Below are 56064 nucleotides of genomic sequence, written 5' to 3' on the forward strand. Positions count from 1 at the left end.
AGCATCGCGTCGAGGTCGCGGACACGGAAGTCGAGCATCGTCTGCTGGGCGCGGGAGCCGAAGTACTCGGTTCCGGACTCGAAAGTCGCGAACACCGTCACCCCGGCTTCGGTGCGCCACAAGCCGTTCTCGTCGGCGTCCAGGCCCAGGCATTCGCGGTACCACGCACCCAGGGCCGCCGGGTCCGCGGCCCGCATGAAGTATCCGCCCACTCCCAGCACACGTTCCATCGCGCTAGCTTGCCAGGACCTCACTCGCTCGCGTCACACGCCGTCGTCGGTGAGGAGATGGCTCGGCCCCCGAGTGAGGTGCCCACCGCATTCATGCCCCGTCCTGACCCGGGAGGCTCCCGTCGCCGGTCGCGGCGGCATGTTCGGCGGGCGCGGTGAGATGCCTTGTGGCGCCCAGGGTTTCCCGGATGTGCCGGGCGAGGGCGTGCTGGTGGGGGTCGTTGATCCAGCGGTCGAACGCGACCTTGAACGCGGCGATCCCGATTTCGGCCGCGAGTGCCGCGGTGGTGGGATCCAGACCGCGTTCCCGAAGCGCGTGGGCGAGCGTGGAGACGAGTGAGGCCAGTTTGACCAGTTCACGTTCCTGCAGTTCGGGATTCGCGGCGATGACGGCTTGGCGCTGCCGCACCAGTTCGGCCCGTTCTTCGAAGACCGGAGCGGCTTCGGTCAGGGCGTGGGTGATCACCTCCAGTGGCGCCAGAGGGGCGGCGGCGGTGGCCGTGGCGCGCGCGAGGACGTCGGCGAGGGGGTTGGACTGGAAGAGGACTTCCCGTTTGTCGGCGAAGTGCCGGTAGAAGGTGCGTTCGGTGACCTCGGCCCGGGCGGCGATCTCCGCCACAGTGGTGGCCTCGAAGCCCTTGTCGTTGTAGAGCTCCATCGCCGCCTTCTCCAGACGGCCCCGTGCGTCGGGTTTCCACCGGCCCATGCTCCGATCCTACACAGCGATGACAGAATCTGACATCAGAGTGATGACAGAGGCTGACATGAGGTGTTAGCGTGATGTCGCGAACTGACATCACGGCTCCCTGGTCGGGAGCCCCGCAGCAGGAAGGCGTACGCCATGCGCGTATTCGTCACCGGAGCCTCCGGACATCTCGGCTCCGCCGTCGTCCCCGAACTCCTCGAAGCGGGACACCAGGTCGTCGGGCTGGCTCGCTCGGACAAGTCCTCCGCCGCGTTGGCGGCTGCCGGCGCCGAAGTGCACCGAGGCGACCTCGACGATCTCGACGGTCTGGCCTCGGCCGCCGCCGCGGCCGACGGTGTCATTCACCTGGCCTTCAAGCACGACGCCATGTTCGCCGGCGACTTCGACGGCGCGGTCGCGGCGGATCTGCGCGCCATCGAGGCGCTCGGGGACGCGCTCGCCGGCACCGGAAAGCCTTTGGTGACCACGTCGGGAACCGCGCTGTTCGCCTTCGCGGGACTGCACGACGTCCTCACCGAGGACCACGCGCTCGACGCAGGACCGCGGATCGACGCCGAGAACGCGGTGGTCACACTCGCCGGGCGCGGCATCCGCTCGTCCGTTGTCCGGCTCCCTCCGACCGTGCACAGCACGCTCGACCACCACGGCTTCATCCCGACCTTCATCTCCATCGCCCGGTCCAAGGGCGTCTCCGCCTACGTCGGCGACGGGGCCAACCGGTGGCCCGCCGTGCACACGCTGGATGCGGCACGCCTGTACCGGCTGGCGCTGGAATCCGCGCCGGCGGGGTCGCGGCTGCACGCCGTCGATGACGAGGGGATCACCTTCCGGCAGATCGCCGAGGGCATCGGCCGCGGGCTGAACCTGCCCGTGGTCAGCATCCCGCCGACCCAGGCCGAGGCCCACTTCGGCTTCCTGAGTGGCCACGCCCAGGCCGACAACCCGTCCTCGAGCACGCTGACCCGCGACCTCCTGGGCTGGAAGCCCGTCCAGCCCGGCCTCATCGACGACCTCGGCCGGCGCCACTACTTCGACGCCCCCGCGACGACCGCGCGCTGAGTCCCCTCTTCTCCGAACGACCGGCTGCTGCAAAGCCGAGAGGAAACGACATGAACACCAAGAACGCCCACGAGCGGCTCGATCCCGAACTCGCCGAGGCACTGAAGGCGGTGCCGATGACGGAGGCCGGGGTGTTCGACCTCGGCGACCTGGAGGGCACGCGCGCCGGCGTCCGCGCCTTCGCCGAGGCGATCGCGGCCCAGATACCGGATGAGTCATCCGTTTCGGCCGAAGAGGTCACCGTGGTCCGCCCTGACGGATCCACCCTCCCCATCCGGCTGCTGCGGCCGACCGAGGCAGCCGGGCCGCTTCCGGTGCTGCTCTGGTTCCACGGCGGCGGGCAGGTCATCGGGTATGCCGCCCAGGACGATCCCACCCTCAAGCGCCTGGTCCGGGAGGTCGGCTGCATCGTCGCCTCCGTGGACTACCGGCTCGCGCCGGAGGCTCCCGCCCCGGCCGCCGCCGAGGACGGCCTGCTCGCCTATCGCTGGCTTCGCGGTCAGGCGGCCGAGCTCGGCATCGACGAGGATCGCGTCGCACTGGCCGGGCAAAGCGGCGGCGGTGGTATCGCCGCGGCCACCGCGCTCATGATCCGCGACCAGGGCGAGCCGGCGCCGCTGTTCCAGGCGCTGAGCTACCCGATGCTCGACGACCGCAACACCACCGCGTCGAGTCACGAGGTCACCGACCTCGGCATCTGGGACCGCGCGACCAACATCCTGGCCTGGAACCTGATCCTCGGAGACCGCGCCGGCTCCGACGAGGTGCCCCCGTACAGCGCACCCGCGCGTGCGGCGGACCTCACCGGCCTGCCGCCCACCTTCATAGCGGCCGCCGAACTCGACGTCTTCCGCGACGAGGACCTGACCTACGCGATGCGGCTCCAGGCCAGCGGTGTGCCCGTCGAACTGCACCTGTACCCCGGCGCCTACCACGCCTGGGACCTCTTCGCCCCCGAAGCCGCGGTCAGTGCCGCGTACGTCCACGCCTGGTACGGATACCTGCGCCGCCAGTTCAGTGCCCGTCAGCGCTGAGCGTCCCGGTTCGGCCGCGCGGTGACGGCCCAGCAGGCCGCCACACGGGCGTGCCGACAGCCGGTAACCCGCCGAGGAAGCCTGCACCCACTTCGGCTTCCTCGGCGTCAGCCCCGACCCCGGAAGCGGAAAGCGATTACCCGCAGCCGCGGGTAAGCCGACTCCCTCAACCGAGAAGATCGAGGATCACGACGGATTGACGTCCAGACACCGTTCATTGCGGGACTGAAGGCCCTGAACAGCCAGAAAGCCGGGCAAGCGGGCGCGTCTCAGCCAATGCACGCCTCGTAGTTATCGACCGGTCCGTCACTGAGCGAAGCGCCAGCCCATCGAAGATCCCACCCAGCGAGGCCCAGCGTTGATGCAGACGCCCGCGTTCGGACTCGGGTGAGCACTACCGCGAGGCTCAAGCCGGATCCCGCGGATCTCGATCAACAGACCGGCACTGGCCGAACCGCTGACGCCGATCATGAATTACACTCTGCGGACCTGCGCGAGGTCCGGCCGAATCACGACACGTCAACCCATAGTTCGTCGGCCACCGCTTCGACGCGCAAACCAGCGCCAGTGAATCGTATTACGACACCTACGACTCTTTCTTCCGGGTTTTTGATCGGCGTCGTATCATGAATTCTTTGCCCTATCAAACCAGAGAAGGGAGGAGCAGCCGAAACATCGAATGCCGTCCATTTACCCGACGCCTCGATAAATTCTCGGTTCTCTACCGTCTGCTCGCCAGTGAATGGATCGCGCCACCGTCCCGTTTCCACTTTCAAATCTTCACCGTTCGCGGCAGCATCGAACCATAGAACCGTGTCATCATCACACGTCAGTTCTAGCGGGCCGTTTTGATCCGTAATTTCGCCCTGAAAGACGTATAGGATACGACGCAGAAGTGTGACATTTTTGCCACGCAGATTGACCACTTCGCCACTGAGGTGTCGCATCCTTGATCCATCCGTTGCACATTCCGCCTCGCATGATTGTAACAAAGGAACCGACAGCCTCGGTAAGGGCCACATCCTCATCTTTACGATAGAACCAGTAGTCGTAACCGCCACCGCGCTTCGGGTTCCAGGCGAACGGGGTATGTTGTAACGAGTGAACCAGTTGTAGACCGTGATTTCATCGGAATCGACCACCACTTTCGAATTCACTCCTACAACCCAAGCGAACCAGGCGGCGAAGCCCATGAAGACACTCGGACCGATGCTATCACTGAGGGAATTCGCGGCAGGGACAAGGATAATCAGCGCGAGCGCAGTAGCAAGTGTACCGGTGAATACAATCCAAGCAAGGCTGAATTGCGCACGATTACGCAGTACCGTGGATTTGCGAGCGTCTTTCACCGTTCCCCTTTCCGCCAGCCTCACCCTCCCCGCCGGCGGCGAAGCAGTCAACGAGCCGATCCCCTTCCCCACCACCGGCGGCGGCAGCGGAAACCTGGTCGTCAGCCTGCACCTGCCCACCGCGGTCACCCTCACACCCGTCCACGCCAAGGCCGACACGGTCTACCCGGCGAACGGGAACTCCACCACGGACGCCGCCGGCGCCCCCGACCCGGGATGCGACGACCAGCGCACCCGGGTCGACCGGCTCCCCGGCACCCAGGGCAGCAACCCGCCCGGCAGCGTCGTCAACATCAGCCGCTCAGGTCTTCCCGCCCAGGACGACAGGCCCCTGGCCGACGGCTCCGGCACCACCGCCGCCGACGTCGCGGAGACTGTGGAGAATGAGGATTCCCTGGCGCGCTCGACAGAGGCGCGTCTGATCGGACAGGAGCCTCAGCCCAGCATGAACCGAGCACTCCGCACAACACTCGTGGAGGCTGCGGCACCGGTTTCACCGACGTCGACACCACACGCATTCTGACGGACGCAGTAAGCGACAATCCGGCCATGTGGCCCCCAGCAGCCCCGGAGAACCATCCACGACCCAGCGCAACGAAAAACCCTCCGACCAGCGCTAATGCGCCATCCGGAGGGCCTTGAAACCTGTGGAGCTAAGGGGACTCGAACCCCTGACCCCCTCACTGCCAGTGAGGTGCGCTACCAGCTGCGCCATAGCCCCGTGCGGAGGTGAACCCCGCGTGGTGTGTGCCTACAGTACCCGACCGCCGCCGGCGCCCCGCACGGGGGGTCCCGTTACAGACCCCCCGGCGCGGGAAGCGTCAGGACTGGGACACGAGGTCGGTGACCCAGCTGGGCTTGGACCAGTCGATCTGCGTGCCGTTGTGCAGGATCGTCGGGGTGCCCTGGAACGTCGGGTCGGCCGAGATCTTCGTCAGCGCGGCGTTCAGGGGCTGGTTGTACGTGCCGTTGTCGACGCACGTGGCGAACTCCGGCGCGGTGATGCCCAGGTCCTGCCCCAGTTTGACCAGCTGCGCGTTGTCGTACCCGCGCTGCCCCTCCTCGGGCTGGCTGGCGAACAGGCTGTCGTGGTAGGCGGTGAACTTGCCCTGGTCCGCGGCGCACAGGGCGGCGTTCGCGGACGCCAGCGAGTAGCCCGGCGGGTCGGAGCGGTTGTTGAGCAGCGGGATCATGTGGTAGGTGACCTGCAGTTTCCCGGCCTCGATCTGCTGCTCGATCTGCTGCCCGTAGGCCTTCTGCAGCTGCCCGCAGTACGGGCACAGGAAGTCGGCGTAGATGTCGATCTTCGCGGGGGCGTTGCCGAGGCCCGAGACGACCGTGGCGTCGTGGCGCTCGTTCGCCGTGTCCAGCGCCGCGTTCGCCGTCACCGGCGCGATCGACTGGCCCTCGGTCTGGTTCTTCGACGAGTTCGTCCAGATCACGCCACCGACGACCAGCGCCGCGAGCACCACCACGGCGACGACCGCGACGATCGTCTTCCGGTTGCCGCCCGACGATCCGCGCGCCTGCGCCACCGCCCGCGCGCCGGCCGACTGCGCCTGGCGGCGTTTGCGTGCGGACCGCTCCGCTCCACCCACTTGTTTCAGATCCTTTCTGCTTCTTGCACGGCCACCGGCCGCTCACGACCGGAACGCAGCCAGCCGTCGACCGCGAGCCTCGTCCGCGACCGCACGATCAACCACCCCGCGAGCACGAGGAAGCCCACGTCACGCGCGATTTCCTGGGGGTACTGGGTCTGCCCCTGCGCCACCTGGCCACCGCCGCCGAAGCAGCCGCAGTCGATCGTCAGCCCGCGGGCCCACGACTGCGCCACCCCGCCGATGAACAGCACCAGCAGCACGGCCGAGCCGACCGCGGCGGCCCTGGTCAGCAGCCCGGCGAGCAGCAGCACGCCCAGCGCCAGCTCGAGCAGCGGCAACCCGGTCGCCACCGGGTGCAGCAGCCCGTCGGGCAGCAGCTCGTAGGCCTTCACCGCGAGGTACGTCTGCCCGGGGTCGGCGAACTTGATGGTCCCCGACACGAGCCACACCGCGGCCAGGCCGAGCCGCACCACGGTCCCGACGGTGTCGAGTACGGGTTGGGAAGGCCGGAACACGCGCTTAGGCTATCGACACGTCCTGAGAAATTTGTGAGGTCACGCCGCGCGGGCGGGAAGGAGCAGCCGGTGCCGCTCGTTCGGGTGATCGCGGTCCTCCTGCTCCTGACCGGACTGGCGTCGTGCTCGTCGCCGGATCCGAACACGCTGCTCGGCAAGGCCGACAGCGGGCACCTGACCATCGGCATCCGCTTCGACCAGCCAGGACTCGCCGAGCACACCCTCGACGGCCGGTTCGTGGGCTTCGACGTGGACGTCGCCGAGTTCGTCGCCGGGCAGCTCGGGGTCAAGCCCTCCGGCATCACCTGGCGGGAGACGACGTCCGCGACCAGGGAGACCGACCTCACGTCCGGCACGGTGGACCTCGTCGTCGCCACGTACTCCATCACCGACAAGCGCAAGCAGCTCATCGCGTTCGCCGGCCCCTACTTCGAGACCGGCCAGGACCTGCTGGTGCGCCGCTCCGACACCGCGATCACCGGCCCGGAGGCGCTCAACGGCCGCCGCCTGTGCTCCGTCACCGGCTCCACCCCCGCGCAGGAGGTGAAGGCCCGCTTCGCGCAGGCCGTGCAGCTGGTCGAGTACCCGCGCTACCCCGACTGCGTGACGGCGCTGCTCGCCGGGCAGGTCGACGCCGTGACCACGGACGGCGTGATCCTCGCCGGGTACGTGACGCAGAACCCCGAGCTGCTCAAGGTCGTCGGCAAACCGTTCTCGACCGAGCGCTACGGCATCGGCCTGCGCAAGGGCGACCCGCAGGGCCAGGCCGCCCTCGACGACGCGATCAAGAAGATGATCGACACCGGCCGCTGGGCGGACTCGCTGCGCGCCAACATCGGCCCCTCCGGCTACCCGCTGCCCGCCCCGCCCGCGGTGACCGAACGATGAAGCTGCCCGACCTGCCCGTCCGCGAGGTGCTGGGCGAGCTGCACGACGCACTGTCCGCGCACGGCACGGCCGTGCTCGTCGCCCCGCCCGGCACCGGCAAGACGACCGTGGTCCCGCTCGCGCTCGCCGAACGCGCGACGGGCCGCATCGTGGTCGCCGAGCCGCGCCGTCTCGCCGCGCGGGCGGCTGCGAGCCGCATGGCGTCCCTGCTCGGCGAGGAGGTGGGCGAGACCGTCGGCTACTCCGTGCGCGGCGACCGCAAGGTCTCGGCCCGCACGCGGATCGAGGTCGTCACGTCCGGGCTGCTCGTGCGGCGGCTGCAGGGCGATCCCGAACTCCCCGGCGTCGACACGGTGCTGCTGGACGAATGCCACGAACGCCACCTCGACGCCGACCTCCTGCTGGCGCTGCTGCTCGACGTCCGCGGCGGGCTGCGGGAGGACCTGCGCCTGCTCGCGACCTCCGCGACCGTCGCGTCCGGCCGCCTCGCGGAGCTGCTCGGAGACGCGCCCGTGATCACCGCGCACGCGCGGACGTTCCCCGTCGAAGTCCGCTACGTCCCGCCCGCGCGCAACGAGCGCGTCGAAGCCACCGTCGCCAGGGCCGTTCGCACCGCACTGTCCGAAGGGGACGGTGACGTGCTCGCGTTCCTGCCCGGTGCGGGGGAAATCGCGAGAACCACGGCACTGCTGAACGACCTCAACGTCCTGCCGCTGCACGGCAGGCTCTCCCCCGCCCGTCAGGACGCGGCCCTGCGCCCCGGTCCGGAACGGCGTGTCGTGCTCGCGACGGCCCTCGCGGAGTCGAGCCTGACCGTGCCCGGCGTGCGCGCGGTCGTGGACTCGGGGCTCGCCCGCGTACCGCGCGTGGACCACCGCCGCGGCCTGCCGGGACTGGCCACAGTGCGCGTTTCGGCGGCCGTCGCCGAGCAGCGCGCCGGACGCGCGGGCCGCGAAGCACCGGGGCGGGCGTACCGGTGCTGGGCGCAGTACGAGCAGGCGAGCCTCCCCGCGTACCCCGAGCCCGAGATCCGCACGGCCGACCTCAGCCGGCTCGCGCTCGAACTCGCCTGCTGGTCCACCCCGGACGGCGCGGGCCTGGCGTGGTGGGACCCGCCGCCGGAAGGACCACTCGACGCCGGCCAGGAGCTCCTGCGCACGCTGGGTGCGCTGGCGCACGGCAAGGTCACCGAGCGCGGCAGGCGGATGGCCGCGCTGGGCCTGCACCCCCGCCTCGCGCGGGCGCTGCTCGACGGCGCGGAGCAGGTCGGACCGCGCTCGGCCGCGGAGGTCGTCGCGCTGCTGGACGCCGGGGGCACGCTCACCGACGTCGAGGCCGAGTTGCGGAGGCTGCGGGACACGCGTGACGAGCGGTGGCGCGCCGAGGTCCGCCGCCTGTCGCGGCTCGTGCCCGCGGCGCCGGAAGCACCCGACCCCGCGCTGGTCGTCGCCCTCGCCCACCCCGAGCGGCTGGCGCGCCGCCGCGAACCGGGTTCTCCCGTGTACCTGATGGCCGGCGGCACGGCGGCCGAACTGCCGCGCGGCAGCGGCCTGGGCGACGGGGAATGGCTCGCCGTCGCCGAAGCGACGCGGGATCCGGGCCGCGCGCAGGGCGTCATCCGGCTCGCGGCGCACGCGGACGCCGAGCTGGCGGTCAGGGCCGCACCGAACCTGGTGTCCGAAGTGGACGAAGTGCGCTGGGACGGCGATGTCGTCGCCCGCCGGGTGCGCCGACTCGGCGCGATCGTGCTGAGCGAGAAGCCGTTGCGCGACCCGGACCCCGAGCTGGTCCGGCAGGCGCTCGCCGAGGGGCTGCGCAAGGAAGGGCTCGGGCTCCTGCGGTGGACGCCGGAAGCCGTGCGGCTGAGGGAAAGGCTCGCGTTCCTGCACCGCGTGCACGGGGAACCGTGGCCGGGCATGTCCGACGAAGACCTGCTCGCCGCAGCGGAGAACTGGCTCGGCACGGCCCGCCGCCGCGCCGACCTCGCGCGGATCGACACCGTGCAGGCGCTGCGGAACCTGCTGCCGTGGCCGGAGGCCGGACGACTCGACGAACTCGCCCCCGACCGGCTCGAAGTGCCTACCGGCTCCCGGATCCGGGTCGACTACTCGACCGGAGAGCCGGTACTCGCGGTGAAACTGCAGGAGACCTTCGGCTGGCTCGCCACGCCACGCGTCTCCGGGGTGCCGGTGGTGCTGCACCTGCTCTCCCCCGCCGGCCGTCCCGCCGCGGTCACCGGCGACCTGGAATCCTTCTGGCGCAACGGTTATCCGTCGGTGCGGGCGGAGCTGCGCGGCCGCTACCCCAAGCACTCCTGGCCGCAGGACCCGCTCAGCGCGGCACCGACCCGCCGCTGACGTCCCCCAGCAGCGTGCGCTGCGGCACGGTGGGCAGCCGCTGCTCCAGCTCGTCGTCCTCGCGTTCGTGCAGGCCCAGCAACACGGCCTGGCGGATCTGCTCGCGGTTCTCCCGCACCACCTCGGCGAAGAAGACGTCGATGCGCGGGTCCACCAGCACCTCCAGGATCACGCGCATCGTCGTGTCGAGCACGGTGCCGACGATCTCGTCGTGGAACGGCAGCCGCGACAGGCGCCCGGCCTGCCGGTCGGCCTTGAGCTTCTCGGTGATGATCGCGCGCAGCATCTCCTGGTGCTCCCCCAGCGACCGCGCGAGGTTCTCCGGGTAGTTGCCGGTCTCGACCACCTTGACCACCTCGTCCATGACCGCGACGGTGATCGGCTTCTTGATCGCCAGCACGATCGGCCGCGACAGCCGTTCCACGAGCCGCTGGGTGAACAGCTCGCCGAACGCCCTGTCCGCCGTGCGCGCGAGCCGCACCAGCACCACGACCACCCGCAGCAGCCGGAACCCGCGCAGCGCCGGGTGGGCGATCGGGATCATGCCGAGCACCTCGTACCAGTTGCGCAGCGGGAACCGGCGGTCCCAGCGGGCGCGGCGCCAGCGCAGGAGGAACTCGACGAGGAAGATCCCGCAGATCGCCGTGTCGGCGACGAAGATCCAGTGCGCGACCTCGGCCGGGTGGGGGAAGAACGTGACGTAGGCGAGCAGCCCGACGGAAACGATCGCCAGCGCGAGCATGGCCAGGTCGAGCGGGCTCACCCTCCGAGAAGTCATGTCCGCATTCTGGCCGAAGGCCCACTTCAGCGCGTCGTGACCGTGATCAGTTCCAGCACCTGCGGCCAGGACAGCGCGAAGGCCTCGGCGTTCGCCGGGTCGCCGTGCCACTGCCGGTTGCTGAACCCGTGCCCGGCCTGCGGGTAGACGTGCACGATGCTCGGCCCGGTTTCGCGGGACTGCAGCGCGGTCTGCAGGCGCTGGAAGCTCTCGTGGGGGACCAGTTCGTCCTGGCCGGGGTACAGCATCATCACGGGTGCCTTGATGCGCGCGGTGTGCTCGACGGCGTCGACGGTGTGGTTCGGGGCGGGGGTGCCGGGGACGGTGGGGTGGTAGGCGACGACGTTGGCGAGCCGGTCGTCGCGGCCACCGAGGATCAGGGCGAACCGGCCGCCGAGGCACCAGCCGATCACCCCGGCCCTGGTGCAGCCGAGTTCGCCGAGCAGGTGGTCGAGCAGGCGGCGCTGCTCGTCGAGGCAGGTCTCGTCATCGAGCCGCGTCATGCGCTCGTGCAGTTCCTCGGCGGGGGTGTCGTCGCTGCTCACGCCGTGCCACGGGTCCCAGGTCAGCGCGGTGAGACCGCGGCGCGCGAACTCGTCGGCCCAGTCCCGGATCTGCTGCCCGATGCCGGTGATCATGGGCAGCAGGAGCATGCCGTGCGGGGAGCCGCCCGCGGGCCGGGCGAGGTAGGCGCGCAGGCCGCCGACGGTGACGTACTCGGTCTCGATGTGCACTGTCATGCGGGAAACCGTAGCGAGATGAGATGATCGGGAGATGGACGACCGCACTCTCGCCGCGCAGCTCGGCAGCCTGCCGGAGGGCGTCGCGGCGCTGCCGGAGGCGCAGCAGGAGGACCTCGCGGAGGCGTTGCGGGCGGCGCGGCGGCGGCAGGCGAGAGCACTGGCGAAGGCCGGGGACGAGGCGCTGCGGTTCGTCCCGGCGCTGCTGCGGCCCGCGGTGCGCAAGGCCATGGGGCTGTAGATGAGCTCCGACGCGGAGATCCGGAAGCTGGCGCGCGTGCTCGGCGTGGCGCCGGAGCGGTTTTCCTACCTGCGGGACGTGCCCGCCGCCGACCTGCGGCTGCTGCGGGACCAGGTGACGAGCGTGTTGTTCGACGCGCACCGCGGGGCGCTGGAGCGGATGGCGGGGGCGAGCAGGCTGCTGCCCACCCCCCTGCTGGCGCGCATGGCGGAAAGCGTTTTCGGGCCGGTGCTGTCGGCGCGCATCGCCGGTCTCGTCGAGGTCAGCCGCGGGGTGGACATCGCGAAGCGGCTGTCGCCCGGCTTCCTCGCGGACGTGGCGGCCGAGCTGGACCCGCGCCGCGCGGCGGGGATCATCGCGGGTTTCCCGCCGCCGCTGGTGGTGGCGGTCGCACGGGAACTGGCGCGGCGGGAGGACTGGATCACCATCGCGCGCTTCGTGGACACCCTCCCGGAGACGGCGATCGTGGCCAGCCTGGGCGCGATCCCGGAGCACGCACTGCCCCGGGTCGCCGAGCTACTCGACGACCCGGCGCGGGTGCACTACCTCACCGACCTGAAAGCCACCCACGACAGCAGAGGCCGCAACAGCTCCTGATCCGTGATGTTCGCGCGGCACCGCGTGGGTCATGCCTTGGCGGCGTTCGCCGCGATGGCGTCGGCAATCCGGTTCCACGCGCTTCCGGGCAAGGAGTGCCCCATGCCCGGGATCACCAGCAACTCGGCACCGGGCACCGCGGCCGCTGTGGCGCGTCCGCCGCTCACGTCGACCAGAGGATCGCTATCGCCGTGGATGACCACCGTCGGGAGCTTCAGGCCGCGCAGGGCATCGGTACGATCGGCAGCCGTCGCGTTGGCGGCGATGTGACGAAGCGTGCCGGCCGGGTGGTAGGCGCGGTCGTATGCGGCGGTGGCCCGGCGGACCAGCTCCTCGTCATCGGCCTCGATACCCGGCCCCCCGATGAGGCGGTGGAGTCTGACATCCGCGGCGATCGCCGTCTCGCGGTCGTCACCGGACGAAGGCACCAGGGCAGTGGGGTCGTCCAGGGTGGACTTTCCGACAGAGCGGTCGCTCGTGCTCGACATGATCGAGGCGAGGCTGTCAACGAGCTCGGGGCTGTCGATGGCGAGCTGTTGAGCGATGCCGCCGCCCATGGAGGCCCCGACCAGGTGGGCATGGGAGATGCCCAGCGCGGCGAGCAGGCCGGCGGCATCGGCGACCATGTCGGACAGGTGATAGCGCACGGTTGAGAAATCGCCGTGGAGCAGTCCGGTGAGGTCGACGTCGCCGAGCTCATCGAGCCAGGTGGACAGACCGACGTCGCGGTTGTCGAAGCGGATCACGGAGAAGCCGTGGCCGGCGAGAAGCTCACAAAATCCGTCCGGCCACGCGAGAAGCTGCTCGCCAACTCCCATGATCAGCAACATCGGCGGAGCACCGGGATCTCCGAACCTCTCGTAATGGATTTCGATACCGTTCGACTGGACGAAAGGCACGTTGGTCCCCTCTTGACCTGATGTGTCGCCGCTGTGTGGACGAGCCTCCTCACCGAGGATGACAGCGGACCGCGCCAACGTCAAGAAAGAACGTTCTACCTACTACCGAGACGCGCCCCGTGACACCGAGCTGGGTTCGCTCCGGTGTTCGCGAAGGCGGAACACCGCCTACCTAAGCCGCGACGATGAGGTAGATCCCGTACCCCACAACGGCCACACACACGGCGAAGCACACCACCGCCGTCGTGAGCCCGCTCCCGCCGCTGGCGCCGGTCTCCCGCGCCGTGGTGCGCGCCGCGAGGCCACGCACCCCCACCGCGAACAGGCTCGTGAGCACGCTCACGGCGACCAGCGCGATCAGGAACACGCTGCCGAGGGCAGCCCAGTCGATCTTCATGGCGCTCCTCAGGCGGCCGCGGCGACCGGCTCGGCCGACGACTCGTTGACGTTCTGCGCGGTCACCGGGTTGCGGCGCGACCACAGGTAGATGACCACGGCGATGGCGACCCCGGCCACGCCCACCAGCACCGTGCCGACGCTGCCGCTGCCCGCGACCTCCGCCGCGATGGCACCGACGACCGCCGCCGCGGGCAGGGTGAACAGCCACGCCAGCGCCATCCGGCCGGCCACGCCCCAGCGCACCTCGGCGAGCCTGCGCCCGACACCGGAACCGATGATCCCGCCCGAGCAGACGTGCGTCGTGGACAGCGCGAAACCGAGGTGCGACGACGCGAGGATCGTCACCGCGGCACTGGTCTCGGCCGCGAACCCCTGCGGGGTCTGGATTTCGGTGATCTTCTTGCCCATCGTCTGGATGATGCGCCAGCCGCCGAGGTAGGTGCCGAGCGCGATCGCGGTACCCGCGCTGAGCACGACCCACAGCGGCGGCCCGGACCCGGCGGCGAGCGAACCGGACGCGATCAGCGTCAGCGTGATCACACCCATCGTCTTCTGCGCGTCGTTGGTGCCGTGCGCGAGCGAGACGAGCGAGGCGGACAGCGCCTGCGCGGTCTTGAACGTCTTCGACACGACGTCCTGCCGCGCGGACGCGGTGATGCGGTACACGAGGAACGTGCCGACCACCGCGACCAGACCCGCGACGAGCGGCGAGGCCACGGCGGGGATCAGGATCTTCTCGACGACCGCGGCGAAGTGCACGGCGTCCGCGCCCGACGCGATCCACGTCGCGCCGATCAGGCCGCCGAACAACGCGTGCGAGGAGCTGGACGGCAGGCCGAACAGCCAGGTCAGCAGGTTCCAGATGATCGCGCCGACGAGCCCGGCGAACACGACCGTCGGGGTGACCTTCGTGTCGTCGACGATGCCGCCGGAGATCGTCTTGGCGACCTCGATGGACAGGAACGCGCCGACGAGGTTGAGGACCGCGGAGATCGAGACCGCGACCTTGGGCTTGAGCGCGCCCGTGGCGATGGACGTCGCCATGGCGTTCGCGGTGTCGTGGAAGCCGTTGGTGAAGTCGAAGGCGAGTGCCGCGACCACCACCACGATGACGATGAGTGAGGGGTCCACGTACTCGGACGATACCGAGCGAGTGAATCAGCCGAGCGGGCTCGGATTGAACATCCGGTGAACTCCCCGCCGGAAAACCGCCCAGGTCAAGGGGACCCCCGGCCGGTAGGCGAGGTGCGTCACCGACGGTGCGTCGAGGACCTGGAGATCAGCGCGGCCACCTGGGCGGATGAACCCCACGTCGTCCCGGCGCAACGCCGCCGCACCTCCCGCGGTGGCCGCCCACACGGCTTCCTCGACGGTCATCCGCATCTGCAGCACGGCCGTCGCGACGCAGAACGCCATCGACGTCGTGTACGAGCTGCCCGGGTTGGCGTTCGTGGCGAGCGCGACGACCGCTCCCGCGTCGAGCAGCCGCCGCGCGGGGGCGAGCGGCTGGCGGGTGGACAGGTCGCACGCGGGCAGCAGCGTCGCGACCGTGCCGGAACCGGCGAGCGCCGCCACGTCGTCGTCGGTGAGGTACGTGCAGTGGTCGACGCTCGCCGCGCCCGCGCGGACCGCGAGCCGCACACCGGGACCGGGGCCGAGCTGGTTGCCGTGCACCCGCACACCGAGCCCGCGCTTCACCGCCGCCCGCAGCACCCGCTCCGACTGCGCTTCGTCGAACGCGCCCTCCTCGCAGAAGACGTCGACCCACCGCACGTGTTCCGCGACGGCGTCGAGCATTTCACCGCACACGAGGTCCACATAGGACTCAGCATCAACACCTGGCGGGACGAGGTGCGCACCGAGGAACGTGACCTCGTCGACGACCTCCGCGGCGATCCTCGCCGACCGCAGTTCGTCCACAACGGACAATCCGTACCCGGTCTTGGTCTCCAGGAACGTCGTGCCCTGCCGCTCCGCCTCCGCGACGTGCCTGCGCAGGTTCGCCGCCAGCGCCTCGTCGGATGCCGCCCTCGTCGCCTCGACGGTCGTCGCGATCCCGCCTGCCGTGTAGGGCTTTCCGGCCATGCGCGCGGCGAACTCGACGGTCCGGTCCCCCGCGAACACCAGGTGCGTGTGGCTGTCCACCCAGCCGGGCAGCACCGCCCTGCCGCCCACGTCGAGCCGCTCGTCGGCGTCCGGTGCCGCGCCGGACGCCCCGGCCCAAGCGATGCGCTCACCGTCGAGCACGACAGCCGCGTCGTGCCGTGTGCCCAGCTCGGGGTCGTTGGTCGTCAGCTCGCCGATGTTGTCGATCAGGATCGCCACAGCGCCTCGATTTCCTCCGCCAGCACCACTTCCGGTCGTTCGACCAACTGGTGCACGCCGTCCCGGACGACCTCACGGCCCGCGACGAGCACGTCCGTCACGTCCGCCGCACTCGCCGTCAGCAACACGGCCTCCGGATCCGTACCGGCCGTCCTCCGGGATTTCAGGTCCACCGCAACGAGATCCGCCGGAGCACCGGGGAACAAACCCGCACGATCCCACCCGAGAGCCTCGTGATCGGTCGACGCCGCCAGCAACTCGGCCACGCTGAAGCGGCCGCGCCGCTCCGACGCCAACCGCTCGTCCATCTCCAGTGCCCGCGCCTCCTCGAACGGGTCGACGACGGCCTGGCTGTCGCTGCCGAGGCACAGCCCCACCCCGGCGTCGGCGAGCGCCCGCGCCGGCCCGATGCCGTCGCCGAGGTCCCGTTCCGTGGTCGGGCAGAAGCACACGCGAGTGCCGGTCCCGGCCAGCGCACGGATGTCGTGGCGCGTCAGGTGCGTGCCGTGCACCGCGACCGTGCGCGGCCCGAGCAACTCCGCTTCGGCGAGCAGTTGCGTGGGTGTCCGGCCGTGGTAGGCGAGGCACTCGGTGTTCTCCGCGCGCTGCTCGGACAGGTGGACGTGCAGTGGTCCGGACCAGCTCGCCAGCACGGGCAGCTGCTCCACCGGCACCGCACGCACCGAGTGCACGGCGGCACCCACGCGGGTCAGGCCCTCCGGCCGCAAGTCCGCGACGCGGGCCGCCCACGACTCGCCGTCCCCGTCGCCGAACCGCCGCTGCCGCTCGTCGAGCTCGCGGCCGAATCCTCCGGCGAGGTAACAGGTGTCGAGCAGCGTCAGCCGGATTCCCGCGTCGGCCGCGGCCCGCGCCAGCGCGTGCCCCATCGCGTTGGGATCGTCGTAGGGACGACCGCCCGGGGCGTGGTGGAGGTAGTGGAACTCGCCGACGCTGGTGTAGCCGGAAAGCGCCATCTCGGCGTACACACCGCGGGCCAGCCGGTAGTACGAATCGGGATCGAGCCGCGCGGCCAGCTCGTACATCCGTTCGCGCCACGTCCAGAACGTGCCGCGCTCCCCGTGCGTCCGTCCTCGCAAGGCCCGGTGGAAGGCGTGCGAATGCCCGTTGGCGAAGCCGGGCAGGACGAGCCCGGTGAGCACGGTTCCCGCGCGCGGTGCCCCTGGCGTGACCTCGGTGTAGACGCCGTCCTCGACCTCCAGCCGGACCCCGGTGGCGGGTCCGTCCGGCAGCCAGGCCAGCTCCGCCCAGTAGGTCGTCATGTCGACAAGTCCCCGAGTGTCTCGGTGAGGGCCCGCACGCCGTGCTCCACGTCGTCGTCCTCCGCGAACTCCTCCGGCGCGTGGCTGATCCCGGTGGGATTGCGCACGTAGAGCATCCCCGCCGGGACGTGAGCGGCGAGCACGGCGGCGTCGTGCCCTGCGCCGGTCGGCAGTTCCGGCACCCCGCCCAGCCGGTCGCGCAAGCGCTTTCTCAGCCCGGAGTCGAAGGTGACGGTGTCGCTGAAGGACTCCTCGGTGAGGCGCACCTCGCACCCTTCGTCCGCGGCGGCCTGGCGCGCGACCTCGGCGATCTCGTCCACCACCGGACGTGCCGGCCCCCGCGCGTCCAGCCACAGGTCCACAGTGGACGCGATCACGTTAGTACCACCCGGTTTCGGCAGGATCCTGCCCACGGTCGCCCTCGCGCCCGCCACCTTCGACGCGATCCGGCGGGCCGCCGACACGACCGCCGCGGCGGGCAGCATCGGGTCGTGCCGGTCGGTCATCAGCGTGGCACCGGCGTGGTTCCCCTCGCCGGTGAACGTGAACCGCCACCGGCCGTGGGCGAGCACCGTGCTGCCGACGGCGACCGGCGAACCGAGGTCGACCAGCCCCCGCCCCTGCTCGACGTGCAGCTCCAGAAAGGTGCCGATCCGGGAAAGCGCTTCCTCGTCCCGGCCGAACCGCTCCGGCGCGAACCCCATCCGCCGCGCCGCCTCCGCGAGCGTCACGCCATCCGGATCCCGCAACGCCCGCGCCCTGTCCGCGTCGATCGCGCCGGTGAGCAGCCGCGATCCCAGGCAGGGCACGCCGAACCGGCCGCCCTCCTCCTCCGCGAACACGAGCACCGCGAGCGGCCGACGTGGCCGCACACCGGATTCCTTCAACCGCGCCACGGCGTCGAGCGCGCTCACCACACCGAGCGGGCCGTCGAAGGCACCGCCGCCCGGCACGGAATCGAGGTGGCTGCCGGTCACGACCGCGCCGGGCCCCGGAGTTCCCCACCACGCCCAGAGGTTGCCGTTGCGGTCGGTCTCCACGTCGAGCCCGCGGCGCCCCGCCTGCTCGGTGAACCACGTCCGCAGTTCCCCTTCGGCCGAGTCGAAGACGTGCCGCGAGTAGCCGCCACGCGACCGGTCCCGCCCGACGTCCGCGATCTCGCCGAGCAGCCCGACGGCGCTCACGGACGCTCCAGCATCGGCACCCGCAATCCGCGTTCCCTGGCCACTTCCGCCGCCCGGTCGTACCCGGCGTCCACGTGCCGCAGCACGCCCATCCCCGGGTCGTTGGTCAGCACGCGCTCGATCTTCTGCCCGGCTAGCTCGCTCCCGTCGGCCACGCACACCTGCCCCGCGTGGATCGACCGGCCCATGCCGACGCCGCCGCCGTGGTGGATCGACACCCAGCTCGCCCCCGACGCGGTGTTCACCAGCGCGTTGAGCAGCGGCCAGTCGGCGATGGCGTCCGAACCGTCCGCCATGCCCTCGGTCTCGCGGTACGGCGAGGCGACGCTGCCGGAGTCGAGGTGGTCGCGGCCGATCACGACCGGTGCGGACAGCTCACCGCTCGCCACCATCTCGTTGAACCGCAGGCCCGCCAGGTGCCGTTCGCCGTAGCCCAGCCAGCAGATCCGCGCCGGCAGTCCCTGGAACGCGACGCGCTCCCCGGCGAGCCGGATCCAGCGGGCCAGCGACTCGTTCTCGGGGAACAGGTCGAGGATCGCGCGGTCGGTCGCGGCGATGTCGGCGGGATCGCCTGACAGCGCCGCCCACCGGAACGGGCCCTTGCCCTCGCAGAACAACGGGCGGATGTAGGCGGGCACGAAGCCGGGGAAGTCGAAGGCCCGCTCGCAACCGCCCAGTTTCGCCTCGCCGCGCAGGGAGTTGCCGTAGTCGAACACCTCCGCGCCCGCGTCGAGGAAGCCCAGCATCGCGGACACGTGCTGCGCCATCGACGCCCTTGCCCGTTCGGTGAACTCCTCCGGCTTGCTCGCCGCGTAGTCGTGCCAGTCCTCGACGCTGACACCGACCGGCAGGTACGCCAGCGGATCGTGCGCGGACGTCTGGTCGGTGACGACGTCCACCTCGACACCCCGCCGCAGCAACTCCGGCAGCACCTCGGCCGCGTTGCCGATGACCGCGACCGAAAGCGCTTTCCCCTCCTGCTTCGCCTGCGTCACCCGACGCACCGCATCATCCACATCGGACGCCAGCTCGTCGAGGTACCGCGTTTCCAGCCTCCGGCGCGCACGCTCGGGATCGCATTCGACGACCAGCACCGCGCCGCCGTTCATCGTCACCGCGAGCGGCTGCGCCCCGCCCATCCCGCCGAGCCCGGCGGTCACCGTCAGCGTCCCCTTCAGCGAGCCGCCGAACCGCTTTTCCGCCACGGCCGCGAAGGTCTCGTACGTGCCCTGCAGGATGCCCTGCGTGCCGATGTAGATCCACGAACCGGCGGTCATCTGCCCGTACATCGTCAGGCCGAGCTGCTCCAGCCGCCGGAACTCCGGCCAGTTCGCCCAGTCCCCCACCAGGTTCGAGTTCGCGAGCAGCACTCTCGGCGCCCACTCGTGCGTCCGCAGCACCCCGACGGGCTTGCCGGACTGCACCAGCAGGGTCTCATCATCGTCCAAAGTGGTCAGACACCGGGTGATGGCCTCGAAGCTCGGCCAGTCGCGGGCCGCCTTGCCGGTGCCGCCGTAGACGACCAGGTCCCGCGGCCGTTCGGCGACCTCGGGGTCGAGGTTGTTGTGCAGCATCCGCAGCGCTGCCTCGGTCTGCCAGCTCTTCGCGGTCAGCTTCGGCCCGCGTGCGGCTCGGACGGTCATGCTTCCTCCAGTGCCTCGAGAACGGCTCCCGACCTGACGAGTTCCTCCACCGCGGCGATTTCCGGGGCCAGGTGCCGGTCCGGCCCCGGCCCGCCGGCCCGCTCCCGCACGAGGTCCCGCACCGCCGCGGTCACGGGCGCGGGGCGCAGGGGCGCCCGCAGGTCCAGCGCCCGCGCGGCGGTCAGCAGCTCGACGGCGAGCACCGTGGTCAGCCCGTCCACGGCGCGGCGGAGTTTGCGCGCGGCCGACCAGCCCATCGAGACGTGGTCCTCCTGCATCGCGCTGTTGGGGATCGAATCCACGGACGCGGGTACGGCGAGGCGTTTCAGCTCGCTCACCACGGCCGCCTGCGTGTACTGGGCGATCATGTAGCCGGAGTCGACGCCGGGATCGTGCGCGAGGAACGCGGGCAGCCCCTGGGAACGCGTGATGTCGAGCATCCGGTCGGTGCGGCGCTCGGCGATGCTCGCGACGTCAGCGGCCGGGATCGCCAGGAAGTCCAGCACGTAGGCGATGGGTGCGCCGTGGAAGTTGCCGTTGGACTCCACGCGGCCGTCGGCGAGCACGACGGGGTTGTCGATCGCCGCCGCGAGTTCCCGGTCGGCGACCAGTTCCCCGTGGCTGACGGTGTCGCGCGCGGCGCCGTGCACCTGCGGGGCGCAACGCAGCGAGTACGCGTCCTGCACGCGGGTGCAGTCCGGCCCGCGGTGGCTCGCGACGATCTCGGAACCCCGCAGTGCGGCGGACATCCGGCGTGCCGACCGGGCCTGTCCCGGGTGCGGCCGCAACGCCTGCAGGTCGGCGGCGAACGCGCGATCGGTGCCCAGCAAGGCTTCCACGCTCATCGCGCCGGTGAGGTCGGCGGTGTCAAGCAGCCGGTTCAGGTCGGCGAGCGCGAGCACCAGCATGCCGAGCATGCCGTCGGTGCCGTTGGTGAGCGCGAGCCCTTCCTTCTCCGCCAAGGTCACCGGCGTGAGCCCCGCGTCGCGCAACGCGTCGGCGGCGGGCCTGCGGTTGCCGTCGCGGTCGAACACCTCACCCTCGCCCATGAGCGCGAGCGCGACGGCCGCGAGCGGTGCGAGATCCCCGGAACAGCCGAGCGAACCGTACTCGTGCACCACCGGCACGAGCCCCGCGTTGAGCAGCCCGGCCAGCGCGGCCGCGGTCTCCGGACGTATGCCGGTGTAGCCGGTGGCCAGCGTGCTCAGCCGCAACAACATGAGCGCCCGCACGACCTCGGGCTCCACGGCGGGGCCGGCACCGGCGGCGTGCGAGCGGATCAGCGAGCGCTGCAGTGCGGTCCGCCGGTCCGGTGGGATGTGCCGGATGGCGAGCGCCCCGAACCCCGTCGAAACGCCGTACGTGGGCTGCTCCGCCTCCGCCAGCGCATCGATGTGACGACGGGTCTCCGCGAGGTTCTTCAGCACGGTCTCGCCCAGCTCGACGCGCGCGCCCCCGCGCGCGACCGCCACCACCTGCTCCCGGCTCACCGGGCCCGCATCCAACCGCACTGTGCGTTCCATCAGCCCATTGCACAGCGCGAGGGACCACCGGGACAGGAGGCGATCACCCGGTTGTGTCTGGTATCCCAGACAGATGGGCAGCAGCAGCGACGTTCCCGCGCTCCGGCGCGGGCTGGCGGTGCTCGGCGCGCTGGCGCGACGGGCGGGTCCGGCGTCGGCGGCCACGATCGCGCGGGAGCTGGGCCTGCCCCGGTCGACGACCTACCACCTGCTGGCCGAGCTGGAAGCCGCCGGTTTCGTCGTGCACCTGCCTGCCGAGCGCCGCTACGGCCTGGGGATCGCGGCGTTCGAGCTGGGTTCGGCCTACCTGCGGCACGATCCGCTGGAGCGGCTGGCGGGGCCGGTGTTGCGCAAGCTCGTCGACCGCGTGGGGCACACCGCGCAGCTGGGCGTGCTGCACGGCAACGAGCTGGTCTACCTGCTGAAGGAGCGGCCCGCGCGCCCGGAGACGCTGGTGACGGACGTCGGCGTGCGCATCCCCGCGCACCTGCCCGCGTCCGGCCGGGCCATGCTCGCGCACCTCCCGGCCGCGCACGTCCGAGCGCTGTTCCCGCGGGCGGACGCGTTCGTGCTCCGCACGGATCGGGGCCCGCGGAACCTCGCCGAGCTGCGCCGGTCGCTCGCGGTGGAGCGGCGGCGGGGCTGGGCGGTGGAGGACGGGTTCGTGACGCCCGGGTTCGCGTCGGTGGCGTATCCGGTGTTCGACCACGGGGGCCGCCCGATGGCGGCGATCAGCGTGACGCTGCGGCACCACTGCCCTGACGAGGCGGTGGTGTGCGGGCGGGATTGGCCGGAGGTCGCGGACGAGGTGCGCCTCGCGGCCGGGGAGCTGACCAGCCGCATCGGCGGTCGCCCCTGACGTCAGATCAGTTGCTTGCCCTGCTCGGCGTGCAGGCCGAGCATCTCGAGCAGCTCGGCGCACTCCGCGGCGTCGTTCGAATGTCCCGCGACGGTGCGGGCGGCGCGGCTCTCCTGCTCGTCACGGAGGACCTTCTCCTCGGCGCGTACACCCGCGAGCCAGCCCCGTTCGAGGGCGTCTTCGGCGTTGCTCGCACGGCTTACCCGGGCCATCTGGCACCTACTTCCGGCTCAGCACAGACCGTGGCGAATTCGCCACGTTCGGAGCAAGCATCGCAGGCGCGGGGCGGGGGCGTCCAGTTTCGCTCCGCTCCGTCACACGAAGGCAACACGACGGAAAACCGCTCGCCGGACATTGTGCATTCGGATTGCACATCCGAGCGGTTAGCGGATCCGGATATCGTAGGATGCCCGCCGTGACACTCAGGGGCGAAATGCCACGGCGCGCCGACGCCGCACGCAACCGCGAACACGTGCTCGGGATAGCGCGTGCCCAGGTGGCGTCCGGGGACGACTCGCTCCAGCTGAACACGATCGCGCGACTGGCCGGCGTAGGTGTCGGCACGGTGTACCGCCATTTCCCGACGCGGCAGGCACTACTGGAGGCCCTAGCGGCGGAGCCGCTGTCCGAACTGGCTGAACGAGCCGAAACCGCGGCCACCGACGCCGATTCCGAGGCCGCACTGCACGAATTGTTACGCTATGCGCTCAACCGAATACTGAGGGATTCGTGCCTGGCGGCGGTTCTGGAATCGGCGGAGCTCGAAGACCCGGCGGTGGAAAAACTCAAGAACCGTTTCGACAAAGCGCTGTCGGCACTGCTGCGCGCGGGAAAACGGGAGAACCGCATCCGGAAGGACGTGCGTCCGGCGGACATCCGCAGCCTGCTCTGCGGCGTCGCCCACGCCCTCCAGGCGTCCCCGCACACCCCCAAGCACGCGCGGCAGTACCTGCAGATCCTGACGGCAGGCCTGGCCCCCAGCTGAGCCGGCGGGTGTTACCGAACGCTGACCGGCACCGGGCACCCGTCCTCGCTTGACCGAGCTGGTTCAAACCTCTGCGCCCTGACCAACCGCACCCCCACCCAACGCCCCCAGAAAACACGCCGAAACAAGAACGGCGAGCGCTCTGCGCGAGCACTCGCCGTCCACTTGTGGAGGTGCCGGGAATTGAACCCGGGTCCTCTGGCGCCTCACCAAGGCTTCTCCGTGCGCAGTCCGCTATGCCTCTACTCGGCCCCACCGGTCACGCGAACAAGCCGGTGTGACGGGCCCAGCCGCTGTTTGCTTCCCTTCCGGGCCCCGCGGCCGAACCCGGAAGGTGAGCCTCCTAGCTGATGCCGGCGAACCGGGACGGAGGCACTCCCGGGCCGACAGACACGCACTCGCTCAGGCGGCGAGGGCGTAGTCGCGCTGACTATTCGTCTTGGCGCTTATTTGGTTACGGCGACGCTTAACGGTGGTCTCTCGCCTGCACCGGCACGCTTCCCCTGACTCAACGTCCAGAGTCGAAACCGTTCACCCCCTAGCTGGTGGTTCACAACCCACTCAGTCTAACGCCCCCGGCAACCCGGTTTGTTCCCCTGGGGTAGGGCTTCCCCTACCCGCAGGATGCCCGGCTTCCCCCTGGTGACCGCCCCCGGCGCCGCCGCATGCTGGTCGGTGTCACCAGTCGGAGGGAACACCATGACGTCGGCATCCTCGGTCGAGGACGGGAGCAGGCCGTACCCGTCCATCGCCGGCTCCCTGCTCTACCTGCTGCTCAACCTGCCACTGGGCATCGCCGGCTTCGTCGGCGTGACCACCCTCGCCGCGGTGGGCCTGACGACGGCGGTCGTCTGGATCGGGGTGCCGGTGCTGGCGTTGCTGGTGCTGGGCTCCCGCGCGGCCGCCCAGTTCGAGCGGGCGCGGGCGCACGCCCTGCTCGGCACCTACGTCGTGTCGCCGTACCGGCCGCTGCCCGGCACCGGCTGGCGGCTGCGGTGGCGGACGCGCGTGCTCGACGGCGCCACGTGGCGGGACATGGGCTACTTCGTGCTGCTGTTGCCGCTCGGGCTGGCCGAGTTCGTCCCGCTGGTGGTGACGTGGGCGGCCGGGCTGGGCCTGACGGCGCTTCCCATCTACTTCCGCTACCTGCCGAACGCCGCGTTCATCACGTTCGACGGCACCCACCACGTGGTCATCGACTCGACCGTCGACGCGCTGCCGTGGGCCGCACTGGGGCTCGCGGTGCTGGCGCTCGCGATCGCGATGACCCGGGCGCTGGGGGTGGCGCACGCGAGGCTGGTGCGGGTGCTGCTCGGGCCGGGACCGCGCGCCCGCCGCATCGCCGAAGAGCCCATCGGCGCGGTGGCATGATGACCGCCATGTCCGACGAACGGGCGCCGTTGGAGCAGCCCCGCCCCAAGGCCGTCCGCACGATCGCCTACTTCATCACCGGTTTCCCGCTGCACCTCGTGCAGTTCGTGCTGACCGTGGTGCTGCTGGGCGTCGGCCTCGCGACCGTGGTGATCTGGGTGGGCATCCCGCTGCTGATGTTCACCACGAGCATGGTGCGCGGGTTCGGCGACCTGGAACGCCGCTACGTCCGCCGGATGCTGGACTCGCCGCTGCCGCCGGTGGAGCGCGCCCCGGCCGAGGGCGGCGTGCTCCGGCGCTGGCGGTACCGCCTGGTGGACCCGACCACGTGGCGGGACCTCGGGTACGTCCTGGCGGCGCTCCCGTTGAGCGCCGTCGAGTTCGCCGTCGGGCTCGCGTCGATCATCCTGCTGCCGATGGCGATCTGGGTGGCGCCGTGGATCGGCTGGGCCCACGGTTCGCTCGCGCTCGCGCTGCTCGGCCCGAACCGCGCGAAGCGGCTCGAAGCGAAGGCCCAGCGCCTGCAGGCGTCCCGGGCGCGTGGCGTGGACGCGGCGGAGGCGGAGCGGCGCCGGATCGAGCGCGACCTGCACGACGGGGCGCAGCAACGGCTCGTGTCGGTCGCGATGAGCCTCGGGCGCGCGAAGAACAAGTTCGACAAGGACCCCGAAGCCGTGCGTGAGCTGATCGCCGAGGCCCACACCGACGCGAAGCTCGCGGTGGCGGAGCTGCGAGACCTGGCCCGCGGCATCTACCCGGCGGTGCTGGGCGACCGCGGCCTCGACGCGGCGTTGTCGGCGCAGGCGGCGAAATCGCCGATCCCCGTCGACGTGGAGGTGGACGTCGACCCGCGCCCGCCGGCCGCGGTCGAGACCACCGCGTACTTCATCGTGGGCGAGACGCTCACCAACATCGCGAAGCACTCGGGCGCTACGGAAGCGAGCGTCAAAGTGTGGCGCACCGACGAGAAGGTCGTCGTCGAGATCACCGACAACGGGCACGGCGGCGCCGAAATCCGGCCGGGTGGCGGCCTCGCCGGGCTCGCCGACCGGGCCGCGACGATCGACGGCGTGGTGACCGTGGTCAGCCCCGAAGGTGGTCCGACGGTGATCAGGGCCGACCTGCCCTGTGCCTGGTGAGCGCAGCATGAGTGAATAGCCCCGGAGAGATTTCCGGACCTCTTGGGGGCTGCACATGCGGGTGGTGCTCGCCGAGGACGCCGTCCTCCTGCGTGCGGGGGTACAGCGGCTGCTCGCGGACGAGGACATCGAGACGGTCGCGGCGGTGGACAACGGGGACGACCTGGTCCGCGCCGCGACCGAGCACAAGCCGGACCTGGCGATCGTGGACGTGCGGATGCCGCCGACGTTCACCGACGAGGGCCTGCGCGCGGCGCTGGCGGCCCGCGAGGCCCTGCCGGGGCTGCCGGTGCTGGTGCTGTCGCAGTACGTCGAGGAGAGCTACGCGGTCGAACTGCTGTCCGGCGGCGCGGGCGGTGTGGGATACCTGCTCAAGGAGCGGGTCGCGGACGTCGCCGAGTTCCTGGACGCGGTCCGCCGGGTAGCCAGGGGCGGCACGGCGATCGACCCGGAGGTCATCGCCCAGCTGATGGCCCGCGGCCGCCGCAACCCGCTCGACGCGCTGACCCCGCGCGAGTCCGAGGTGCTGGGCCTGATGGCGCAGGGCCTGTCGAACACCGCGATCGGCAGCACGCTCGTCGTGTCGCAGGGCGCGGTCGAAAAGCACATCGGCAACATCTTCGCCAAGCTCGGCCTCGAAGCCAGCGCGGAGGAACACCGGCGGGTACGCGCGGTCTTGACCTACCTGGGCCGCGCCTGAGGAACTCACCCGATCCGACGGCGGCAAACCCCCGCTCGCTCCCCTACCATGGGCGGACGTCGCTGTGCTCGATCAACCGGAAAGGGGCACGATGACCGAGGTGAGCGTCCGCTTCTTCGGCGGGCCCCTGGACGGCCGGGTGCAACCGCTCGGCGACACCGAACCCGTCTCGGGCACGCTGATGAGGCACGTCCACCTGCACGACGGGCCGAAGATCGAAACCCACTACCGGCTCGGCTACACGCCGGAGACCGGCTGGGAGTACCGGCTGTGCGGGCTGGCCACCGAGGTCGACGAGACCTGAGGTAGGGCTTTCCCCACCTCTGCCCCTGGCCCTCGCCCGACCGGGAAACGGCGGCTGACCTGGCTGTTCCCGCGCCCGCTTTCCAGCAGGCTGCTGGACATGCAGACATCCCAGCGGGACACCTTCCTCGACGTCCTCCGCGCCGGCGCGATCCTCGCGGTGATCTCCCAGCACTGGCTCATGCCCGTGCTGAGCTACCACGACGGGCGCCTCGCGACGGGGAACGCGCTCGCCACTCCCGGCTGGGCGATCTTGACCTGGTTGTCAAACGTGATGCCACTTGTTTTCTTCGCCGGCGGGGCGGCCAACCACCTGTCACTGGCGCGCGCCGCCTCGTCCCGCGACTGGCTGGGTGCGCGACTCGGCCGCCTGCTGCTGCCGGTGCTGCCGCTCGCCGCCGTGTGGCTGGCCGCACCGGCGCTGCTGCGTGATCTCGGGGCGCCGGAGCAACCGGTCGAGGTGGCCGGCGCGATCGCCGGGCAGCTGCTGTGGTTCCTCGCGGTGTACCTGCTGACCGTGGTCGCGACGCCGCTGATGGCCGCCGCCCACCGCCGGTGGGGGCTGGCGGTGCCCGCCGCGCTCGGGGTCGCGGCCGTGCTCGTGGACGTCGTGCGCTTCGAAGGCTTCGGCATCGTCGGCTACGCCAACGCCGTGTTCGTGTGGCTGGCCGTGCACCAGCTCGGGTTCGCCTACGTGGACGGCAAGCTGGGCCGGCTGGAGCGGAAGCCCGCGCTCGCACTGGCCGCCGCCGGGTTCGGCGTCACCGCGCTGGCGGTCGCGTTCGGTCCGTACCCGATGAGCATGATCGGCATGCCGGGCGCGCCGGTGTCGAACATGAGCCCGCCGTCCGCGGTCCTGCTGAGCGTCACCGTCGGACAGCTCGGGCTCGCCCTCGCGTTCCGCCCGCAGCTGCGGGCGTTCGCCGCACGCCCGTCGGCCGCCGCGGCGCTGGGGTGGATCAACCGCCGGTTCATGAGCGTCTACCTGTGGCACATGCCCGCACTGGTGGTCGTGGCGGGGATCAGCGTCCTCGGCTTCGGCTACGCGACCCCGGAACCGGGCAGCCTGCGCTGGCTCGCCGCCGCCCCGGTGTGGTTCGCCGCGGCCGCTGCCGTGCTCCTGGTGCTGCTGCGCGTGTTCGCCCGCTTCGAGACCCGGCGCCTCCCGGCGGGCCCGCCCGCGCCGGCGCCCCAGCTCGTCGGAGCCGCCCTGCTCGGTTCGGCGGGACTGCTCGGCCTCGCCGCACGCGGGTTCACCACCCCGCTCGGCGGCGGGGTGCTGGCCAGTGCACTGCCCTGGGTGGCGCTCGTGCTCGCGGCGACCGCGGTGGCGACCCGCCGCACGCCGGTGCTGGTCAGAGGCTGAGCAACCGGGCCGGGGTGTCGTGCAGGACGGCCCGCAGGAAGTCCGTTCCGAGGCGATCGTCGGCCGCCCAGCCGGCGATCGCCCTCAGCTGCGTGGCGTAGGAGTAGGGGATGTTCGGGAAGTCGGTGCCCAGCGCCACGCGGTCGGCGATCCCGGCGAGGCGGTCGAGCCAGTTCCCGGGCAGGGGCATGAGTTTCTCGCTGAACGGCACGCCGACCATCGTCGTGTCGATGTGCACACGCGGGTACCGCTCCACGAGGTCGAACGCGGCTTCGTAGTCGGGCATCCCGGCGTGTGCGAGCACGGCGACGAGCCGCGGGTGCCGCGCCAGGACCTCGCCGAACACGTCGAGCCCGGTGTACGGCCCGCGCTCGGGCCCGTGCCCGGCGTGCACGACGACGGGCACCCCGGCGTCGGAGATCGCACCCCACACCGGGTCCAGCAGCTCGTCACGCGGGTCGTACGCACCGACCTGGACGTGTGCCTTGAAGCAGCGGACCCCCGCCCGCAGAGCGTCGTCCACATAGGACGCCGCCGACGGTTCGGGGAAGAACGTCGCGGTCCGCACCGCGGCGGGCACGCGTTCGGCGAACTCGGCGAGCCACCCGTTCAGCCACTCGGCCATCCCGGGCTTGTGCGGGTACGCCAGCGGCGCGTACCGGACCACACCGAACGATTCGAGCAACGCGATCCGGTCGTCCTCGGGCTGCCGGTACCAGATGGGCCACGCCGCGCCCACCCGCTCCTCGACGCGGTCGAAATAGGCCCAGACCTTGGTCAGCATCCGCTCGGGCAGGAAGTGCAGGTGCAGGTCGACCAGCCCGTCGAGCCCGAGCGAGCGCACCCACCCCGCGATGTCCTCGTCGCGCTCGGGCCCCGGTGCCGTCAACGGCGCCCCTTCAGCGCCCGTCCCATCGCGCGCGTCATCTCACGCTGGGCGTCCCGCTTCGCGAGCGCCTGCCGCTTGTCGTAGGACTTCTTGCCCTTCGCGAGCGCGAGTTCGACCTTGACCTTGCCGTCCTTGAAGTACAGCGACAGCGGGACCAGGCTCAGCCCGCTCTCCTTCGTCTTGCCGATCAGCTTCTCGATCTCGCCGCGGTGCAGCAGCAGCTTCCGGTGCCGGCGCGCCTCGTGGTTGGTCCACGTGCCGTGCTCGTACTCCGGGATGTGCAGGTTGCGCAGCCAGACCTCGCCGTCGTCCACGGTGGCGAACGAGTCCACGAGCGACGCGCGGCCCGCGCGCAGGCTCTTCACCTCGGTGCCCATCAGCGCGATCCCGGCCTCGTAGGTGTCCAGCACCTCGTAGTCGTGCCGCGCCCTGCGGTTCGACGCGATCACCTTCTGGCCACGTTCTTTGGGCATAACGACCAGTCTAATGGCGAACGTAGAGCCGCAGCGTCACATAACCCGTCGTGGCCGAGATGATGATCGACGCGAGCAGCAGCCACGGCGCCGTGACGATGATGTCCAGCACCTCGATCTTCGGGATGATGCCCGAGGTCACGCCCAGGATCCGGTCGAGGAACGCGTACTTCAGCCCGATCAGCCCGCCGACGGACAGCACCCAGCCGACGATGCCGGTCATCACCGCCTCGAGCAGGAACGGCAGCTGCGTGTACCACCGCGTGGCGCCGACCAGGCGCATGATGCCGACCTCCGTGCGGCGCGTGAACGCCGAGATCTGCACGGTGTTGGAGATCAGCAGGAGCGCGGCGAGCGCCTGGACGAGCGCGACGACGAACGTCACGTCCCGGACGGCGCCGAGCAGGCCGAAGAAGCGGTCCAGGAACTGCTTCTGGTCCTCGATGCGGTCGACGCCGGGCTGCTTGCCGTACTGCTGGCTGATGATCTCGCTGCGGCTCGGGTCGTGCAGCTTGATCTGCAGCGACGCCGGCAGCGCCTCGGGCCGCGCGGACTGCACCAGGATCGGGTTGTCCTGGAAGATCCTCTTGAACCGCTCGTAGGCCTGGTCGCGGTTCTCGAACACCACCGACTCGACGGCCGGGTTGTTCTGGACGTCCTGCCGCAGGCTCCGGCACGGGTCGGCCGAGCAGTCCTTGTCGTTCGCGCTGACGTCCTGCGTCAGGTAGATCGACACCTCGACGTCGGCCATGTAGTCGACCTGCATCTTGTCGATCGTGCGCACGACCAGCAGACCGCCGCCGAGCATGCCGAGCGAGACCGCGGTGGTGATGATCATCGCGATGGTCATCGTGATGTTCCGGCGCAGACCGGTGAAGACCTCGCTGAAGACGAAACTTGCGCGCATCGGGGATTGGGTCCTTGGGTCGGGGTCGGCTGCGGCGCGAAGCGCCTCGATCGGGGGTGGTGGTCGGGCGACGGGCGGGCTGGGACGGTAGCGGGGGAACTACCTGCCGACGCCGTACACGCCGCGGGCGTCGTCGCGGATCACCCGGCCGTACTGCAGCTCGACCACCCTCCGGCGCATCGAGTCCACGATGGAGTGGTCGTGCGTCGCCATGAGGACGGTGGTCCCGGTGCGGTTGATGCGCTCGAGCAGCAGCATGATGTCCTGGCTGGTGTCGGGGTCGAGGTTCCCGGTCGGCTCGTCGGCGAGCAGCACGAGCGGCCGGTTCACGAAGGCCCGCGCGATCGCGACGCGCTGCTGCTCACCACCGGAGAGCTCGTTGGGCATCCGGTCGGCCTTGCCGTCGAGACCGACCAGCTCCAGCACCTCGGGCACCACCTTGCGGATGGTGTGCTTCGGCTTGCCGATGACCTCGAGCGCGAACGCGACGTTGCCCGCGACGGTCTTGTTGCCCAGCAGCCGGAAGTCCTGGAAGACGCAGCCGATGGTCTGCCGCAGCCGGGGGATCCTGCGGCGGGCCATCTTGGCGACGTCGAAGTTCGACACGAAGACCCGGCCCTTGGTGGGCACCTCCTCCCGCAGCAGGAGCCGCAGGAACGTCGACTTACCGGACCCGGAGGGCCCGATCAGGAAGACGAACTCGCCTTTGTCCACGTCGACGGACACGTTCTCGAGTGCGGGACGTGTCGACGTCTTGTAAACCTTGGAGACACTGTCGAGCCGGATCACGGTGGGCCATCCTACTGGGAGGCACCGTTAAGCCCGGGTAGGCATCTGTCCCCGGTTCGGAGCAGAGGAAATCACGCGCAGTGACGTCCTCGCGCCGCTTACGCCACCGCCGCTTGCTTGCGCCAGCGGATGCCGGCCTCGAGGAAGCCGTCGATGTCGCCGTCGAGCACCGCGCTCGGGTTGCCGACCTCGTACTCGGTGCGCAGGTCCTTGACCATCTGGTACGGGTGCAGGACGTAGGAGCGCATCTGGTTGCCCCAGCTGGACCCGCTGTCCTTGAGCGCGTCGAGCTCGGCCCGCTCCTCTTCCTTCTTGCGCTGCAGCAGCTTGGCCTGCAGCACCTTGAGGGCGGCCGCCTTGTTCTGCAGCTGCGACTTCTCGTTCTGGCAGGAGACGACGATGCCGGTCGGCAGGTGCGTGATGCGCACGGCCGAGTCGGTGGTGTTGACGCTCTGCCCACCGGGGCCGGAGGAACGGAACACGTCGACCCGGATGTCCTTCTCCGGGATGTCGACGTGGTCGACCTCTTCCACTTCCGGCAGGACCTCGACGTGCGCGAAGGAGGTCTGCCTGCGGCTCTGGTTGTCGAACGGCGAGATGCGCACGAGCCGGTGGGTGCCCTGCTCGACGGACAGGGTGCCGTAGACGTAGGGCGCGCTGACCTTGAACGTGGCCGACTTGATGCCCGCCTCTTCGGCGTAGGAGATGTCGTAGACCTCGGTCGGGTAGCCGTGCCGCTCGGCCCAGCGCAGGTACATGCGCATGAGCATCTCGGCCCAGTCGGCCGCGTCGACGCCGCCCGCCTCGGAGCGGATGGTGACGACGGCGTTGCGGTCGTCGTACTCACCGGACAGGAGCGTGCGGACTTCGAGCGCGTCGACGTCCTTCGCGAGCTGTCCCAGCTCGGACTCGGCCTCGGTGCGGCTCGCGGCGTCGCCCTCGGCCTCGGCGAGCTCCCACAGGACGCTCAGGTCGTCGAGGCGCTGGCGCAGGTCGGTGACGCGGCGCAGCTCGGCCTGGCGGTGGGAGAGCTGGCTGGTGACCTTCTGGGCCGCCTCGGGGTCGTCCCAGAGGTCGGGCGCGGAGGCCTGCTGCTCCAGGTCGGCGACCTGGGCACGCAGGGCGTCCAGGTCCATGACGGCCTCGACCTGCCCCAGCTTGCCGGCGAGGTCTTTCAGGTCGGTTTCGAAGTCACCACTCACAACCCTCAAGGTTACGGCAAGCGCCACGGCCGGTTACGCCGAACCGGCCGTGGCGGCCGTAGCCTCAGGCCTGCGGGATGGCGTCGACCAGCTTGAGCGCGGCCCTGGCGTGCGCCTGGCCGAACTCGGCGACCGCCTTGACGTAGGGGTCGTCGGCGGCCTTGACGGCGGCCTTGGCCTCGTCGAGTTCCTGGCTGTAGGTCGCCCTGGCCTTCTCGATGAGCGCGGTGCGCTGCTTGGCGGTCAGCGAACCGGCGTGCACGAGCCGCAGGATGAGCGGGCTGCGCAGGTGGTCGGGGGCGGCCTCCGAGCTGAGCCAGGCCTTGAAGGCCTTCTTGCCCGCCGCGGTGATGGCGTACTGCTGGCTGGAGCGGGGACCCTGCTTGCCGAGCCGGACGAGCCCTTCCTTGGCGAGCGCGGGCAGTTCCCGGTACACCTGACTGCGCGTCACGCTGAAGAAGGCGCCGAAACGCTCCTCCGCGCTCGCGACCAGCTGTCCACCGGTCGCCGGACCGTCCTGGAGCAGACCAAGCAATGCCGCTGCTGTCGCATTCAGTTCAGACACGACACCACAGTCCCACTTTTCGCCGGATCTGTCCACAGTGGCCTCGCGCTCCGTCCACAATGGCCACTGAAATCCGCCATCCGGCCCAACCAGCGCTCCCCCACCCGCACGAAAAAGGAGACCCGGCCCATCCGGACCGGGTCTCCGTGCAGTAGCGGGGACAGGATTTGAACCTGCGACCTCTGGGTTATGAGCCCAGCGAGCTACCGAGCTGCTCCACCCCGCGCTGTAAAAACCACTATACACACCCACCCCACCCCCACACCCACCACCCCCACCCACCGTCCACACCAGACCCGCCCCCACCCACCACCCACCCACCGGCACCCGCCCACACGACCGGCACCGCGATGGGGGGCAAGGGGGCGAAGCCCCCAAGGGGGTGCAGGGGGCGGAGCCCTCCTGCCGGGGGTCTGGGGGTCCGACCCCCAGGACAAATGCGAAGGAGCCCTACATCCGCGCTTTCCGCGGACACAGGGCTCCCAAGCTCCGTAGCGGGGACAGGATTTGAACCTGCGACCTCTGGGTTATGAGCCCAGCGAGCTACCGAGCTGCTCCACCCCGCGTCGTGGCACCTAGTTTACGCCCTGGTTCCGGCTAGGTGTGCCCGGGGTGCCTCCGGCCTCACCCGCCGGGTTGCGCGGGCGCGGAACTGCTGGTGGGGGCGCTGCTGCTCTGCGCGGCCTCGTACTCCTTGGTGGCGGCGTCGAGCGCGGCGAGCGCCTGGCCCTGCGCGGTGAAGTCGCCGTTCTGCTGGGCCGTGCGGAGCTGGGTGAGCGCGGCCTGGATGTCGGCGACCGCCTTGTCGAGTGCCGTGTTGCCGCCGCCGCCCGCCGGTGGCGGCGCCGTCGACGACGGGTTGCTGCTCGGTGTCGACGGGGTGGTAGTCGGCTGGTTCGGCTGGGTCGGCGACGTGGCGGCCTGGTTGGCCCCGTCGCCGAAAACCTGTTTCAGCGCGTCGCCGAGCGTCGCGGCGAAGCCGACCTTCGCCCCGTACGACACCAGCACCCTGGCCAGCTGCGGGTAGCTGTTCTGGTTGCGTTGCTGGATGTAGACCGGTTCCACGTAGAGGAACCCGCCTTCGAGCGGCAGCGTGATGAGGTTGCCGAAGATCGGGGTCACGTTGGGGTTGCTGAACAGGGTCCGCTCCTGGACGAACCGGGAGTCGCTCTGGAACCTGTTCTGCACCTGCACGGGACCGTCGACCTGGCTGTTGCCGGCCGCGGTCGTGGGTAGCCGGAGCACTCTGATCCGGCCGTAGTCGCTGGGATCGGAGGACACGGACATCCACGCCGCGAGGTACTGCCGTTGCAGCGCCGTGAGCGAGCTGGTCAGCTGGAACGTCGGCGTGTTCTCCCCCGGGGTTTCCGCGAGGACGTAGTAGCCGGGCTGGTTGGCAAGGCCTGCCGCGTCGAGGTTGGTGCCGCCCTCCTGCGTCGGGTCCTGCGGCACGTTCCAGAAGGTGTTCGTGGTGTAGAACTCCTGCGGGTCGCCCACGTGGTACTTCGTCAGCAGTTCCCGCTGCACCTTGAACAGGTCCTCGGGGTAGCGGAAGTGCGCGCGCAGGTCGGCCGAGATCTCGGAGCCGGACTTGACGATGCCGGGGAACACGCTTTCCCAGGCCTTGAGCACCGGGTCCTTGTCGTCCACCGAGTACAGGGTCACGGTGCCGCTGAACGCGTCCACCGTGGCCTTCACCGAGTTGCGGATGTAGTTGATGTTGTTGTTGGCCAGCCGCGCGACGCCGTTCAGGGTGTCCTGTGTGGCCTCACCGAGCTGGGTCTGCTGCGCGTACGGGTAGTTGTTCAAGGTCGTGTAGCCGTCGAGGATCCACACGATGCGGCCGCCCACGACGGCGGGGTACGGGTCGCCGTCGACGGTCAGCCACGGGGCGATCTTCTCGACGCGTTCCCGCGGCTCCCGGTTGTACATGATCTTCGAGCCGTCGCTGATGGCGTCGGAGAAGAGGATGTTGCGCTCGCCGTACTTGGCGGCGAAGGCGAGGCGGTTGAACCAGTTGTCGATCGGGACGCCGCCGGTGCCGTCGTAGCGGTAGTCGTTGTTGGAGGCGCTGTCGTACTCGCCGGGTGCCTTGCCCTCCTGGCCACCGACGATGGCGTAGTCGTTGGTCAGCTCGCCGTAGTAGATGCGCGGCTGCTGCACCTGGATCCCCGGCGCGGTGGGGTTCGACGGGTCGATCCCGGCGCCGGTCGGGTTCTGCGTGTCACTGGTGGCCGCGATCGGGTAACCGCCGTCGCTGTTGGCCCCGGACACGGCGCGGTCGATCGTGTTGGCCGGCGCGGCGACGAACCCGTTGCCGTGGGTGTAGACCATGTGCCGGTTGATCCAGTTCGTCTGGTTCCCGGTCAGGTTCGCGGTGTTGATCTCGCGCGCGGCGACGATGTAGTCCTGCGTCTTGCCGTTGACGTCGTACCGGTCGATGTCGAGCTTCGCGGGGAAGCCGTAGAAGTTCTCGCGGCCGACGCGCTGGGTGAACGTCGGGGCCAGCACGTTGGGGTCGAGCAGGCGGATGTTCGGCACGGTCGTGGTGTCGGCGCTGACCTGCGCCGCGGTGGCCTGGCCGGTGCCCGTGTAGTCGATGTACTGGACGTTGTTGAGCCCGAACGCGTCCTTCGTGGCCGCCATGTTGCGGCTGATGGAAAGCGCTTCCTTCTGGTTGGCGTTGGGCTTGACGGAGAACTGCTCGAGGATCGCGGGCCACGCCGCGCCGACCAGCACACCGGACAGGATCAGCAGCACGAGCGCGATCGCGGGCAGCTGGATGTTGCGCAGGAAGGCGCCGGCGAAGAACGCGATGGCGCAGATCGCCGAGATGCACAGCAGGATCAGCTTGGCGGGCAGCACCGCGTTGAGGTCGGTGTAGGTGGCGCCGTCGAACAACGGGTTGCGGTCGGAGAACAGCAGGTTGTACCGGTCGAAGAAGTACTCGACGGCCTTGAGCAGCACGAAGATGCCCGCGGTGAGGGCCAGCTGGACGCGCGCGGGGCCCGCGAGCTGCCCGCCGCGCCCGGCGAGCCGGATGCCGCCGAACAGGTAGTGCGCGATGAGCGCGGCGATGAAGGAGATCGTGGTCGCGACGAACAGCCAGCCGAGCAACCACTGGTAGAAGGGCAGGCTGAAGGCGTAGAAGCCGATGTCGTTGCCGAACTCGGGGTCGGTCTGGCCGAAGCTGGTGCCGTGCAGGAACAGCTGCACGCGCTGCCAGTCGCCCTCGCCCGTGGCACCGGCGATGAGGCCCGCGATGACGGGGATGCCGATGCCGAACAGCCGGATGCGGCCGACGACCGCCGAGCGGTAGCGCGAGAGCGGGTCGTCGGTGCCCGAGACCGGCACGAACACCGGGCGCGAGCGGTACGCGGCCCACAGCGTCAGCGCGAGGGTGCCGCCGACGAGCAGCCCGATCGCGAAGAACAGCACGATGCGGGTCAGCACCTGGGTGGTGAACACCTCGCGGGCGCCCACCTCGCCGAACCACAGCCAGTTGACGTAGGTGTCCAGGAGTCTTGCCCCGAGGAGCAGCGCCAGGATGATGACGGCGGCGAGGATGAGCAGGATCCGGCTGCGGCGGGACAGCTTCGGCAAGCTCACAGGGGGCCGGTTGGCCACTGCACACGCTCCTGTTGTCGGCAGGTCGGTCCGGGGACGACGGCTCTCGCGACACCGCCCCTGGTCACCTAACTCTACGGACGGGTCCCGCGGTTCCCCACCCGCCCCAAATCGGACACCCCGCGCCTGACACGATGGCGGAATGGCGACACCGGAGAAGCAGTCGGGCGTGGCGGCCGTGGCCCGTGAGGTCGAGGAGTTCGTGGCCGCGGCGGGCTGGGACCAGCCGACGCAGCTGTTCGCGCTGGTGCGCACCGAGGAGCTGCTGCGGCAGGAGCCGGACCTGGCGGGCCAGCTGGACGCGGCGGCGAGCCCGTTGACGCCGGTCGCGCAGGAGGAACTGCCCGAAGGGGATCTGGCGGAGGCACTGGGGCGCATCGCGTGGCCCGAGGTCGTCGTCGGGTGCGCCGTGGCGCAGGAGATCATCGTGCTGCCGCCGAGCGCCGAGGCCGAGCTGCCGGAGGATTCGGACGTCGCGCGCCTGCGCCAGGCCGCCGCGGACCACCCCGACCGCACCGAGGCACGCCTGGTGGCAGCCGTGGTCCGCGACGGCCCGGGTGCGTGCGTGATGCGCCTGCGCGGCTACTCCCCAGCGCCGGACGCGGAGGGCGAGGCGGTCGACGAGGTCATCGAGCACCCCGACCTGGCGCCGAACCTGCTGGAAGCCTTGCGCGCAACGCTGGTCCCGTAGCGGCGGCTCCGCCCCGCACACGGCGGCGGCTTGCGCCCGGCGTCCGCGGGCCGGTTCGCGTCCGCATGCGGTTTCCGCCTGCGAGCCCGGTTTCCGCTCGCAGACGCCGCACCTCGGTCTGCTGACGTCGTCGGCGCCGTCAGCAGGAAGGCGTCGGGCGCCCGGCCTTGATGTCCTCCAGCGCGGTGAGCGCCGAGTCGAGGTTGGTCACCTTCACGAGCTTGAGCCCGTCGGGCACCGCTGCCGCCGCCTCCGCGCAGTTCTGCTCGGGCGTCAGGAACACGGTCGCCCCGGCCTCGCGCGCGCCGACGACCTTGAACGAGATCCCGCCGATCGGGCCGACGTTGCCCTTCTCGTCGATCTCCCCGGTACCGGCGATGTGCTGCCCGTTCGCGAGGTCCCCCGGCGTGAGCCGGTCGACGATCGCGAGGGCGAACATCAGCCCGGCCGAGGGGCCGCCCACGTCCTGCAGCGAAACCTTCACGTCGAAGGGCACGTCCGCCCGGTCGATCGGCAGCAGCCCCAGGAAGCCCTGGGTCACCTTCGGGTCGGGGTTCGCGGCGAGCGTGATCGTGGTGTTCCGGGGCGCGTCGGTGCCGTGCTGGAAGGTGATCGGCACCGTCTGCCCCGGAGCGGTGTTCGCGAGCGCGCCGCGGACGTCGTCCTCCTGGGTGACCTGCTTGCCGTTGACGCTGAGCAGCCGGTCACCGGCGGTCAGGACCTTGTCGGCGGGACTGCCCGCGACGATGTCCTGGGCGAGCACCTTGATCGGGTAGCCGAGGTGGCGCAGCGCGGCGACCTCGGCGTTGCTCTGCGAGTCCTGGAACTCCTTGACGTTCTCCTGCTGGACCTGCTCGTCGCTCTCCCCCGGCTTGAAGTACTCCTCGCGGGGCGCGAGCGCGTACCGGCCGCTGGCCCACAGCCCGAGCGCACCGAACAGCGTGATCTGGTCGTTGAGCGAGACCGTCGTCATGCGCAGCTCGCCGTCCGTGGGGTACGTCTGCTGGCCACTGATCTGGATGACGGGAGCGCCGTTGACGTTACCGAGCGTGTCGTAGGTGGGCCCGGGGCCGATCGCGACGTACGGGACACGCACGAGGGCTCCGACGAGCCCGAAGACGACGACGAGGAGGGCGCTGAGCACGACGGTCCAGCCCCTCCTGGTGAAGCTCTTCCGCCCGTCGCCCGCAGGGGCGCTCCTGGCGTGCTTCGCCGCTTTGACCTCGCCTGCGGCCGGGTCGGCCGCGCTCACCGGGGTCGCGCCTCGACCTTGGGTTTCCTCGCGGGGCTCGCTCACGCGGGACAGCGTACGGTGACCGGCACGAGCTCCGGATCACCAGGCCTCGCCGGGCGTGTGCGGGAGGCGTCCGGCTGGCGACGTGTACCCGCCCTCGGCCGCGTACGGTGGTGTTATGAGCAACCTCCCGTTCGGGTTCGGGCTCCCCGACCCCGACAAGCGTGGCGAAAACGAAGGCGGCGGCCAGTCCGGGGGCGACGCTTTCAACCAGTTGGGCCAGATGCTCAGCCAGCTGGGCCAGATGCTCAGCCAGGCGGGGAGTTCGAGCGGGCCCGTGAACTACGACCTGGCCAAGCAGATCGCGCTGCAGAAGCTGGGCAGCTCCGCGGGTGGCCAGATCGGGTTCGCGAAGAGCGGGGACTCCGACAGCGCGGTGCGTGACGCCGCGCGCCTGGCGGAGCTGTGGCTCGACGCGGTGACGATCCTGCCCGCCGGCGCGAACACCACGGTGGCCTGGTCGCCGCGGGACTGGGTGCAGAAGACGCTGCCGACGTGGCAGCGGCTGTGCGACCCGGTGGCCCAGCAGGTGTCCGGCGCGTGGGTCGAGGCGCTGCCCGCGGAGGCCAAGCAGGCGGCGGGGCCGCTGCTGTCCATGGTCGGCCAGATGGGCGGGATGGCGTTCGGCTCGCAGCTGGGCAACGCACTCGCGCAGCTGGCGTCGGAGGTGCTGACGTCGACCGAGGTGGGGTTGCCACTCGGTCCGGACACGACGTCCGCTCTGCTTCCCGCGAACATCGAGAAGTTCACCGAGGGGCTGGAGCTGCCGAACAGCGAGGTGCTCGTGTTCCTCGCCGCCAGGGAAGCCGCGCACCAGCGCCTGTTCACGCACGTGCCGTGGCTGCGGCAGCGGCTGCTCGCGACCGTGGAGGAGTTCGCGCACGGCATCAAGGTGGACACCTCGGCGCTGGAGCAGCTGGCCGGGCAGGTGGACCCGAGCAACCCGGCGAGCATCGAGGAGGCGATGTCCTCCGGTCTGCTCGAGCCGAAGACGACGCCGGAGCAGCAGGCCGCGCTGAACCGGCTCGAGACGCTGCTCGCCCTGGTCGAGGGCTGGGTGGACGTCGTGGTGTCCGACGCGATCGGCGACCGGCTGCCGGGCGCGGGCGCGCTGCGCGAGACGCTGCGCCGCCGCCGCGCGACGGGCGGCCCGGCGGAGCAGACGTTCGCGACGCTGGTCGGCCTGGAGCTGCGGCCCCGCCGGATGCGTGCGGCAGCGTCGCTGTGGAAGCTCGTGGGCGATCAGCACGGCACCGAGAAGCGTGACAGCCTGTGGTCGCACCCGGACCTCATGCCGACGGCCGAGGACCTGGACGACCCGCTGGAGTTCAGCGAGCGCCTCGGCGAGCAGTCCCAGATCGACGACCTCGACCCGATCGCGGAGCTGGAGCGCACCGAGCAGGACGAGAAGTCCGCGAAGGACGCGCCCAAGGACGACGCCGACGGCACCGACGGCACCGACGAGGACAAGGCGTAGCCGACCTCCCGCTGACCGGAGTGTCCACGCGGCGGGACGACCACGCCGTCTCGCCGCGTGCCCCAGGCCTGTCGTGCCGCGGTAAACCGCTGGGCGCCCAGGCTCGCCTGGTAGTTGGCCGCGCCGACTGACTCGCCGCGTCACGTCGGCGCGCAGCGCCGAGGACGGTCAGGGCGACGAGCGTTCCACACACCCGCGGCGCCCTCCCGCACGCGCCCCCACAAACCCGGCGCCGCCCGGCGACCCAACACCGGCGTCCTCACACCCCGCGCGTCCCCGGCCTCCCAAGCCGCCCGCGCCCGCCTCACGCCTCACGCCTCACGCTCCGCTCACCGCACCCAGGCCGCCCCCACCCCCGCCGACCGCACCCCCTCACTCAACCCCCGATAGCCCTCACTCCTCCCCGTCCAGTTCGCTGATCCCCCAGCCCGCCGCGGCCGACAGCCCCTCCAGGTACCCCATGGCCCGCTCCGTCTTCGGGTAGCGCCGGACCAGCGACCAGAACTCCGCGTCGTGCCCGGGCACCCGCAGGTGTGCCAGCTCGTGCACCAGCACGTAGTCCAGCACCCACGACGGCACGTCACGCAGCCGCTCGCTCACCCGGATCGTCGCGTCGGCCGGTGTGCAGGACGCCCAGCGCGTCCGCATCGGCGGCACCCACCGCACGCTCTTCGGCAGCGCGTTGTCCAGGTACCGCGCCGACAACTGCGCGCACCGGGCCATCAGCGCCGAGTCGGACTGGCGCGCCGGTGACGCCCGCCTCGACTCCGCGCGCTGCAGTTTGCGCTCCATCTCCGCGACCCAGTGCTTCTCCTCCGCCTGGCTCATCCTGGCCGGGATGAGCACGACCAACGTGTCCCCGTCGCGGTAGGCCGAGACCGTGCTCCGCCGCCGCGCGCTGCGCCTGACTTCGACCTTCTGCTGCGGGTTTCTCACCTGCTCGGTGTTGTCCCGTCCCCTCAACGAGGGCACCCGTGCGTTCGCCACGACACCAAGGTAGAGGCAGGCACCGACAACTCGGGAGGGTCGAAGCGGGATCAGGCCAAGTTATCCACATCCAATTCTCCCTGTGGACAACTCCTGTGTTCAGGTGGCGAAGCGGTAGCCGTGTTGTCACTGTGTGTGGCATGACAGAACGAACCCGCAGCCAGGCGACGCGGCTCCCCCGGCGGCCCCGCCTCAGGCCTGGGCTGCAGGTCTTCGACCGCAAGCCCGGCGAGGTCCAGATCGGCCTGGACCCGCGCCACGCCATGGTCGCCAGCGGCCTCACGCCCGACCTGGTGCGGATCATGCACCGCCTCGACGGACGGCACCGCATCGACGAGCTGGTCGCGCTCGCCGACAGCGAACACGGGGACGACGTTCGCGACCTGCTGGCCTCGCTGACCAAGCTCGGCCTCGTGGAGGAGGCCTGGAACCCGGCGGGCAAGAGCCGCACGGCCGGCGAGGTGGGCCTGTGGTCACTGCGCGCACGGCAGGCCGGTCAGGACGCCTTCACCCGGCGCGCGCACAGCGCCGTGGTGCTGCACGGCACCGGCAGGCTGACAATCGCGATGGCCACGCTGCTCGCCGCGTCCGGCGTAGGGCACGTGCAGGTCGAGGCCGACGGCGTGGTGACGGAGCAGGACACCGGCACCGGTTACCTCGACACCGACATCGGGCGACAACGCCGTGCCGCGGCGGCGGACGCCATCCACCGCGCCAACCCGTCGGCCAAGCACACACGGCTGCGTGGTGACCGCCAGCCGGAGCTGGTCGTCCTCGCGGACTCGATCGTGCCGGCGCCGGAGCTCGTGCAACTGCTCGTCCTCGAGGGCGTGCCGCACCTCCCGGTCCGCGTCCGTGAAGGCCTCGGCATCGTGGGCCCGCTGGTCTACCCGGGGCGAAGTACGTGCCTGAGCTGCGCGGACCTGCACCGCAAGGCGATGGACCCGCGCTGGCCGATGGTCGCGGGCCAGCTGGCGGGCCGCAGCCAGGTGGCGGACCTGTGCAGCGTGCAGGCCACGGCGGGTCTGGCGGTGAGCCAGGTGCTCCGCGTCCTCGGCCGGATCGAGGGCCAGGATCCGCCACCGGTGTGGAACACGACGGTCGAGATCGACACCTACGAAGGCACCGTCGAACACCGCCCGTGGCCGCCGAATCCGGACTGCGGGTGCGGTGCCCGCCAGCAGGAGTGGTGACGCCGACGGCTGCGAGGAGGATCAAGCACAAGGCACAATCGTGCGGTGACGGACTACCGCGATCGTGACGACCGGGACGGCACCGGCATCCCCCGCCGGACCGCCGCGAGGACAGCGAAACTGGCCAGTCTGCCGCTCGGCATCGCCGGGCGCGCGGTGGGCGGCTGGGGGCGCAGGCTGACCGGTCAGAGCGCGGAGGAGGTCAACGCGACCCTGTCCGCCAAGGCCGCTGAGCAGGTGTTCGAGGTACTGGGGGCGCTCAAGGGCGGCGCGATGAAGTTCGGCCAGGCGCTGAGCGTGTTCGAAGCCGCCGTGCCCGACGAGATGGCCGCGCCGTACCGGGACGCCCTGACCAGGCTGCAGGCCGCCGCGCCGCCGATGTCCAGCAGGCAGACGCACCGCGTGCTCGCCGAGCAGCTGGGCCGGTCATGGCGGAACCGGTTCGCCGAGTTCGACGACGAGCCCACGGCCTCGGCCAGCATCGGCCAGGTGCACCGGGCCGTCTGGCACGACGGGCGCGAGGTCGCGGTCAAGGTGCAATACCCGGGCGCGGACGAGGCGCTGCGCAGCGACCTGAGGCAGTTGCAGCGGCTCAGCAGGCTCTTCCAGGCGTTCGTGCCGGGCACGGACGTCAAGCCACTGCTGGCCGAACTGGCCGCGCGGATGGACGAGGAACTCGACTACCGCGGCGAGGCCGACAACCAGCGCGCTTTCGCGAAGGCGTTCGCGGACGACGAGCGCGTGCGCATCCCGCGCGTGGTGGCGAGTGCGCCGAAGGTCCTGGTCACCGAGTGGCTGACCGGCACCCCCCTGGCGAAGATCATCTCGGGCGGCGACACCGCGACCCGCAACGCGGTGGGCGCCATGCTCGCCGAGTTCCACTACTCCTCGCCCGCCAAGGCCGGCCTGCTGCACTCCGATCCACACCCCGGCAATTTCCTCCTGCTCGAGGACGGCAGGCTCGGGGTGATCGATTTCGGTGCCGTCGCGCGCTTACCGCACGGTATTCCCCGCCACCTCGGCGAAATGACGCGGCTCGCGCTGGAACGTCGTTCCGAAAAGCTGATGGAACTCCTGCGCGAGGCGGGTTTCGTGCGCCCCGGGACGGATTTGCACCCCGAGGACGTGCTCGCCTATTTGGCCCCGTTCACGGAACCGCTGGCGAAAGAACGGTTCCATTTCACCCGGAAGTGGATGCAGCAGCAGGCCCTGCGCGTCGGCGATTCCCGAGGTCAGGATTTCCGCGTCGGCCGGTCGCTGAACCTGCCACCGGAATACCTCATGATCCACCGGGTGACCGCGGGTTCGACCGGCATTCTGTGCCAGCTGGACGCCGAGATCCCGGTACGGGCGATTGTCGAGCGCTGGCAACCGGGGTTCGCCGACGAGTAAGTTGTCCACAGGACGCGGCTTTTTGCGCGGAAGCCGCCATTCGCTCCGCTGAGTTGTCCACAATTTTGGTTTCGGGTTCCCTGACGCTCCTTCCCCCGCCACTCTGGAGCCATGTCCCGAATGACATCCGCGGAGCTGATGGCTCTGAGCGCGGCCGAGACTGACGAGGTCACGACCACCGCCCGGCTACGTGCCATGGGCGTGACCCCGCACGCCATCGCCTCGCGCTGCCGCCCCGGCGGCCCGTGGCGGCGCCTGCTGCCCGGAATCGTGATGCTCGAGGCGGGCGACCCGACACGGCGGCAGAAGCTGCGCGCCGCGCAGTTCTACGCAGGTGCGGACTCGGTGGTGAGCGGGATCGACGCGCTCCGGGCGTACGGCATCCGGGCGACGCCGCGGGACCCGGTGCACCTGCTGGTGCCGGTGCAGCGCCGGCTGCACTCGCAGGAGTTCGTGCGCCTGGAGCGGACTTCCCGGCTGCCGCGGCCGGACGTGATCGACGGCATCGCGTTCGCCCCACCGGCCCGCGCGACGCTCGACGTGGCGCGCCGGGTGCGTGACCCGGAGCGCCTGCGGCGGCTGCTGTCACTGCCGGTCTACTACGGGTTGTGCACCGCGGACGACCTGCGAGCCGAGCTGGACGCGGGCAACCAGCGCGGCAGTGCGTCGGTGCGGGAGATGCTGCGCAACCTCGGCTCGATGGGCGAGACGTACCTGCAGGGCGCCGCACGCGAACTGCTCGAGGCGGTTCCACTGCCGCCACCGGTGTGGAACGTGACGGTCTGTGACTCGCTGGGCAGGCCGATCGGTGTGGTCGACGCCTGGTGGGACGAGGTCGCCCTCGGCTGGCAGTTCGGCGGCGCGGCGCAGGAGGACGGCGGGCCGAAGATGAACCACCTCGCGCTCGTCGCCGCGGGGGTGGTGCTCGTGCGCACCGCGCCGGAGCAGCTCCGCGACCAGATCCGGCGCATCGCCCAGGAACTCACGAGCGCGTTCGCCAACGCCGCACGAAGACGGCGGCCGAAGGTGAGGGCTCTCGGCTCAGTACCGGCGGAGGTGTAGGGCGTATGCGCACGCACATCCTCCCGATCTCCGGCTCGGCTCCGGGGAAAGGCCCGACGCCCTGCCGTGCTCAGTCGCGGTCCGGTACCCAGAACTCCGGCGGTAGCTTGCCCTCGATGTCCCGCACGTGGTCGCGGGCACAGCGTGGACACAACCACCGTGACATGCCGCCTTCCCGTTCGGACACCCATGCGAGCACCATCGCCGGGTTCTCCTCCGCTCCGCGGTCGGCGCCGCAGCGTGAGCAGATCGCGGCCGTCATTTGCGTCCGATGTGGACTGTGCGGGTACCGAGCACGTACAGGTCGTCCCGGTTGCCGAGGTAGTCCGGGCCTTCGGGATCCAGCAACAGGCGCACGGCGTTTCGATCGTCCTCGCTCATGCGGTCGTCGACCGTCTCGGCAAGCCTCGTCAGGTGTCCCAGCACGAAACGGCGGACCAGATCGGTCGTGGGAGCGGGGTGGTCGACCAGTGCGGTGAACGACCCAACGGAGCGCAGGCCCGCGCGGGTGAGCGCGGTCGTCCAGCCGTAGGGCATGCGGACGCTGCCGTCCATGCCGGAACGCATCTCGCCGAACCACTCGTCGCCGATGGCCAGCAGGCGGCGCTCGAGGCCTGGCGCTCCGACGCCCACGTCCCACGGCAGGGTCTGGGTCTGCAAGCCGCCCTCGGCGACCGCCAGGAGGCCGCCGGGTGCCAGGGCGGAGGCCAGCGCCGAGATACCGGCCTGCTGGTCCGGCAGGTGGTGCACCATCGCCGCCGCCCAGACCAGGTCCGCCGACGGCACGATCTCGCCAAGCGCCCGCCCGGCGACGTCGGCACGCACGGCCTCGATCCGCACCGGCCCCACACCCCGGGACGGGCCGGTGAGAGTTTCGGGCTGGGCAGCGCCCGCAGGCGACCCGGCTTCGCCCAGGGGCGCGGTGTCGGCTGCCTCGGAGCGGGCACCGGCGGCGGCTCGCTCGGATCCGCCCGAGGGCGCAGTGGTGGCGGTCTCAGACTGGGCGCGGGCCGCGGCTCCGTCGGGTCCACCCGTGACGGACGGCTGCCCACCCACGGCCTCGACTGCGGCGGCAGCCGTTTCGGTTGCTACCGCGAGCAATTCGGGGACCGCGTCCACCAGGATGAGGGTGCCGCCGCCGCGCACCGCCAGTTCGGCGGCCAGTGCTGCGCTCATGCCGCCCGTGCCGGAGCCCGCGTCGACGACCGTCGCTCCCTGGGGGAGGTTCGCCGTCAGCCTGCGGGCGATCTCGGCGAAGGCTGCGGCGTGCAGCTCGTCCCCGCGGCGGAGGTCGGGAATCCTTGCTGCCCAGTCGATGTGGTCGTGGGTGTGTGCGCCCATAGCCGCCATTGAACACGACTCGGCCCTGCGCAGCGGGAACATCCGCGACCAACACAGCCATGCCGGGGCCTGTCGGGTGCGGCGGCTCGGGTGGCGCCTCGCGGCAGGCTCGGACGCCACGCCCTGCCGACGCGATCAAGACCCGCGGGGGCAGGGCTGCCCGACCACGCCGCCGAGCCCGGCCGCATCGCGTAAGCCCGGCCCACACCGTGACAACCCACGCGACACGGTCGACGTCCGGCCGCATCGCGTAAGCCCGGCCCGCACCGTGACAACCCACGCGACACGGTCGACGTCCGGCCGCACCGCAGGAGCCGGGTCGTACCGCGGAACGCCGCCCACACGCAAAAGCCCGGCCCGCGGGGCAACACCCCGCGAGCCGGGCCTCACGCACTAGGAACCAGTCCCGGCCAACGCATACCAGGACCGATGCCCGTCAGTGCACACCAGGATCAATCCCGATCAGCACGCACCAGGACCGACCCCGGCCAACGCGCACTCCGACCAATCCCGGTCAGCACCGCACCAGGCCAACCCCAGCCAACGCACACCAGGATCAATCCCGATCAGCACGTACCAGGACCGACCCCGGCCGCCGCGCACTCCGACCAATCCCGGTCAGCGCGCACTAGGACCTGTGCCGGTCGGCGCGGCGGGAAGCCCAGCGCGCCATCCTGTCCCAGCGGCGCGCCGCGCGGGCGTGGCCCCGCAGCTGCTGGGCACGCACCTCCCGGCGCATCTCCTGTATTCGGACTCTGGCCAGTTCTTCTTGCATCAACATCTCGATGATCTCCTTGGTCGGCACGGGCGCGGCGGTGAGCTGAACACGCACCGTGCGCGGCTTTTCGCGAATCAACAGCTGGACACTCATGCGGCAGCGCTCCGCCGCTCACTCGAGTTCGCCCTCTCGAGGGGTTGCTCCGCCGGCCGCTCCGCGACCGGGTGCTTCCGCGGACGTCCCCTGGGCCGCTTCCGCGCGACGATCACGCCGCGCTCGAAGATCTCGCCACCCCAGACGCCCCACGGCTCCCGCCGGTCGAGCGCACCTGCCAGGCACGACTCCCGGATCGGGCAGTCCGCGCACAGGCGCTTCGCCCGCTCGAGGTCCGCGGGAGCTTCCGCGAACCACAGGTCGGCGTCCCCGGACCGGCACGGCAGGTCCAGGCCGGGAGAGACGACCGCGTCGAGCAGGTCGCCGAATCCTCCTGTGGGAGGTGCGGCGAACTCGGCGGGTAACGCCCCCTCTGACGCGAAGGCGATTGCCGATGACATCCCGTTCTCCTTTGTGTAGTAACGGTTTTTTCAGTTGGGCGGGTACTGCACACAACACGAAGGCCGCGGATCCGAGTACGGTTCCGCGGCCTTCGTGAGCCTTATCCCTGAACGGGCGTCAGGGGCTTCGCTCTGGCTGAGGGTGCGGAACGTGGATCTTCGGCTGCTTGGTCTGCAGATCGGCGGTAACGGGCACAATGCGGCCACCAAAGGCGGCACGGCGGGCTGCATGGCGAGCCGGTTCCCCGGCCTCGCGCATACGCCGGCCAGCGGCGGTGGCGCACGTGAGCTCGACGCCCGTCGCAACGGTGCTCGCCATCGGAGGCGCCCAGGCAGCGGCGGCGCCCATCGCAGGCGCCCAGGCAAGGGCGACACCCATCGGAGCGGTCGCGGACAGCGCGGTGCCACGGTTGCCGATCACGGAATAGATCACCATCTCCGGGCACCTCCTCTCACTGTCCGACGCTCGTCGCTCCCACGACGGGCGGAATCCCCCTCGGGTGGTCACCACCCGACCTGTGCAGGCTATTGCTCCCCTACAGGCGGGGGCAACTTATTTTCCGCAGGATTCTCCGAAGCGACGAAGATCGCGCCTCGAACGGCGGTTCCGCCGCACGGAAGCCCCCTCCGACGCGGTCAACGCTCACCCTGGATCACGGCGAGCACGTCCTCCCCGAACTTCGCGACCTTACTCGGCCCGATCCCGGAGATCGACACGAGCGCACCGCGGTCGGTGGGCTGCTGCTCGGCGATCGCCAGCAACGTCGCGTCGGTGAACACCACGTACGGCGGCACCTTCAGCTCCTTCGCCCGCGCACTGCGCCACTCCTTCAGGCGGTCGAACAAGCCTTCATCCAGATTGGACGGACACCGCTCGCACCGGCCGAGCTTGATCTCCATGGTGCCCGCCAACGTTTCCCCGCACAGACGGCACTTCGGCTTCGCCCCGCCGCGGGCCGCCTGGGACCGCGGCACCCGCGCCGCCGGGTGGTGCTCCGGCAACAACCCGTACAGGAACCGGCTGCGGCGGCGGTTCCGCCTGCCACCGGGGTGCCGCGACAGCGACCACGACAACCACAGGTGCTCCCGCGCCCGCGTGACCCCGACGTAGAACAGCCGCCGCTCCTCCTCGATGGCGTTGTCGTCGCCGTCGGCGTGCAGGATCGGCATCGTCCCCTCGGCGAGGCCGACGAGGAACACCGCGTCCCACTCCAGCCCCTTCGCCGCGTGCAGCGATGCCAGCGTCACGCCCTCGACCGTCGGCGGGTGCTGCGCGGCCGCCCGCTGCTCCAGCTCCGCCACGTACCGCGGGAGGTCCGCGCCCGGCACCGTGGCCGCCAGTTCCTCCGCGACCTCGACGAGGGACAGCAGCGCGTCCCACCGCTCGCGCGCGGCGCCACCGGCGGGCGGCTGGTCCGTCAGGCCGACGCGCGCCAGCACCGACCGCACCGCTGTCACCAGTTCGGTGGGCGGCGGATCCCCTGCCGCCGTGCGCAGCGAAACCATCGCCTGCCGCACCTCGCGCCGGTCGAAGAACCGCTCCCCGCCCCGCACCAGGTACGGGATGCCGGCCTCGGCGAGCGCCTGCTCGTAGGCCTCCGACTGCGCGTTGATCCGGTACAGGATCGCGACCTCGCTCGCCGGCACACCCGCGTCGAGCAGGGTGCGGACACGGGCGGCCACCGCCGCGGCCTCCGTCGGCTCGTCCTCGAACTCGGCGAACTTCGGTTCGGGGCCCGGTGGCCGCTGCCCGATCAGCCGCAGCCGGGAGCCCGCCGGCCGGTTGCGCGCGGCGCCGATCACCTTGTTGGCCAGTTCGACCACCTGCGGGGTGGAGCGGTAGTCGCGTTCGAGCCGCACCACCGTCGCTTCGGGGAAGCGGCGGGTGAACTCCAACAACGGGCGCGGGGAGGCACCGCCGAAGGAGTAGATGGTCTGGTTCGCGTCGCCGACCACCGTCAGGTCGTCGCGGCCGCCGAGCCACGCGTCGAGCAGGCGCTGCTGCAACGGGGTGACGTCCTGGTACTCGTCGACGATGAAGCACCGGTACCGGTCGCGGAACTCCCTGGCGACCTCGCCGTGCTCCTCCAGCACCGCGGTCGTCTGCAGGAGCAGGTCGTCGAAGTCGAGGACCTGCGCGTTGTTCTTCAGCTTCTCGTACAGCCGGTACACCTCGGCGACCTGCTGCGGCGCCGCCGGGCTGTCCCGCTGCACCTTCACGGCCGTCGCCGGGTACTCGTCCGGCGTGACGAGCGACGCCTTGGCCCACTCGATCTCGCTCGCCAGGTCGCGCAGCAACTCCGCCTCGGTACCCAGCCCGGCGCGCTGGGCCGCCTGGCCCACCAGCCGCAGCTTGCCCTCGAGCAGGTCCCACATCCGGTCACCGATCACGCGCGGCCAGAAGTACCGCAGCTGCCGCCGCGCCGCCGCGTGGAACGTGAGCGCCTGCGCACCCTCGACGCCCAGCGCGCGCAGCCGGGTGCGCATCTCACCCGCCGCCCTCGCCGTGAAGGTCACCGCCAGCACCTGTCCCGGCGCGACGTGCCCGGCGCTGATCAGGTACGCGATGCGGTGCGTGATCGTCCGCGTCTTCCCCGTGCCCGCCCCCGCCAGCACGCACACCGGACCGCGTGGCGCCGCGGCGGCGGCCCGTTGCTCGGGATCGAGCCCGTCCAGCAGGCCGGGCCGGTTCGTGCGAGGAGCTGCGTCAACCACGACAGGCATCCTCGCAGAGGGGGCCGACAGATTCCGCGAAGCCCACCCGCCCGTATCCTGGGTCATATGGCGGGAAAGCAGGACAAAGAAGCTGCCAAGCAGGCCAAGCGGGAGAAGCGCGCGGCCAGCAAGGCGCGGCGCGGGCAGATCTTCGAAGCGTTCAAGGTGCAGCGCCGGGAGGACAAGGCGCTCATCCCGTGGATGCTCGGCTCCTTCCTCGTCGTCGCCGGTGTGATCTTCGGTGTCGGGTTCATCTTCGGGCTGCAGTGGGTCCTGCTTCCGCTCGGCATCGTGCTCGGCCTGCTCGCCGCGGTGATCATCTTCGGCCGCCGCGTGCAGAAGACGGTGTACACGAAGGCCGAGGGCCAGCCCGGTGCCGCGGGCTGGGCGCTGGACAACATGCGCGGCCGCTGGCGGGTGACCCAGACCGTCGCCGCGACCACGCAGCTCGACGCCGTGCACCGGGTGCTGGGCGCGCCCGGCGTCGTCCTGGTCGGTGAGGGCGCGCCGCACCGCGTGCGCAACCTCATGCAGCAGGAGAAGAAGCGCGTGGCCCGGCTGGTGGGCGACACCCCGATCTACGACGTCATCGTCGGCAACGACGAGGGCCAGGTCCCGCTGCGCCGCCTGCAGCCGCACCTGATGAAGCTGCCGCGCAACCTCCGGCCCGCCCAGGTGGACGCGCTGGAGGCCAAGCTCGCAGCGCTGGGCAACCGCGGAGCCGCGATGCCGAAGGGCCCGGTGCCGCAGGGCGCCAAGATGCGCAACGTGCAGCGCGCCATCCGCCGCCGCTGACCGCGTACGAAAAAAGGGGAGACCGCCGCCGCGGTCTCCCCTTTTTTCACGTCAGCGCATCCGCACGACGACCGTGCTCGTCAGCCGATCGAGCCAACTGCGCCCGTCGATGTTACGCACCGCAGCCGGAACGATGAGGCACGTGAGCGCCGCACGCACCACAGCGCGCCACGGACCCACGATCGGCCCGCCGTCGAGCCTCGCGACCCGGATGCCGGTCGCGGCCATGCCGGGGGTGAAACCCGCGAAGGACACCGGCACCACGGTCAGCACCGCCCACACGATGACGGACCACAGGTTGTAGCTCTCCATCACCGACGTGTCCTGCAGCGCCGGCCGGATGAACAGCGACGTGACCAGGGACGCGAGCACCAGGTCGAGCACGAACGCCAGCAGCCGCGCACCCCCGCTCGCCACGGAACGCACGCCGCTTTCCGGCAGGCCCAGGCGCTCTCCGCGCCACCGCGGTGGCTCCGCGTCACCGGCCCCGAGGCCGGCCCGCGAGCCCGACAACCACTCTCCGGTCCATCTCGCCACACCATCAGGGTAGGTCGCCCGCCGCCAGGTGGGCTTTCCCGGTCCGCCGCCCGAATTCGCATCCCCCGTTAACATCCGCGAAACATACGGGTGACGGTCGGGCAACACCACGCTCTTAGCGTGAGCCGAAGAGAGTACTGCCCCCGGCAAGACAGTTGAAGGAGTTACAGAGGGTGTCCACTACTCCAGAAGATATCCAACGTCTCATCACTGATGAGAACGTGCAGTTTGTCGATGTCAGGTTCTGTGACCTGCCGGGCGTCATGCAGCACTTCACCGTTCCCGCGAAGGCGTTCGACACGGACGCGTTCGAGGAGGGCCTCGCCTTCGACGGCTCCTCGGTGCGCGGGTTCCAGTCGATCCACGAGTCGGACATGCTGCTGCTGCCCGACCCCGAGACGGCGCGGATCGACCCGTTCCGCAAGGAGAAGACCCTCTCCATCAACTTCTTCGTGCACGACCCCTTCACGCGTGAGGCCTACAGCCGCGACCCGCGCAACATCGCGCGCAAGGCCGAGCAGTACATCGCCGAGTCGGGCGTGGCGGACACCGTGTTCTTCGGCCCGGAGGCCGAGTTCTACATCTTCGACTCCGTGCGCTTCAACTCCTCGGAGAACGGCACCTTCCACGAGATCGACTCGATCGAGGGCTGGTGGAACACCGGCCGCGAGGAAGAGGGCGGCAACCGCGGTTACAAGACCAAGTTCAAGGGCGGCTACTTCCCGGTCCCGCCGGTCGACCACTACGCCGACCTCCGCGACGAGATCAGCCTCAACCTGATCAACTCGGGCTTCGAGCTGGAGCGCGCGCACCACGAGGTGGGCACCGCCGGCCAAGCCGAGATCAACTACAAGTTCAACACGCTGCTGCACGCGGCCGACGACCTGATGCTCTTCAAGTACATCGTGAAGAACACCGCCTGGGCCGCCGGCAAGACCGCGACGTTCATGCCGAAGCCGCTGTTCGGTGACAACGGTTCCGGAATGCACTGCCACCAGTCGCTGTGGAAGGACGGCCAGCCGCTGTTCTACGACGAGTCCGGTTACGCCGGCCTGTCGGACACCGCCCGCCACTACATCGGCGGCATCCTGGCCCACGCCCCGAGCCTGCTGGCGTTCACCAACCCGACGGTGAACTCCTACCACCGCCTGGTGCCGGGCTTCGAGGCGCCGGTCAGCCTGGTGTACTCGCAGCGCAACCGCTCCGCCTGCGTCCGCATCCCGATCACCGGGACCAACGCCAAGGCCAAGCGCATCGAGTTCCGCTGCCCCGACTCGTCGGGCAACCCGTACCTGGCGTTCGCGGCGATGATGATGGCCGGCCTGGACGGCATCAAGAACAAGATCGAGCCGCCGGAGCCGATCGACAAGGACCTGTACGAGCTGCCGCCCGAGGAGGCCAAGGACGTCAAGCAGGTCCCGGCCGACCTGGGCACCGTGCTCGACAACCTCGAGGCCGACCACGACTTCCTCACCGAGGGTGGCGTGTTCACCCCCGACCTGATCGACACGTGGATCAGCTTCAAGCGGGAGAACGAGATCGACCCGCTGCGGCTGCGCCCGCACCCGTACGAGTTCGCGCTCTACTACGACGTGTAAGTCGTAGCGCACCCCGGGACACGCCGGCGGCGAGGAGTGGAAAACGCCCTCGCCGTCGGCGTTTCTTATGTCCGCTCGAAGCTCGGTTCCGCCGCTTCCAGTCGCGGGACCGGGACGCCCAGCCGCCGTGCTTCGGCCAGGGTGTCCCGGCAGATCTCGCGCGGCTCCTGGGCGTCAGGATCGGCGTACGCCACGAAATTCGTGCGCACGGGCGCCACATGAGCGGTCAGCCAGGACAGCGCGGGAGCTGTCACGCAGGTGGGCGCGCGGAGCCCCAGCACACCGCCCCGCTGGCGGCGCAGGTCGACGCCGCGCGCCTCGACGAGTGGCAGCAGCTCGCGGCCGGTCAGCAGCGCCTCGCGCAGATCGCCCGTCGCCCCTGCCAGCCGGGCCAGCGAGCCCCGCCGCAGCCCCTGCGCGTGCAGGCCCGCGTTCATGGCGAAGTGCACCCACAGCCAGCCGCGGAAGTCGGGCTTTTCCCGGATCCGGAACCCGGCCGTGCGGAACACCTCGCGCACGGCCCGTTCCCGTTCGGTCGGTGGTGTGCCGAAGGTGCCGAAGACGGCCTGCGGCAACAGGCCCCCGCGAAGCACGCCGTCCTCGCCGAAGCCGCCACCGGCCTGGGGAAAACCCCAGGCGACCCGGTCGGCGGGGAGAGCGCCGACCGCGTCCGACGGCTCGGCCCAGAGGTTTCCGAAGACGAGCACCGTGGCCTTCCCGATGCGCGGCGCCAGGAAGGCCGCCGCTTCCGGGAGCCGGTAGTGCTGCACGCTCAGCACGATCAGGTCGAAGTCGTGGTCCGGTGGCAGCGTCTCCCGGTAGCGGACCGGCCACCTCTCGACCACGCGCTGCCCCCACGGCCGGCGCCGCAGGTCGAGCAGTTCGAGGTCCACCGCGTCGCCGTACGTCGCCGCGCGGCCCGGCCGGACGTAGAACTCGACGTCGTGTCCCGCCTGGTGCAGCGCCCAGCCGTGGACCGTGGCGATCACGCCTCGGCCGAACATCAGGATCTTCACGCTGCACCTCGCGGGGTCGGATTGAACTGGAGGTTTGACCTCCACTTCCGAAGATAGGGAGACCGCCTCCCCCTGTCAACGCGAGGTACCGCCGGCGCTCCTTACGCGTCCCAGGTCAGCAGCATCCGCTCCGGTCCGCGGGTCGACAGCCCTTCCTTCCACTCGACGCCGTCCTCGGTGCCGGCGAAGCGGAGGCCGGGCAGGCGCCGCAGCAGCGTGTCGAGCGCGACCTGCAGCTCCATGCGCGCCAGCGGCGCGCCGAGGCAGTGGTGCACGCCGTACCCGAAGCCGATGTGCGTACCCTCCTGCCGTAGCAGGTCAAGCCGGTCGGGCTCGGTGAACACCGATTCGTCGCGGTTGGCCGACGCGAGCGCGGGCAGGACGGCCTCCCCCGCCCGCACGGTCACGCCGCCCAGCTCCACGTCCTCGAGCGCGTAGCGGGCGATGCCGGCGCCGATGCCGAGGGGGACGTAGCGCATCAGTTCCTCGACCGCGCGCGGCACGAGACTCAGGTCGGCACGCAGCAGCTCCAGCTGGTCGGGGTGCGTGAGCAGCGTGTACACGAAGTTGGGGATCTGCGAGGCGGTGGTCTCGTGCCCGGCGACGAGCAGCGCCATCGCGAGCATGACCAGTTCATCTTCGGACAGCCGGTCGTCCTGGTCGCGCGCCGCCACCAGCCCGCTGAGCAGGTCGTCACGCGGGGTTTCGCGCCGTTGCGCGATCAGCCCCTCCAGGTACGCGCGCATCTTCAGCGTGCACTCCCCGACCTGCTCCGGCGTGAACCTCGTGGTGGACAGGAAAGCGTCGGACCAGTACCGGAAGTCGACGCGGTCTTCGTAGGGCACGCCGAGGAGCTCGCAGATCACGGTGACCGGCACCGGCAGCGCGAAGTCCTCGACCAGGTCCGCGGGCGCGCCCTTGGCGAGCATCGCGTCGACGAGCCCGTCCGCGATCTCCTGCACGCGCGGGCGCAGCTGTTCGATCCGCCGCACGGTGAACGCCTTGGTCACCAGCCGTCGCAGCCTGCTGTGGTCGGGCGGGTCCATGCTGAGGATGCCGCCGGGCTGGGACGGCTGCGGGCGCATGCGCGGCTCGTCGTGCTCCAGGCTCGCGGCCCGGCTGAACCGCGGATCGCCGAGCACGACCTTGACGTCCTCGTAGCGGGTGGCCAGCCAGCCCGGTTCGCCGTAGGGCAGGCGGACGCGGGTCAGCGGTTCCTCGGCGCGCAGGGTCGCGAACAGCGGTTCGGTGTCCAGCCGTTCGGGGTGGCTGAACGGGTAGTTCCGGGGTTCGGCGGTGGTCATCTACCAACTCCTCGTCGTGGCGGCAGGTGAACGTCTCCCTTCTTACTCCATCACCTGTCGTCTAACCAACAGTTGTTGGACAAAGTAGGCTGTCCGGGTGCGCGTGCTCTCCGATCCCCGCAGCCGCCGCTCGCGTTCGGCGCTCGAAGCAGCGCTGCTGGACCTGATCGCGGAGCGGGACCTCAACCAGATCTCGATCTCCGACGTCACGCGCCGCGCGGGCGTCAACCGCTCGACGTTCTACGAGCACTACGCCGACGTCCACGACCTCGCCGCGGCGGCGGGCACCGACCTGTTCGACGAGCTGATCGACGCCGCGCACGTGGTCGTGCCGCAGGAGGCCGCCGCACCCGGCGGTGCGCTGGCCAGGGTGTTCCGGCACGTCGCCGACCACGAGCGGCTGTACCGGGCACTGCTCGACGCCGACGGCAGCGCCCGCGTGATCAACCACCTGCACCAGCGGCTCGCGATCGCCATCCACGTGCACCTGTCCGGCACCGGCTCGCCCACCCACGCCGACGACCCGGCCGACATCCCGCACGACCCGGTCGCGGCGTTGCTCGCGGGCGCGCTGCTCGGCACGATCACGGACTGGCTGCGCCACGGCTGCCCCGGCACGCCCGAGGGGATCGCGGCCCGCATCTGGCCGCACCTGGTGGCCGCGGGATCAGCGGGGAACTGAAGGACACGGACGGTGTCCGCCGGGGCAGAAGGTGCCCGCCCCCGCAGTCGATCCCGGCCTGCGCGCGTTACACCGGTCATGACCCGGAATGCGGCAACGTTCGTCCTCGTCCCCGGTGCGTGGCAAGGCGGCTGGTCGTGGCAGCCGGTCGCCCGGCGCCTGCGCGCCGCCGGCCACCCGGCGCT

The 56064-nt window shown here is 70.7% G+C and carries 57 protein-coding genes, 3 tRNA genes and 1 other RNA gene (2 of these 61 only partly in view); 23 read left to right on the forward strand and 38 right to left on the reverse strand.

Annotation, left to right across the window (positions count from 1 at the left end):
- Both BMZ92_RS17590 and BMZ92_RS17595 read right to left on the reverse strand, forming a co-directional pair.
- A protein-coding gene (locus tag BMZ92_RS17590; RefSeq protein ID WP_091508769.1) for a VOC family protein crosses the window boundary here: on the reverse strand, window positions 1-230 show its 5' portion. 124 nt of this gene lie to the left of the window's left edge; 230 of the gene's 354 nt are visible here — the first part of the coding sequence; it begins with the start codon at window positions 228-230; the stop codon falls past the left edge of the window.
- A 91-nt stretch (window positions 231-321) separates the two neighbouring features.
- A complete protein-coding gene (locus BMZ92_RS17595) occupies window positions 322-936 on the reverse strand; it encodes a TetR/AcrR family transcriptional regulator (RefSeq protein ID WP_091508771.1) in 615 nt (204 codons plus the stop codon).
- A gap of 135 nt (window positions 937-1071) precedes the next feature.
- Between BMZ92_RS17595 and BMZ92_RS17600 the strand changes: the two genes are divergently transcribed.
- Both BMZ92_RS17600 and BMZ92_RS17605 read left to right on the forward strand, forming a co-directional pair.
- Window positions 1072-1995 carry an SDR family oxidoreductase gene (locus BMZ92_RS17600; protein WP_091508774.1) on the forward strand — a complete coding sequence of 308 codons (924 nt, stop codon included), beginning with the start codon at window positions 1072-1074 and terminating at the stop codon, window positions 1993-1995.
- A 50-nt stretch (window positions 1996-2045) separates the two neighbouring features.
- Window positions 2046-3029, forward strand: a complete 984-nt coding sequence (locus BMZ92_RS17605) for an alpha/beta hydrolase (protein ID WP_091508775.1) — start codon at window positions 2046-2048, stop codon at window positions 3027-3029.
- A gap of 509 nt (window positions 3030-3538) precedes the next feature.
- Here BMZ92_RS17605 and BMZ92_RS36870 read toward each other — a convergent pair.
- Window positions 3539-4378, reverse strand: coding sequence for a hypothetical protein (locus BMZ92_RS36870; protein ID WP_143249876.1), 840 nt, complete (start codon window positions 4376-4378; stop codon window positions 3539-3541).
- On the opposite strand from BMZ92_RS36870, the gene BMZ92_RS17610 reads away from it, so the two are divergent.
- Window positions 4356-4901: a hypothetical protein gene (locus tag BMZ92_RS17610; protein WP_091508778.1), complete on the forward strand. Its 546-nt coding sequence runs from the start codon at window positions 4356-4358 to the stop codon at window positions 4899-4901. The two genes, BMZ92_RS36870 and BMZ92_RS17610, sit on opposite strands and share 23 nt — an antisense overlap.
- 125 nt (window positions 4902-5026) lie before the next feature.
- On the opposite strand, the gene BMZ92_RS17615 is transcribed toward BMZ92_RS17610, so the two are convergent.
- From BMZ92_RS17615 to BMZ92_RS17625, 3 genes are all read right to left on the reverse strand, one after another.
- Window positions 5027-5099 (reverse strand) — tRNA-Ala (locus BMZ92_RS17615).
- Window positions 5100-5199: 100 nt separating this feature from the next.
- Window positions 5200-5976 (reverse strand): DsbA family protein, encoded by a 777-nt coding sequence (locus BMZ92_RS17620; protein WP_091508779.1) that lies wholly within the window; start codon window positions 5974-5976, stop codon window positions 5200-5202.
- Between the two features lie 5 nt (window positions 5977-5981).
- The gene (locus BMZ92_RS17625) at window positions 5982-6494 is read right to left on the reverse strand and encodes a MauE/DoxX family redox-associated membrane protein (protein ID WP_091508782.1); all 513 of its coding nucleotides are present in this window, start codon (window positions 6492-6494) and stop codon (window positions 5982-5984) included.
- Between the two features lie 69 nt (window positions 6495-6563).
- Between BMZ92_RS17625 and BMZ92_RS17630 the strand changes: the two genes are divergently transcribed.
- A complete protein-coding gene (locus tag BMZ92_RS17630) occupies window positions 6564-7382 on the forward strand; it encodes a glutamate ABC transporter substrate-binding protein (RefSeq protein WP_091508783.1) in 819 nt (272 codons plus the stop codon).
- Window positions 7379-9739, forward strand: a complete 2361-nt coding sequence (gene hrpB / locus BMZ92_RS17635) for an ATP-dependent helicase HrpB (RefSeq protein ID WP_091508786.1) — start codon at window positions 7379-7381, stop codon at window positions 9737-9739. Before BMZ92_RS17630 ends, hrpB begins: the two co-directional genes overlap by 4 nt.
- Here the strand turns inward: hrpB and BMZ92_RS17640 are convergent.
- Entirely contained in the window at window positions 9714-10517 is an 804-nt protein-coding gene (locus BMZ92_RS17640) for a hypothetical protein (RefSeq protein ID WP_091508788.1), read from the reverse strand. The genes hrpB and BMZ92_RS17640 overlap by 26 nt on opposite strands.
- 26 nt (window positions 10518-10543) lie before the next feature.
- Entirely contained in the window at window positions 10544-11257 is a 714-nt protein-coding gene (locus BMZ92_RS17645) for a dienelactone hydrolase family protein (RefSeq protein ID WP_091508790.1), read from the reverse strand.
- A gap of 34 nt (window positions 11258-11291) precedes the next feature.
- Here BMZ92_RS17645 and BMZ92_RS17650 point away from each other — a divergent pair, with 34 nt between their 5' ends.
- Both BMZ92_RS17650 and BMZ92_RS17655 read left to right on the forward strand, forming a co-directional pair.
- Window positions 11292-11498, forward strand: coding sequence for a hypothetical protein (locus BMZ92_RS17650; protein WP_091508792.1), 207 nt, complete (start codon window positions 11292-11294; stop codon window positions 11496-11498).
- On the forward strand, window positions 11499-12095 hold the full coding sequence (locus BMZ92_RS17655; protein WP_091508795.1) for a hypothetical protein: 597 nt from the start codon (window positions 11499-11501) through the stop codon (window positions 12093-12095). It begins immediately after the preceding gene.
- Window positions 12096-12124: 29 nt separating this feature from the next.
- Here the strand turns inward: BMZ92_RS17655 and BMZ92_RS17660 are convergent, their stop codons facing one another.
- From BMZ92_RS17660 to hutH, 8 genes are all read right to left on the reverse strand, one after another.
- Entirely contained in the window at window positions 12125-12994 is an 870-nt protein-coding gene (locus BMZ92_RS17660) for an alpha/beta fold hydrolase (RefSeq protein ID WP_091508797.1), read from the reverse strand.
- A 172-nt stretch (window positions 12995-13166) separates the two neighbouring features.
- Window positions 13167-13391: a hypothetical protein gene (locus BMZ92_RS17665; RefSeq protein ID WP_091508799.1), complete on the reverse strand. Its 225-nt coding sequence runs from the start codon at window positions 13389-13391 to the stop codon at window positions 13167-13169.
- A gap of 8 nt (window positions 13392-13399) precedes the next feature.
- Entirely contained in the window at window positions 13400-14524 is a 1125-nt protein-coding gene (locus BMZ92_RS17670; protein ID WP_091508801.1) for an inorganic phosphate transporter, read from the reverse strand.
- Between the two features lie 27 nt (window positions 14525-14551).
- Window positions 14552-15718 (reverse strand): imidazolonepropionase, encoded by a 1167-nt coding sequence (gene hutI, locus BMZ92_RS17675; RefSeq protein ID WP_091508803.1) that lies wholly within the window; start codon window positions 15716-15718, stop codon window positions 14552-14554.
- A complete protein-coding gene (locus BMZ92_RS17680; protein ID WP_091508805.1) occupies window positions 15706-16998 on the reverse strand; it encodes a formimidoylglutamate deiminase in 1293 nt (430 codons plus the stop codon). The genes hutI and BMZ92_RS17680 overlap by 13 nt, the downstream gene beginning before the upstream one ends.
- Window positions 16995-18182: an allantoate amidohydrolase gene (locus tag BMZ92_RS17685; RefSeq protein ID WP_091508807.1), complete on the reverse strand. Its 1188-nt coding sequence runs from the start codon at window positions 18180-18182 to the stop codon at window positions 16995-16997. The genes BMZ92_RS17680 and BMZ92_RS17685 overlap by 4 nt, the downstream gene beginning before the upstream one ends.
- Window positions 18179-19825, reverse strand: coding sequence for a urocanate hydratase (hutU, locus tag BMZ92_RS17690; protein ID WP_091508810.1), 1647 nt, complete (start codon window positions 19823-19825; stop codon window positions 18179-18181). Before hutU ends, BMZ92_RS17685 begins: the two co-directional genes overlap by 4 nt.
- Entirely contained in the window at window positions 19822-21348 is a 1527-nt protein-coding gene (gene hutH, locus BMZ92_RS17695; protein WP_091508812.1) for a histidine ammonia-lyase, read from the reverse strand. The genes hutU and hutH overlap by 4 nt, the downstream gene beginning before the upstream one ends.
- A 73-nt stretch (window positions 21349-21421) precedes the next feature.
- Between hutH and BMZ92_RS17700 the strand changes: the two genes are divergently transcribed.
- Complete coding sequence (locus BMZ92_RS17700; protein WP_091508814.1) at window positions 21422-22207, forward strand: IclR family transcriptional regulator; 786 nt, start codon at window positions 21422-21424, stop codon at window positions 22205-22207.
- Between the two features lie 2 nt (window positions 22208-22209).
- Here the strand turns inward: BMZ92_RS17700 and BMZ92_RS17705 are convergent, their stop codons facing one another.
- Window positions 22210-22419, reverse strand: coding sequence for a hypothetical protein (locus BMZ92_RS17705; RefSeq protein ID WP_091508816.1), 210 nt, complete (start codon window positions 22417-22419; stop codon window positions 22210-22212).
- Window positions 22420-22622: 203 nt separating this feature from the next.
- On the opposite strand from BMZ92_RS17705, the gene BMZ92_RS17710 reads away from it, so the two are divergent.
- On the forward strand, window positions 22623-23192 hold the full coding sequence (locus BMZ92_RS17710) for a TetR/AcrR family transcriptional regulator (RefSeq protein ID WP_218153484.1): 570 nt from the start codon (window positions 22623-22625) through the stop codon (window positions 23190-23192).
- Window positions 23193-23357: 165 nt separating this feature from the next.
- On the opposite strand, the gene ssrA is transcribed toward BMZ92_RS17710, so the two are convergent.
- Window positions 23358-23731: a transfer-messenger RNA gene (ssrA, locus tag BMZ92_RS17715) on the reverse strand.
- A gap of 160 nt (window positions 23732-23891) precedes the next feature.
- Here ssrA and BMZ92_RS17720 point away from each other — a divergent pair.
- The 5 genes from BMZ92_RS17720 (at window position 23892) to BMZ92_RS17740 (ending at window position 28071) form a co-directional block, all read left to right on the forward strand.
- Window positions 23892-24563, forward strand: a complete 672-nt coding sequence (locus BMZ92_RS17720; RefSeq protein WP_091508819.1) for a sensor domain-containing protein — start codon at window positions 23892-23894, stop codon at window positions 24561-24563.
- Window positions 24563-25702: a sensor histidine kinase gene (locus BMZ92_RS17725; RefSeq protein WP_177228746.1), complete on the forward strand. Its 1140-nt coding sequence runs from the start codon at window positions 24563-24565 to the stop codon at window positions 25700-25702. The genes BMZ92_RS17720 and BMZ92_RS17725 overlap by 1 nt, the downstream gene beginning before the upstream one ends.
- 55 nt (window positions 25703-25757) lie before the next feature.
- Entirely contained in the window at window positions 25758-26402 is a 645-nt protein-coding gene (locus BMZ92_RS17730) for a response regulator transcription factor (protein WP_091508821.1), read from the forward strand.
- A 91-nt stretch (window positions 26403-26493) separates the two neighbouring features.
- Window positions 26494-26706 (forward strand): hypothetical protein, encoded by a 213-nt coding sequence (locus BMZ92_RS17735; protein WP_091508823.1) that lies wholly within the window; start codon window positions 26494-26496, stop codon window positions 26704-26706.
- 99 nt (window positions 26707-26805) lie between these two features.
- On the forward strand, window positions 26806-28071 hold the full coding sequence (locus BMZ92_RS17740) for an acyltransferase family protein (protein WP_091508826.1): 1266 nt from the start codon (window positions 26806-26808) through the stop codon (window positions 28069-28071).
- On the opposite strand, the gene BMZ92_RS17745 is transcribed toward BMZ92_RS17740, so the two are convergent.
- From BMZ92_RS17745 to BMZ92_RS17785, 9 genes are all read right to left on the reverse strand, one after another.
- The gene (locus BMZ92_RS17745) at window positions 28061-28960 is read right to left on the reverse strand and encodes an amidohydrolase family protein (protein WP_091508828.1); all 900 of its coding nucleotides are present in this window, start codon (window positions 28958-28960) and stop codon (window positions 28061-28063) included. The two genes, BMZ92_RS17740 and BMZ92_RS17745, sit on opposite strands and share 11 nt — an antisense overlap.
- On the reverse strand, window positions 28957-29433 hold the full coding sequence (gene smpB, locus BMZ92_RS17750) for an SsrA-binding protein SmpB (protein ID WP_091508831.1): 477 nt from the start codon (window positions 29431-29433) through the stop codon (window positions 28957-28959). The genes BMZ92_RS17745 and smpB overlap by 4 nt, the downstream gene beginning before the upstream one ends.
- 10 nt (window positions 29434-29443) lie before the next feature.
- Window positions 29444-30340, reverse strand: a complete 897-nt coding sequence (gene ftsX, locus BMZ92_RS17755) for a permease-like cell division protein FtsX (RefSeq protein ID WP_091508832.1) — start codon at window positions 30338-30340, stop codon at window positions 29444-29446.
- 99 nt (window positions 30341-30439) lie between these two features.
- Window positions 30440-31129 carry a cell division ATP-binding protein FtsE gene (ftsE, locus tag BMZ92_RS17760; RefSeq protein WP_091508834.1) on the reverse strand — a complete coding sequence of 230 codons (690 nt, stop codon included), beginning with the start codon at window positions 31127-31129 and terminating at the stop codon, window positions 30440-30442.
- 98 nt (window positions 31130-31227) lie between these two features.
- The gene (gene prfB, locus BMZ92_RS17765) at window positions 31228-32331 is read right to left on the reverse strand and encodes a peptide chain release factor 2 (RefSeq protein ID WP_091508836.1); all 1104 of its coding nucleotides are present in this window, start codon (window positions 32329-32331) and stop codon (window positions 31228-31230) included.
- Between the two features lie 64 nt (window positions 32332-32395).
- Window positions 32396-32896 (reverse strand): PadR family transcriptional regulator, encoded by a 501-nt coding sequence (locus BMZ92_RS17770; protein WP_177228747.1) that lies wholly within the window; start codon window positions 32894-32896, stop codon window positions 32396-32398.
- 152 nt (window positions 32897-33048) lie between these two features.
- Window positions 33049-33122: transfer RNA gene (locus BMZ92_RS17775), tRNA-Met, on the reverse strand.
- 266 nt (window positions 33123-33388) lie between these two features.
- Window positions 33389-33462, reverse strand: a tRNA-Met gene (locus BMZ92_RS17780).
- A 58-nt stretch (window positions 33463-33520) separates the two neighbouring features.
- Window positions 33521-36505 carry a UPF0182 family protein gene (locus tag BMZ92_RS17785; protein WP_177228748.1) on the reverse strand — a complete coding sequence of 995 codons (2985 nt, stop codon included), beginning with the start codon at window positions 36503-36505 and terminating at the stop codon, window positions 33521-33523.
- Between the two features lie 160 nt (window positions 36506-36665).
- Here BMZ92_RS17785 and BMZ92_RS17790 point away from each other — a divergent pair, with 160 nt between their 5' ends.
- Complete coding sequence (locus BMZ92_RS17790) at window positions 36666-37214, forward strand: PPA1309 family protein (RefSeq protein ID WP_091508842.1); 549 nt, start codon at window positions 36666-36668, stop codon at window positions 37212-37214.
- Window positions 37215-37353: 139 nt separating this feature from the next.
- Here the strand turns inward: BMZ92_RS17790 and BMZ92_RS17795 are convergent, their stop codons facing one another.
- Complete coding sequence (locus BMZ92_RS17795; protein ID WP_091508844.1) at window positions 37354-38511, reverse strand: YlbL family protein; 1158 nt, start codon at window positions 38509-38511, stop codon at window positions 37354-37356.
- A gap of 115 nt (window positions 38512-38626) precedes the next feature.
- On the opposite strand from BMZ92_RS17795, the gene BMZ92_RS17800 reads away from it, so the two are divergent.
- Window positions 38627-39985: a zinc-dependent metalloprotease gene (locus BMZ92_RS17800; RefSeq protein WP_091508847.1), complete on the forward strand. Its 1359-nt coding sequence runs from the start codon at window positions 38627-38629 to the stop codon at window positions 39983-39985.
- Between the two features lie 393 nt (window positions 39986-40378).
- Here the strand turns inward: BMZ92_RS17800 and BMZ92_RS17805 are convergent, their stop codons facing one another.
- The gene (locus BMZ92_RS17805) at window positions 40379-40948 is read right to left on the reverse strand and encodes a M48 metallopeptidase family protein (RefSeq protein ID WP_091508919.1); all 570 of its coding nucleotides are present in this window, start codon (window positions 40946-40948) and stop codon (window positions 40379-40381) included.
- Between the two features lie 164 nt (window positions 40949-41112).
- Between BMZ92_RS17805 and BMZ92_RS17810 the strand changes: the two genes are divergently transcribed.
- From BMZ92_RS17810 to BMZ92_RS17820, 3 genes are all read left to right on the forward strand, one after another.
- A complete protein-coding gene (locus BMZ92_RS17810; RefSeq protein ID WP_143249877.1) occupies window positions 41113-42165 on the forward strand; it encodes a TOMM precursor leader peptide-binding protein in 1053 nt (350 codons plus the stop codon).
- A 45-nt stretch (window positions 42166-42210) separates the two neighbouring features.
- A complete protein-coding gene (locus BMZ92_RS17815; RefSeq protein WP_091508848.1) occupies window positions 42211-43557 on the forward strand; it encodes an ABC1 kinase family protein in 1347 nt (448 codons plus the stop codon).
- A gap of 111 nt (window positions 43558-43668) precedes the next feature.
- Window positions 43669-44619 (forward strand): hypothetical protein, encoded by a 951-nt coding sequence (locus tag BMZ92_RS17820; RefSeq protein WP_245783112.1) that lies wholly within the window; start codon window positions 43669-43671, stop codon window positions 44617-44619.
- A 70-nt stretch (window positions 44620-44689) separates the two neighbouring features.
- On the opposite strand, the gene BMZ92_RS17825 is transcribed toward BMZ92_RS17820, so the two are convergent.
- The 6 genes from BMZ92_RS17825 to BMZ92_RS17850 form a co-directional block, all read right to left on the reverse strand.
- Window positions 44690-44881: a hypothetical protein gene (locus tag BMZ92_RS17825; RefSeq protein WP_091508851.1), complete on the reverse strand. Its 192-nt coding sequence runs from the start codon at window positions 44879-44881 to the stop codon at window positions 44690-44692.
- On the reverse strand, window positions 44878-45960 hold the full coding sequence (locus tag BMZ92_RS17830) for a class I SAM-dependent methyltransferase (RefSeq protein ID WP_091508853.1): 1083 nt from the start codon (window positions 45958-45960) through the stop codon (window positions 44878-44880). Before BMZ92_RS17830 ends, BMZ92_RS17825 begins: the two co-directional genes overlap by 4 nt.
- A gap of 628 nt (window positions 45961-46588) precedes the next feature.
- The gene (locus BMZ92_RS17835) at window positions 46589-46831 is read right to left on the reverse strand and encodes a hypothetical protein (protein ID WP_091508856.1); all 243 of its coding nucleotides are present in this window, start codon (window positions 46829-46831) and stop codon (window positions 46589-46591) included.
- A complete protein-coding gene (locus BMZ92_RS17840; protein WP_091508858.1) occupies window positions 46828-47232 on the reverse strand; it encodes a WhiB family transcriptional regulator in 405 nt (134 codons plus the stop codon). The genes BMZ92_RS17835 and BMZ92_RS17840 overlap by 4 nt, the downstream gene beginning before the upstream one ends.
- Before the next feature lie 118 nt (window positions 47233-47350).
- The gene (locus BMZ92_RS17845; RefSeq protein WP_091508860.1) at window positions 47351-47668 is read right to left on the reverse strand and encodes a hypothetical protein; all 318 of its coding nucleotides are present in this window, start codon (window positions 47666-47668) and stop codon (window positions 47351-47353) included.
- A gap of 200 nt (window positions 47669-47868) precedes the next feature.
- A complete protein-coding gene (locus tag BMZ92_RS17850; RefSeq protein ID WP_245783113.1) occupies window positions 47869-49947 on the reverse strand; it encodes an ATP-dependent DNA helicase UvrD2 in 2079 nt (692 codons plus the stop codon).
- Between the two features lie 66 nt (window positions 49948-50013).
- Here BMZ92_RS17850 and BMZ92_RS17855 point away from each other — a divergent pair, with 66 nt between their 5' ends.
- Window positions 50014-50742: a DUF4191 domain-containing protein gene (locus BMZ92_RS17855; protein ID WP_091508864.1), complete on the forward strand. Its 729-nt coding sequence runs from the start codon at window positions 50014-50016 to the stop codon at window positions 50740-50742.
- Window positions 50743-50793: 51 nt separating this feature from the next.
- On the opposite strand, the gene BMZ92_RS17860 is transcribed toward BMZ92_RS17855, so the two are convergent.
- Window positions 50794-51279 carry an RDD family protein gene (locus tag BMZ92_RS17860; RefSeq protein ID WP_091508865.1) on the reverse strand — a complete coding sequence of 162 codons (486 nt, stop codon included), beginning with the start codon at window positions 51277-51279 and terminating at the stop codon, window positions 50794-50796.
- Between the two features lie 173 nt (window positions 51280-51452).
- On the opposite strand from BMZ92_RS17860, the gene glnA reads away from it, so the two are divergent.
- On the forward strand, window positions 51453-52877 hold the full coding sequence (gene glnA / locus BMZ92_RS17865) for a type I glutamate--ammonia ligase (protein WP_091508867.1): 1425 nt from the start codon (window positions 51453-51455) through the stop codon (window positions 52875-52877).
- Between the two features lie 65 nt (window positions 52878-52942).
- Here glnA and BMZ92_RS17870 read toward each other — a convergent pair whose 3' ends face one another.
- Window positions 52943-53893, reverse strand: a complete 951-nt coding sequence (locus BMZ92_RS17870) for a ketopantoate reductase family protein (RefSeq protein WP_091508868.1) — start codon at window positions 53891-53893, stop codon at window positions 52943-52945.
- Window positions 53894-53994: 101 nt separating this feature from the next.
- A complete protein-coding gene (locus BMZ92_RS17875) occupies window positions 53995-55197 on the reverse strand; it encodes a cytochrome P450 (RefSeq protein ID WP_091508870.1) in 1203 nt (400 codons plus the stop codon).
- Between the two features lie 97 nt (window positions 55198-55294).
- Here BMZ92_RS17875 and BMZ92_RS17880 point away from each other — a divergent pair, with 97 nt between their 5' ends.
- Entirely contained in the window at window positions 55295-55879 is a 585-nt protein-coding gene (locus BMZ92_RS17880) for a TetR/AcrR family transcriptional regulator (protein ID WP_091508873.1), read from the forward strand.
- Between the two features lie 78 nt (window positions 55880-55957).
- A protein-coding gene (locus BMZ92_RS17885; protein ID WP_091508875.1) for an alpha/beta fold hydrolase crosses the window boundary here: on the forward strand, window positions 55958-56064 show its 5' portion. Its footprint extends 604 nt past the window's final position; the window shows 107 of its 711 coding nt (coding positions 1-107); its start codon is at window positions 55958-55960; its stop codon lies beyond the right edge, outside the window.

The sequence above is a fragment of the Amycolatopsis sacchari genome (genome assembly GCF_900114035.1).
Classification (GTDB): Bacteria; Actinomycetota; Actinomycetes; order Mycobacteriales; family Pseudonocardiaceae; genus Amycolatopsis_E; species Amycolatopsis_E sacchari.

Excerpts from the sequence above, each read along its gene's own strand:
- BMZ92_RS17655 (WP_091508795.1), top strand. The coding sequence starts at position 11,499 with ATGAGCTCCGACGCGGAGATCCGGAAGCTGGCGCGCGTGCTCGGCGTG.
- BMZ92_RS17820 (WP_245783112.1), top strand. The coding sequence starts at position 43,669 with ATGTCCCGAATGACATCCGCGGAGCTGATGGCTCTGAGCGCGGCCGAG.
- BMZ92_RS17735 (WP_091508823.1), top strand. The coding sequence starts at position 26,494 with ATGACCGAGGTGAGCGTCCGCTTCTTCGGCGGGCCCCTGGACGGCCGG.
- BMZ92_RS17840 (WP_091508858.1), bottom strand. The coding sequence starts at position 47,232 with ATGTCATCGGCAATCGCCTTCGCGTCAGAGGGGGCGTTACCCGCCGAG.
- BMZ92_RS17790 (WP_091508842.1), top strand. The coding sequence starts at position 36,666 with ATGGCGACACCGGAGAAGCAGTCGGGCGTGGCGGCCGTGGCCCGTGAG.
- BMZ92_RS17800 (WP_091508847.1), top strand. The coding sequence starts at position 38,627 with ATGAGCAACCTCCCGTTCGGGTTCGGGCTCCCCGACCCCGACAAGCGT.
- BMZ92_RS17845 (WP_091508860.1), bottom strand. The coding sequence starts at position 47,668 with ATGGTGATCTATTCCGTGATCGGCAACCGTGGCACCGCGCTGTCCGCG.
- BMZ92_RS17730 (WP_091508821.1), top strand. The coding sequence starts at position 25,758 with ATGCGGGTGGTGCTCGCCGAGGACGCCGTCCTCCTGCGTGCGGGGGTA.
- BMZ92_RS17720 (WP_091508819.1), top strand. The coding sequence starts at position 23,892 with ATGACGTCGGCATCCTCGGTCGAGGACGGGAGCAGGCCGTACCCGTCC.
- BMZ92_RS17645 (WP_091508790.1), bottom strand. The coding sequence starts at position 11,257 with ATGACAGTGCACATCGAGACCGAGTACGTCACCGTCGGCGGCCTGCGC.
- hrpB (WP_091508786.1), top strand. The coding sequence starts at position 7,379 with ATGAAGCTGCCCGACCTGCCCGTCCGCGAGGTGCTGGGCGAGCTGCAC.
- hutU (WP_091508810.1), bottom strand. The coding sequence starts at position 19,825 with ATGACCGTCCGAGCCGCACGCGGGCCGAAGCTGACCGCGAAGAGCTGG.
- BMZ92_RS17740 (WP_091508826.1), top strand. The coding sequence starts at position 26,806 with ATGCAGACATCCCAGCGGGACACCTTCCTCGACGTCCTCCGCGCCGGC.
- BMZ92_RS17650 (WP_091508792.1), top strand. The coding sequence starts at position 11,292 with ATGGACGACCGCACTCTCGCCGCGCAGCTCGGCAGCCTGCCGGAGGGC.
- BMZ92_RS17855 (WP_091508864.1), top strand. The coding sequence starts at position 50,014 with ATGGCGGGAAAGCAGGACAAAGAAGCTGCCAAGCAGGCCAAGCGGGAG.
- BMZ92_RS17875 (WP_091508870.1), bottom strand. The coding sequence starts at position 55,197 with ATGACCACCGCCGAACCCCGGAACTACCCGTTCAGCCACCCCGAACGG.
- BMZ92_RS17725 (WP_177228746.1), top strand. The coding sequence starts at position 24,563 with ATGACCGCCATGTCCGACGAACGGGCGCCGTTGGAGCAGCCCCGCCCC.
- BMZ92_RS17835 (WP_091508856.1), bottom strand. The coding sequence starts at position 46,831 with ATGAGTGTCCAGCTGTTGATTCGCGAAAAGCCGCGCACGGTGCGTGTT.
- BMZ92_RS17810 (WP_143249877.1), top strand. The coding sequence starts at position 41,113 with ATGACAGAACGAACCCGCAGCCAGGCGACGCGGCTCCCCCGGCGGCCC.
- BMZ92_RS17640 (WP_091508788.1), bottom strand. The coding sequence starts at position 10,517 with ATGACTTCTCGGAGGGTGAGCCCGCTCGACCTGGCCATGCTCGCGCTG.
- BMZ92_RS17680 (WP_091508805.1), bottom strand. The coding sequence starts at position 16,998 with ATGACGACCTACTGGGCGGAGCTGGCCTGGCTGCCGGACGGACCCGCC.
- BMZ92_RS17830 (WP_091508853.1), bottom strand. The coding sequence starts at position 45,960 with ATGGGCGCACACACCCACGACCACATCGACTGGGCAGCAAGGATTCCC.
- smpB (WP_091508831.1), bottom strand. The coding sequence starts at position 29,433 with ATGCCCAAAGAACGTGGCCAGAAGGTGATCGCGTCGAACCGCAGGGCG.
- ftsX (WP_091508832.1), bottom strand. The coding sequence starts at position 30,340 with ATGCGCGCAAGTTTCGTCTTCAGCGAGGTCTTCACCGGTCTGCGCCGG.
- BMZ92_RS17665 (WP_091508799.1), bottom strand. The coding sequence starts at position 13,391 with ATGAAGATCGACTGGGCTGCCCTCGGCAGCGTGTTCCTGATCGCGCTG.
- BMZ92_RS17825 (WP_091508851.1), bottom strand. The coding sequence starts at position 44,881 with ATGACGGCCGCGATCTGCTCACGCTGCGGCGCCGACCGCGGAGCGGAG.
- BMZ92_RS17705 (WP_091508816.1), bottom strand. The coding sequence starts at position 22,419 with ATGGCCCGGGTAAGCCGTGCGAGCAACGCCGAAGACGCCCTCGAACGG.
- BMZ92_RS17700 (WP_091508814.1), top strand. The coding sequence starts at position 21,422 with ATGGGCAGCAGCAGCGACGTTCCCGCGCTCCGGCGCGGGCTGGCGGTG.
- BMZ92_RS17605 (WP_091508775.1), top strand. The coding sequence starts at position 2,046 with ATGAACACCAAGAACGCCCACGAGCGGCTCGATCCCGAACTCGCCGAG.
- hutH (WP_091508812.1), bottom strand. The coding sequence starts at position 21,348 with ATGGAACGCACAGTGCGGTTGGATGCGGGCCCGGTGAGCCGGGAGCAG.
- BMZ92_RS17595 (WP_091508771.1), bottom strand. The coding sequence starts at position 936 with ATGGGCCGGTGGAAACCCGACGCACGGGGCCGTCTGGAGAAGGCGGCG.
- BMZ92_RS17600 (WP_091508774.1), top strand. The coding sequence starts at position 1,072 with ATGCGCGTATTCGTCACCGGAGCCTCCGGACATCTCGGCTCCGCCGTC.